Below are 56,865 nucleotides of genomic sequence, written 5' to 3'. Positions count from 1 at the left end.
AGACGGTGCCCGTCATCAGCGAAGGCGCGAACGCGGACAGGACGAGAAAGAGGCTGAAGTACCCGAGCGCCGTGCACGTTGCAACGCGCCGCAGGGAACGGTAGGCACTGCGCAGGAAGCGCAGGTCGCTGTGGTGGCCGAGTGCCGGATGTCGCGGCGTCGTCCCCCTGTCGGACTCCGGTTGCGGCTGCCAGGGGTAAGTGACATACGAGGGGGACAAGTAGGGCGCGGGGCCGTGCGGTGCTGCCCGGCGGTGCGGCGGGTACTCGGGGGACCCGAAGTCGTCTTGCATCCCGTTTCTCCTTGCGTGGCTCAGGGCTCGTTTGGGACCGAAGGGAAGCGGGGGGTGAGCGCACGCTACCCGTGCGCATCAGTCTTGGCGAGAGTTAGTACAGACCAATTGACCATGGGGTGCCCGTGGGTTCGGTCGGCTTCCGGGCCGCGGTCCGGAAGCCTCCGGCGCGGGCTGCCGCCGAACGCGGGAGGCTGAGTTCCGGAACCCGGTGCAGCGGCCGGGAGCTCTGGATGACGCCGGCAGCGACGCCCCGCTCGTACTCAATGATGAACGGCGAGCCGTCAGGCGCCCGCCGACGACTGTGTCTCGGCCACCGCACGGTACAGCCGGCGCAGCCGCACCACGCCCAGGTCGTGCTGGTACAGGTTCTCCCGCTGGTCGGCGTCCGCCGGCATGGCCTCCAGCATGACGCGGTCCTGCTCCAGCACGTCCCAGTGGCGCTCCTCGATCAGCGTCCGGTAGAGGAAGCGCCAGGAAGCACGCTGCCAGTCCTCGACCCGGCGGTAGCGCCAGAAGAAGACGCCACTGCGCTGCTCGTCCACCGGGCAGACCATGCCCACGATCCCGAACGGTCCGCCGGGGCCGGCCGACGGCGGGTACGGGATGGACAGGTCGACCCAGTCCACGCCGGTGCGGCACAGCTCCACCCAGTCGAAGTTGACGCCGCGCTGGTCGGTCTTCTCGAAGAAGTAGCCGCGGTCGGTCTCCCGGATACGGAACTTGGCCGTGGTGTCACCATCGAACATGGTGTGCGAATCGTGGTGGAGGAAGGCGCCGTGCATCGGATCGAGCAGGTTCTCCACGGCGTAGCGCCACGGTGAGTTCCACTCGGCGTAGCACAGGAACACGTCCACCTCGGGGTCTGTCAGAGGCTCCGGGAGCGTCAGTTCGACAGGCTCCGGGTGCTCCTCGTCGCCGAAGTAGGCGAGGATCACGCCCGCGACCTCGCGAACCGGCAGTGAGGTGACCAGCTTCTTGCCCTCCAGACTGCAGCCGGGCAGCCCGGGGACGGAGGAGACCGTCCCGTCGGACTCGACCTCGACGCCGTGGTACCAGCAGGCGACCCGGTCACCGAGGTGCTTGCCGAGCGAGAGCGGTGCACCGCGGTGCGGGCAGCGGTCGGCGAGCATGGACAGGGCGCCGTCGGAACGGCGGAACAGCAGCCACTGCTCGCCGAGCGCGGTCACCTTGCGCATCGCGCCGGAGGCGACGAAGTGCGAGGGGACGACGGGGTGCCACTGGTTGCGCAGGCCGGTGGCGTAGATGTGGTCCGCCGTGGCGGAGGACGACAGCGTCATGGTCAGGCTCCCAGTCGGTTCATCTCGGCGCGGAAGGATTCCTCGGTCCACGGTGTGCCGTCGCCGGCGTGGACCTGGCGGGCGTTGAGTCCGCGCACCACGTCGGCCAGCTCATGGCCCTCCTTGGTGAAGACCTCCTCGAGGGTCGCGGCGAGCTTGTACTCGTACGGGGTCGGCTCGTGGCTACGGGACTGGTGGCCGTCCAGGTATGGCCAGGTGTCGGTCACGGTGTCTCCTTGAAGTGCGGGGGAAAGGTGTTAGAGGTCGAGGACGAGCCGGCTCCGTGACGCGCACCGCGAGACGCAGATCATCATCGTGGCGCAGGTGGCACGTTCGGCCTCGCTGAGCAGGAAGTCCCGGTGGTCGGGGGTGCCCTCGATCACCCGGGTCTCGCAGGATCCGCAGATCCCGTCACGGCAGGAGCTCGGTGCGTCGATGCCGGCGCCCTCGACGGCGTCGAGGATGGAGGTGCCTGCGCCGACGGTGAGGGTCACCCCGGAGGTGCGGCACTCGACCTCGAACTCCTCGTCGTCACCGGTGCGTTCCACGGACGGTGCGGCGAACCGTTCCAGGCGCAACCGGTCCTCGGGGCAGCGCGCCTCGACGGCCGCGAGCAGGGGCTCGGGACCGCAGGAGTACACCAGCGTGCCGTCGGGCAGCTCCGCGAGCGCGGCATCCAGGTCGATGTGGCCCAGTTCGTCCTGCGGGACGAGGGTGACATCGCCGCCGAGCGCGGCGAGTTCGGAGGTGAACGCCATCGACGCCCGCCCTCTGCCTCCGTAGACCATCCGCCAGGCGGCACCCCGGCGGGCCGCCTCCCCGGCCATCGCCAGCAGCGGGGTGATCCCGATGCCTCCGGCGACGAACAGGTAGGCGTCGGCGTCCTCCAGCGCGAAGTGGTTGCGCGGTTCGGAGACCGTGACCGGCTGCCCGGGGCGCAGCTGTGTGTGCACGAACCGCGAACCGCCTCGCGAGGCGGGTTCGTTGAGCACACCGATGCGGTAGACGTCCGGCACGTTCGGGTCGCCGCACAGACTGTACTGGCGTACCTGGCCCCCGACATGGACGTCGAGGTGTGCGCCGGGCGTCCACGCCGGCAGGGGTTTGCCGTCGGGGTGCGTCAGTTCGACGGAGAGTACGCCCTGTGCCTCCCAGGTCATTCGATGGACGACCAGCTGCAGCGAGTGCTCGCTCATGGCCTGTTGCCTCCTTACCGGCGGTGACGTGACCGGGCTACTGGCCCGGGATCCTCACGGGTGGGGTGAACGGGACCTTCATCGGTCCGAGTGCCGTCAGATCGACCTCGACGAGCGTTGGACCGTTGGAGTCGACGGCCTCGGCGAGCACCGGGCCGGCGTGCTCCTCGGCAGCGATCCGCAGGTACGGCAACCCGCAGGCCCGGGCCAGCAGTTCGAAGTCGGGGGTGGCCAGGTCGACCCCTGAGCGGCGCTCGCTGTAGCGGTCCTGCATATTGCGCAGGACTCCGTAGCCGCCGTCGTTGAAGACGATCAGGGTCAGCCGGGGCCGTTCCTGGGCAAGGGTGAGGAGCTCGCCGAGGTGGACGGCGAGTCCGCCGTCGCCGGCGATGACGACCGTGGGCGCGTCGGGCCGCGCGAGCGCCGCACCGATGCCCATGCCGAGCCCCTGTCCGATGCCGCCGCCGCGCGGGAAGACGTTGTCCCGCGGGTCGTACATCTCCAGCAGCCGGTTGCCCCAGCTGCTGGAGGGGATCGTGACGTCGCGCGCCACGACCGCCTCGCGGGGCAGCGCCGCGCGGATCGCGTCGCAGATCGCGGCCTGCGGTCCGATGTTGCCGTGCAGGAGTGCCCGCACCTCGGTGCGTACGGCGCCCACGCGATCCGTCCAGCCACTCTCGGAGGGCCGGGCGTGCGGCAGCAGAGCGGCCAGAGTGGCGGCGGCGTCTCCGTGCAGGGCGTGGGCGACGGGGTACACCCGGCCCAGCGCGTCCTTGTCGATGTCGATCTGGATGTGCGCCCCGGGGAGTTCCAGGGTGTAGTCGGCGGTCTCGTTGGAGCGGAAGTGCGTGCCGATGGTGAGCAGCACGTCCGCGTCGGCGAGCAGGGCGCGCACCGCGGGGGTGGTGGCGAAGTTGCCGATGACCTGCTCGTGGTCCTCGGGGACCGCGCCGCGCCCGGAGTTCGAGGTCAGCAGTCCCGCTCCGGCAGCCTCCAGCAGCCCGGCCAGCTCGCCCCCGGCGGTGACCACGCCGCCACCTGCCCAGATCAGCGGGCGGCGGGCGGAGGCCAGAAGGGCGCCGGCTGCGGCGAGTTCACTCCCCGTGGGAGCCGGGACGGCGGCTGCGGGGAGCTCGGCCGGCTCGTCGGTCTGGGCCGCGAACTGGAGGTCGATCGGCCACTCCACGCTCGCCGGGCCGCCCGGTGCGGTGAGCGCGGCGCGTGCCGCCTCGCGCAGGATCCGGCCCGCCTGCTCGGCGTCCGGCACACTCGCGGCGTGGGCGGAGACCGCGCTCAGCATGCCGAGCTGGTCCTTCGTCTCGTGGATGAAGCCCCGGCCGCTGCCGAGGAATTCGCTCTCCACCTGGCCGGTGACGTGCAGTACGGAGCTGCCCGCGCTGAGCGCTTCGATCAGCGATCCGGCCGCGTTGCCGGCTCCCGTACCGGTGGAGGTCAGTGCGCAGCCGAGCGAGCCCCGGGCACGTCCGTAGGCGTCCGCGGCGTTCACGGCGGATGCCTCGTGCCGCACGGGCACGAAACGCAGTTCGCGGTCGACGGCCTCGACGAGCGGCAGGTTGTGCACGCTGACGATGCCGAAGACGGTGTCGATGCCGAGTTCCCGCAGGACGGCGACGAGGAGATCGCCTCCGTTGTCGTAATGCATGGTGTCTCCTCAGAGGATGGAGCGGCCGACGCCGCCGCAGACGTCGATGCTGGTGCCGGTGATGTACGAGGCGAGGGGCGAGAGCAGGGCGAGGACCGCGAACGCGACCTCTTCGGCCCGGCCGAGGCGGCCGAGGGCTATGCCCCGGTCGGCGGCCAGTTCCGCCTGCCAGTCCTCGTAGGTCCGGCCGGACTCCGCGGCTGCGTAGCGCCTCGTCCACTGGCCGGTGTCGATGAGGCCGAGGCAGACGGAGTTGACCCGGATGCCGTCGCCGGCGAGTTCGGCCGACAGGGACTTGGAGAGGTTGAGGATGCCCGCCCGGGCGGCGCTCGTCGTGATCAGCCGGGGCTCGGGCTGCTTGGCGAGCACCGCGTTGATGTTGACGACGCTCGCCGCGCCGGAGGCGGCGAGATGCGGGCGCGCGGCCTGCAGGGGGTTGAGCACTCCGGCGAACTTCAGCTCCAGCTCGTCGCGCCAGTCCTCGGCGGTGGAGTCGTCGAGACCCTTCATCCGGGACTGTCCGGCGTTGTTGACGAGTCCGTCGATGCCGCGGAACTCCTCGGCGGTCCGGCGGACGAAGTCGTCCACGGCGCCCGCGTCCCGGACGTCGCACACTGCGGTCAGCAGGCGGTCGTGTCCGGCGCCGAGGTCGGCTGTCACCTTGGCGAGCCGGTCGGCGTCACGGCCACAGGCGGCGACGCGGGCCCCCTCGTCGAGCAGGGCGCGGACCGTGGCCAGGCCGACGCCCGAGCTGCCGCCGGTGACCACGATGGTGCGGTCGGCGAGTCCCAGATCCATAACTCGTGTCCCTTGCAGTTCAGTTCATGGTGAAGCCGCCGTTGACGGCGATCACCTGTCCGGTCAGGTAGCGGGATTCCTCGCCGAGCAGGAAGGAGACGATCCCGGTGAGGTCGTCCGGCTGCTGCGGCCGGGAGATGGCCCGGTTCATTCGGTAGAGGTCGTGCCGTTCGGCGGGCACGGTCTCGGTCGCCTCGCACTCGGTGAGTCCGGGGGCGACCGCGTTCACGGTGATCCCCTTGTCGCCGAGTTCGCGTGCCATGGCACGGGTGAGTGCGATGACCGCGCCCTTGGAGGCGATGTAGTGGGCGAGGCGGGGGGATCCGTAGAGCGCGGCGTCCGAGGCGATGTTGACGATCCGCGCCGGCGTCGCGAAGAGCGGGTACAGCGCCTTCGACACCAGCCAGGGGCTGCGGGCGTTGACCGCCATCAGCCGGTCCCACACCTCGATGTCGATGTCCTGGAACTCCTTGCCGCCCACACCGTTGGCGAGGGCCGCGTTGTTGACCAGGCCGTACACGGGGCCGAACTCGCGTACGGCGGCGGCCAGCGCGGCCACCGAGTCGGGGTCGGCGACATCGCAGCGTACGAAGTGGGCGTCGATGCCCTCCGCGCACAGTTCCGCGACGGCGTGCTCGCCCCGTTCCTGTTCCAGTTCGGCGACGACGACCCGGAAGCCGTCGGCACCTGCCCGGCGGGCCATGGCCAGTCCCAGGCCACGGCCCGCACCGGTGACGACGACAGTGCGTGCGTCGGCCGGGGGCTGGTCAGCCACGGGTGACGCCGTGCATCGGCGAGTACTCGGGGTAGGTCGGCACCTGCGGCTTCCTGGTGCCGATGACGACGCAGAACAGGGCGTCGGTGTCGCCCTCGTTCTTGAGCGAACGGGTCACTCCGGCCGGGACCACGATCATGTCGCGGTAGCCGAGAGTGCGGTACTCGGCCTCGTCCGGGCCGCGGTGGATGCCGACCTTGACCTCGCCCTCCAGGACGAAGAAGGCTTCCTCGACGTCGTGGTGGGTGTGGGCCGGGCCTTCGGCGCCGGGCGGCAGCAGCATGTTGGAGAAGGTGAACCCGCCGGAGGGGAGGATCCGGCTGTCGTTCTCGTGGTTGCCGGTGGCACCCGAGCCGACGTACCGGATCTGGCCGCGGCGGAACTGTGCGCCGGCCTTCTCCTGGAAGGAGAGGGTGTCGAAGTCCGCCACGCGGGAGGCCTTCGTGGCGATGAGGGAGTCGGTGTACGCGGTGAGGTCGCCGCCGTTGTCGTACTCGGTGGTCGTCAGAGGCATGGGGGTAGCTCCTACTCGGGGATGGATGCGGTGATGCGGAGGTGGGAGAGCACCCAGGCGTTGAAGTGCCCGGGCTGCTCCTGGTTGGCCAGGTGACCGGCGTCCTTGACGATCACGTAGGCGGTCTTGTGGATGGCTCCGGCGATGGCCTGGCTCGCCTCGATGCCGGTGACCCGGTCCTGCTCGCCGCACAGCACGAGGGTGGGCGCGGCGATCGAGGGGAGTTCGGCGCGCAGATCGGCGGCGGCCATGGACTCGGCGGCGTACGCGTAGCCGGGCAGCCGTACCGAGGCGGCCATAGTGTCCACGACCCGGCGGACCAGCTCGTCGGGGGCGCCGGGCGACACCAGCCGCGGTCCGCGTCCCTCGGCGAAGGCGCGTGGGCCGAGCTCGGCAAGCTCGGTGGCCCGGGCCCGCATGCCCTTCGCCTTCGCCTCGTCGGTGCCGGAGCCCGGGCTGGAGTCGGCGACGATGAGCGAGGCGACGAGCTCCGGGTGGCGGGCGGCGAGCCGCAGGGCGATCACGCCGCCCCAGGACACTCCGAGGACATGCGCGGTCGAGGCGCGTTCACGGATGAGAGCGGCTGCCGCGTCCGCGTAGTCGTCCAGGCCGAGCGGTTCCTCGGGGTCGGGCGACTTGGCGTAACCGGGGGCGTCCCAGGCCACGACCCGCACGTACGAGGAGAGTTCGGCGAGCTGCGGGGCGAACGCTGCCGACGACGAGCCGATCCCGTGCAGGCACAGCAGCAGGGGGCCCCGGTCACCGGCCTCTTCGACGTGGACGTCGGCGCGGGCGCTCACAGGATCTGGCCCGTCCGCCCGGCGAGCGCGGCGAGGCTGCGCAGGACCGCGTACGGAACCACCTGGCTGGTGGCCGGATTGCCGGGGTCGGGCAGGTGGGCGACCTCGAAGCGGTACGCACCGTGTGCGCCCGACGCCTCGATCACATGGCGTGTGCGGTGCGCCGCCGGGTCGGCGACGACCTGGACCCGCACAGCGTCCAGGTCGCCGACGGCCAGCGCGACGGACGCAGCCACATTCGTCGATTTGGGGAACTTGACCGGGACCTCGCGGGCGGTGCCGGACATGACCACGACCGGGCCGGTCGCCGACCGCATCCGGGCCAGCAACTCCTCGTCCATCCAGGGCTGTTCGAGGGTCGCGGGCAGCTTCGTGGTGGTGAGGCGCACCTCGTCGAGCGGGCCCAGGGAGCGTGCCGCCTGGAGCAGGTCGAGGCCGCCCACGGCACCACCGGTGAAGTACACCCGGCCGGGTCCCGCCGCGAGCAGCCGCTTCGCGAGCTCCTCGTCGGTCAGCGCTCCGGTGGAGGCGATCAGCAGATCGGTGCCGGATTCCAGCACCCGCTCGCCCCATTCCCGTACGACACCCTGGCCCGCGGCCTCGACGATCAGGTCACAGACCTCCAGGGCCTCCTCGAAGGTGGCCTGCCGCGCCGGTGCGGCTTCGCCGAGCGGACGGTTGTCGACGACGCACACCAGCTCTGCGCCACCCACCCGGCCGTCGGCGAGGGCGGTGCCGACGACCCGGCCGATCGCGCCCCAGCCGACGATGCCGACCTTGCGTACGGTGCTCATGCGGTGGCCTCCTGGGCGTCGAGGGGAGCGAGCGGGCCGGGGTCCGGCGCGCCCGCCATGTGGCAGCGGATCTCCTTGGACGGCGGTCCCGCCGTCCCCCACAGGTCGGACAGGTCCGGCACCCGCCGCCACACCCGGGCGATCCAGGCGTCCTCGACGATCTGGGCGACCTCGGAGGTGTACTCGCAGACCAGTCCGGACGGGTCGGTGAAGTAGGAGAAGGTGTTGTTCCCGGGGCCGTGCCGTCCGGGGCCCCACTGGGGGGTGATGCCGTGGTGACGGAGCCGGCCGAGGCCCCGCATGAAGTGGTCGACCGAGGTCATCTCGTACGCCACGTGGTTGAGCGAGGTCCACTCGGCCTGGTTGAACGCGATGCAGTGGTGGTCCGCGTTGCAGCGCAGGAACGCCATCTGGTGCTCGGACCAGTCGGAGACGCGCAGCCCCAGTACCTCGCAGTAGAAGGTGACTGCGGCGTCGATGTCGGTGGTGTTGAGCACGGCGTGCGTCACCCCGACGGGCACGGCGCCGTCCCGGCCGCGCGGGACGACCGCCTCGACCTGGGCGCTGATCTCGATGAGGCGCCCTTCGGGATCGGTGAACCGCAGCCCGTAGCCGCCGCCCGCCTGGTCCAGCGGGCCGGGCCCGAGGACGGGGACGATGCCGCGTGCCTCGAGGCGCCGCGCGGCCTCGTCGACCTCGGCGGGGGTCGCGACGGCGAACGAGAGGCGGCCGAGTCCGACCCGCTCCCGCTCGGACAGATGGAGAACGTGGTGCTCGTCGCCCGTGCCGCGCAGCCAGCGGGCACCGGTGTCCGACTCGACGGTCTCCAGACCCCAGACCTCTTCGTAGAAGTCGGCGGTCTCTGTGAAGGCCGGGGTGTGCAGCTCGACGTAGCGCAGTGAGCGGAGCCGGGCGATCGGACCGGGGGGTGGTTGGTGCATCGGTCTCTCCAGACGGGCGGGCGGACGTGCGTGCGGCCGGGTCAGTTGGCCCAGGGAAGCGGGTGGCCTGAGGTGCCCCAGTACAGGGACTTCTGGCGCTGGTAGGCGCGGATCGCGTCGCGGCCCTTCTCGGTGCCGAGGCCGCTGTCCTTCCATCCGCTGAACGGGGTGGAGGCGCTGAACTGCTTGTACGTGTTGATCCAGACCGTGCCGGCCTCGATCCGGCGGGCGAGCTGCCAGGCGGCCCGCAGGTCACGGGTCCAGATGCCGCAGGCCAGCCCGTAGACGGAGTCGTTGGCCTGGCGGACCAGGTCGTCCTCGTCGTCGTAGGGCAGGGCGACCAGGACGGGGCCGAAGATCTCCTCCTGGCAGGTGCGCGAGGTGTTGGGCAGTCCTTCCAGGACCGTCGGCAGGTAGTACGCGCCGTCCTCGTACCGCTGCCCCTCGGGCGCCGAGCCGCCGCACAGGACCCGTGCGCCCTCGGAGCGGGCGAGGTCCACGTAGGCCGCGACGGAGTCGCGGTGGCTGTGGTGCACCAGGGGGCCGACCTGGGTGCTCGGTTCGGTGCCGGGTCCGACGCGCAGCTTGCGGACGCGCTCGACGAGTTCACCGACGAAGGTGTCGTAGATCTCGCGGGCCACGAAGAGCCGTGAGCCGGCGATGCAGGACTGTCCGCTGGAGGAGAAGATCCCGAACATCACGCCGGCCAGGGCCTGCTCGATGTCGGCGTCGGCGCGCACGATCGTAGGCGACTTGCCGCCGAGCTCCAGCGAGGCGGGGATGAGCTTCTGGGCGGCGATCGTGGCGATGGACCTGCCGGTTCCGGTACCGCCGGTGAATCCGATGCGGGCGACGAGGGGGTGGCGTACGACTGCGTCACCGACCACCCGGCCGCTGCCCGGGAGTACCGAGAGCAGGGCGGTGGGCAGGCGGAACTCGTCGAGGGCCTGGGTGATCAGCCGGCCGAGGGCGAGGGAGACCAGAGGGGTCCAGGCCGCCGGCTTGAGCAGGACCGCGTTCCCGGCGGCGAGCGCGGGTGCGATCTTCTGCGCGTCGCTGGCAACAGGAGAGTTCCAGGGGTTGATCGCCCCGACGACACCGAGCGGCTCGTACACGCTCATGGTGACGTACGGGCCGCGGGACGGCGTGACCGAGTCCTCGGCGCACTCCAGGGCCGCCGCCATGTAGCGGAAGGTGCCTGCGGCACTGAGCGCGAGGGCGCGGGTCTCGGTGAGGGTCTTGCCGGTGTCGGCCGTCTGCACCGCGGCGAGCTCGTCGGCCGACTGCTCGGTCAGCTCGGCGATGCGGTGCAGCAGCCGGGCGCGCTCATGGGCGGGCAGGTCCCGCCAGGCCGGGTCCGCCGCCGCCTTCGCCGCTGCCTCGGCCGCTTCGTCGACCTCGTCGGCTGTGGCGGTGTGGACGGTGGCGAGGACGCGGCCGTTCGCCGGGTCGATGGTGTCGAGGGGTTCGCCCGCACCCTGTCGCCACTGGCCCGCGATGAGGATGTCGGTGGGGAAGTGCGGCACGGGTGTACCTCCGGGCGGGGTGGGGGGCAGGTGGGCTGCGGGTACGGACGCAGGGGGCGCGTGCCGTCACCCGGAACCTTCGAAGTGCTAGAAATCTAAGCGCTTAACTATTCTTGCGCAAGAACCCAGGGCGAAATCGTTGCCTTCCATGCCTTGAGCACGCACTCCGCGACCCCGATGATGGACACCGAGTCGCCGGAGACTAGATCCCTAAGTCCTTGACCATTGACCGCTTAGTCATTGGAACCTACTGTCTCCGCAACTGCTCAGCCCGCGGAAGGAACCCCTCCATGACGACTGTGGCCGGCAAGCCAGCAATCGGCTCCATAGCCGCGAGACTTGAACGACTGCCGCAATCACGCTGGCACGTCAAAGTCCGGTTTCTGATCGGCGCCGTCACCTTCTTCGAGGCGTTCGACCAGCTGCTGGCCGCCTCCGCACTCCCCGTCCTGATGAAGGAATGGCACCTGACCACCGGCCAGGCCACCTTCGCCGTGACCTCCGCCTCCATCGGCATGCTGCTCGGCGCCGTGGCGGCGGGCTGGATGGGCGACCGGATCGGCCGTGTACGCACCGTCGCACTGGGCGTCGCCGTCACTGCCCTGGCCAGCCTCGCCGTCGCCCTCTCGGGCAGCATCGAGACCTTCGCGCTCTTCCGGTTCGTCCAGGGCCTCGGCATCGGCGGAGTCGTGCCCGTCGCGGCCACGTACATCAACGAGATCGCCCGCTCCGACAAGCGGGGCCGTTTCGTCCTGCTGTACGAGATGATCTTCCCGGCGGGACTGGCGGCCGCCACCCTGGTCGCCGTGTGGGTGGTCCCCCACTTCGGCTGGCGCGCCATGTTCGTCCTCGGCGCTCTCCCGGTACTGCTCGCCGCCGTTCTCCCGCGCCACGTAGCGGAGTCCCCGCGCTGGCTGCTGGCCCGCGGACGAACCCAGGAGGCGGAGGAGGCCATCGCCCGCATCGAGGCCGAGGTCGTCCGCGCCACAGCCGAGCCACTGCCCGCCCCTGCCGCCGGTGCGCCCGACGAGGTGTCCCAGGGCCGCCTGCGCGACCTGTTCCAGGGCCGCTACCTACGGCGTACAGCGGTCCTGTCGGGGCTGTGGTTCGTCGCCTATTACGTGAACCACGGCATCTCCGTCTGGCTGCCGTCGCTCTACACGAAGCAGTTCGACCTGGATCTGACCACCGCGCTCGTCTTCACCCTGGTCAGCAACATCACCGGTCTGCTCGGCACCCTCGTCATGGCCCTCCTGGTCGACCGTATCGGCCGGAGGCCCGCCCTGATCGGCGCGCTAGTCGGCACCGTGCTCTCGCTGGGCGTGCTCGCCCTGCTCGGTGCGACCTCGGGCGGTCAGGTCGCCGTCTTCGCCTCGTGCACGACGTTCTTCCTGTTCGCGATCAACGCGGGGCTCTACCTGTACTCACCCGAGATGTACCCGACGGCCAACCGGGCCAAGGGGGCAGCGTTCGGCGGCCTGTGGAACCGGCTCGGCGTCATTCTCGGTCCGATAACCGTAGGCGCGATCATCGGAGCGGGCGGCAGCCTGGGGCTCGTCTTCGCGCAGCTCGCCGTGGTGGCCGCGGTGGGCGCCGCGATCGCCTGGTTCGCGATCGAGACCAAGGGCAAAACCCTGGAGGAGCTCAACTCCTGACGCACCCGGCAGGCCGGGAGAGGGGCCGGTGTCCCGGAGCAGCGATCACTGCTCCGGGACACCGGCCCCGAGCGTTTGCCCCAGAGCGCCGAGGAGCCCCGACAGCCGGCGCCGGTCCGCGGGCCCGAGCCCGGCAAGCAGCTCACGCTCCTGGGCGGACCGAGCGGCGAAGACCCGGTCGGACAGCGCGATGCCCTCCGGGGTGAGGCACAGCCGGACGATCCGGCGGTCTTTCGCGTCGCGCTCCCGCCGGATCAGGCCCACCGCCTCCAGACGGTCCGCGTGCTGGGTGAGGCCGCCCGCGCGGACCGTGCCGGCGGCCGCCACCTCGCCCATCGTCCGGCGGTAGGGCTCTCCTGCGTCGCGCAGGGTGGCGAGCACCTCGTAGGCGGGCAGGCTGATGCCGTACGCGCGGACAGTCCTGCCGACGAGCGCCTGATGCCGCTGGGCGCACTCGCCAAGCCTGTCGAACAGGGATGTGGCGGATTCGTCGGTGGCGGGGGGCGCCGGCACGGACCACCGGGTGCCTTGGCGCTCGGCTTCCGGGCGCTCGGCCTGCGGGCGCTCCGCCTCCGGACTCCCGGCGCGTACGGACACCGCCTCGCCCGTGACCTCGGTGCCGCGCACCTGCTCGCGGGCGGGACGGAGCGCGTCGCCGAAGGCGGTGGTGAGCACGTCCGTCAGCGCGGGAGCCAGCTCCCCGGTCGGGACGGAGACCGCCGGTTCGTGCGCGAAGACATAGCGTTCCATGATCACGCCGAAGAGGACGCTGCGGACCATGGCGACGCGCACGTCCGACTCGGCCGAGTCGCCGAGCAGCCTCGCGAGGGGGGCGCCGACCTGCTTCTCCAGGATCGTGCGCAGCAGTTCGGCGCTCGGCGGGTGGCTGGCCGCCGAGCGGATCAGCGCGGGCCAGGGATCATCGGCCGGCAGCCGGTCCCAGCGGTCCAGGTAGGCGTGGGCAAGGGCTGCCGGTACATCGCCATCTCCGTCTGCGCCGAGCACGTCACCCGTGACGCCCGCTTCGCCTCCGACCGCCTCGCGGAACAGACCGTCCTTGGTCCCGAAGTACGCCATCACCAGACCCGGCGTCACCCCGGCCTCGGCCGCGATGGCGCGGACCCCGACGCCCTTGTAGCCGTGCGCCCCGAACAGCCGGCGGGCGGCATCGAGAACCGCACGGCGATTGCCTTCCGGGTCGTGCGAGCCGGGACGGCGCGGCGCGGCCGGGGGCTGCCCGGCCTCGGGTACGGGGCTTGTGGCCGTCTCTCGACGGCCCTTGCTCTTTGGATCCACAGCCCTCACATTAAACGAGCGTTCATAAAAACAGACGTTCAAAAACGGTCACACTCTATGTACGGGACCGAGCCGGTCGGTGAGCGGCAGCCCGCTGCCGCCGCGCCGCACCGCGATGATCTCGGCCATGATCGACACGGCCGTCTCCTCGGGTCCCCGACCGCCGAGATCCAGGCCGACCGGCGAACGCAGTCGTGCGATTTCCGCCTCGGTGGTGCCTGCCGCACGCAGTCGTGCGAGCCGGTCCTCATGCGTGCGGCGGCTGCCCATGGCTCCCACGTATCCGGCCCTGCTGCGCAGCGCGAGCGCGAGGACCGGCACGTCGAAGCGATGGTCATGGGTCAGCACGCACACCGTGGTCGTGGCGTCGAACCGATCCTCCCGGGCGCGGAACCACCGGTCGGGCCGGTCGGTGACGACCTCGTCGGCGCCCGGGAAGCGCTCGGGCGCCGCGAAGGCGGGCCTGGCGTCACAGACCGTCACGTGGTGCCCGAGCGCGGCACCGATGCCTGCCAGGGGGCGGGCGAACTCGGCCGCACCGAAGATCAGCAGCTGCGGCCGGGAGGCGAAGGACTGCACCAGCAGCTCCCGCTCCGGTGCGCAGGCGATGCCGCCGCCCGCTGCGTTTCCGCTGGTCACAAGGCCGCTCGCGGCCCGTCCCAGCATGCCGTCGGCGGCCAGGGCAGCCGCCCGGTCCGCCTGCGGATCACCCAGCGAGCCGGTCACCGTCCCACCGCCGACGGCCAGTCCCCCGCCGCCACCGACGGGAGTGACCAGGGCCACCGGCACGCCGGCCGCGAGATCGGCGGCGATCCGGCCGAGCGGCACCTCGGGGCCCGCCTCACGGATCAGCACCTCGATCGTGCCCCCGCAGGTCAGGCCGACCTCGAAGGCGTCGTCGTCGCCGACCCCCCAGCGCTCGACCGTCGGGGCGGCGCCCGCGAGCACCTCCTCGGCGATCGCGCAGACTGCGGACTCGACACAGCCGCCGGAGACGCTGCCGACGACACGGCCCTCCTCCGACACCAGCATCGACGCGCCCGGCGCGTGCGGAGCCGAGCCCCACGTCCGCAGGACGGTCGCCATGGCGAAGCGGGTTCCGGAGCGCTGCCAGGCGACTGCCTGGTCGATGACGTGTCGCATATCGCTCACCTCGGACTGGGAAATTTCGGACAGCCTCTTGCCAGGAAGAAACTTTAGTGTAAATCATTTCAGGTACTAGATAGATCTGTACGTGTCGAATGCAACGGCGCGACGACGACCAGAGAGGACCGGTGGAGCAGGTTGAAACCCTCACCCTTCGACTACACCGCCCCCAGCACCGTCGGCGAGGCGGTCGCCCTCCTCGCCGACGAGGAACGGGAGGCAAAGGTCGTAGCGGGCGGCCAGTCACTGATCCCCATGCTGAACATGCGCCTGGCCAGGCCCGAGCTGCTCGTCGACATCACCCGGATCCCCGAGCTCGGCCGTCTTCACGTGGACGCGGCGGGCAACCTCCGCATCGGCGCCGCCGTGCGGCAGGGCCGGGCCGCGGCCGACAGCGCCGTACGGGAAGGGTGGCCGCTGCTGGCCGCCGCGATCGAGCACATCGGTCACCCGCAGATCCGCAACCGCGGCACCGTCTGCGGCAGCCTCGCCCACCATGACCCGGCCGCCGAGCTGCCCACCGCGGCCCTCGCCCTGGACGCCCGGTTCGTGATCACCGGGCCGCGCGGCACCCGCACCGTCACCGCCGAGGACTTCTTCGTCGCGACCTTCTCCACCGCCGTCGAGGCGGACGAGCTGCTCACCGAGGTCGTGTTCCCCCCGCTCCCGGCGCATCACGGCTGGGCCTTCGAGGAACTGACCCGCAGACATGGCGACTTCGCCACCGTGGGCGTGGCGGTCGTGCTGGAGCGGAGCTCCGCCGAGGGCACCGTCCGGGCGGCCCGCGTGGTCTTCAGCGGCACAGCCCCCGCACCCGTACGTCTGGCCGCCGCCGAGGACGCACTCGTGGGCAGCGAAGCCGACGAGCGGGCCCTCGCCGCCGCGGCCGGCGCCGCGCTGTCCCGTCTCACGCCCTCCGACGACGTCCACGCCGCCGCCGAGTACCGGCGCGAAGGCGCCGCCCATCTCCTCGTCCGCGCCTGCACCACCGCCTGGGAGCGCTGCTGATGACCCCGTCCGTCCCCGCCCCGCTCGCAGCGCGCAAGCCGCCGCTCGCCGAGCCCTCCGCCTGGCACGAGATCACGCTCACCGTCAACGGCCGGCCGGTCACCGCCTCGGTCGAGTCCCGGCTGCTCCTCAGCGACTTCCTCCGCGACCGGCTCGGTCTCACGGGCACGCATGTCGGCTGCGAGCACGGAGTCTGCGGGGCCTGCACCGTCCTTGTCGACGACGAGCCGGTGCGTACCTGTCTGACCCTGGCCGTGCAGTGCCAGGACGCCGAGATCCGCACGGTCGAGGGCCTCGCACCCGGCGACGCCCCCCTCACCTCCGTACAGCGGGCCTTCCACGAGTGCCACGGCATGCAGTGCGGCTTCTGCACGCCCGGGTTCGTGATGACGGCGACCGCGCTCACCGAGCGGTCCCACCGCCCGGACGAGGAACAGGTCGCCGACGCCCTCAGCGGGCATCTGTGCCGGTGCACCGGCTACCGCAACATCCGCCGTGCCGTGTGCCAGGCACTCGACGAGCGCTTCGGGGAGTGACCCGCATGTCCCACGACTCCGACCTGCACCGGCACGGCGACGGCGGGTGGATCGGCCGATCCGTCCCGCGCGTCGAGGACGACCGGCTGCTGCGCGGCAACGGCCGATACGTCGACGACATCGCCCTGCCCGGAGCCCTCGACGCCGCGTTTGTGCGCAGCCCGCACGCCCACGCCCGCATCGACTCCGTCGACGTGAGCGCGGCCCTGGCCGCGCCCGGCGTCGTCGCGGTGTGGACCGGCGACGACGTGGCGGACCTTCCGGCGATGCTGAACAAGGAGGAACTGCGCACCCCGCCGGGGCTCGCCGAGCTCCTGGACCCGGTGGTCCGCATGACTCCCATGCCCCTCCTCGCCCGCGACAAGGTCCTCTACGTCGGCCAGCCCGTCGCCGTCGTCTTCGCCGAGAACCGCTACCTCGCCGAGGACGCCCTGGAACTCGTCGACGTGCGCTACTCCCCGCTGGCCGTGCTCGTCGACCCCGGGCTCTCCCTGAGCCCGGACGCACCTGTGCTGCACGAGGAGCTTCCCGACAACACCGCGGTCGCGGTCGCCGCCCGGGTCGGCGACCCGGACGCGGCGTTCTCCCGCGCTCACGCCGTGGTGAGCGAGCGGTTCGAGGCCCACCGGTACGTCGCCTCTCCGATCGAGACCCGCGCGATCTCCGCCCAGGTGGATCCGTACAGCGGCAGGCTGACCGTCTGGTCGGGCACCCAGACCCCGCACCGGCTCCGGGACGCCATCGCGCACACCCTCGGTCTGGAGTCCGCCGCGGTCCATGTCGTCGCGGCCGATGTCGGCGGCGGTTTCGGCCAGAAGGGCATCCTCTACGTCGAGGAGCTCCTCGTCCCCCATGCCGCCCGCCGCATCGGCCGCCCCGTGCTGTGGCGCGAGGACCGCAACGAGAACCTCACCGCCGCCTCCCACGCCCGTGAGCAGATCCACCGCATCGAACTCGCCGCGGACGCCGAGGGCCGGCTCCTCGCCGTACGCGACCGGATCACCGTCAACTTCGGCGCCTACAACATGACCGGCCTTGTGGTGCCGTACAACTCCCTCTGTCATCTGCTCGGCCCCTACCGGATCCCCAACGTGGACATCGACGTCGTCGGTGTGCTCACCAACACCACCTTCGCCACGCCCTACCGGGGAGCCGGACGCCCGGAGACGGTGTTCGCCATGGAACGCGCAATGGACCGGTTGGCAGCGGAGCTGGGCATCGAGCCCGAGGAGCTGAGGGCGCGCAATCTTGTCGGACCCGACGCGATGCCGTACGCGACCGGGCTCGTGGACCGTTCGGGCAGACCGCAGATCTACGACTCCGGGGACTATCCCGAGCTCCTGCGCCGCGCCGTGGCCAAGGCGGATGTCGAGCGGGTACGCGCACGGCAGCGCGAAGGCGCCCGGGACGGCAAGTACATCGGCATCGGATTCGCCATGTACATCGAGGCGACCGGACTCGGACCGTTCGAAACCGCCCGGATCGACATCGCCCCCAGCGGCAGGGTGCGCCTCGCCATCGGCGCCCCCTCCCAGGGGCAGGGGCACCGCACCTCCATGGCGCAGATCGCCGCGGACGCCATCGGGGTGCCGTTCGATGTCATCGATGTGGTCGGCGGAGACACGGAGGCCACCCCGTTCGGTGTGGGCACCATCGCCAGCCGTGCCCTGGTCACCGCGGGAAACGCCACCCACCGGGCCGGCCGGCTGATCCGCGAGAAGATCGTCGAAGCGGCGGCGCGCCGGCTCGGCGTCGACGCGGACGGCCTCCACCTGAACGACGGCGTCGTGGCGTCCAAGGATCCGGGCGGCCCGTCCATGGGGCTGGCGGAGCTGGCCGGACGGGCCCCGCTGCCCGGCACCCCCGAACCCGCCGACGGGCGATACGGCACCGAGATCAGTGAGACCGTGCATTTCCGCCCACCGGGTTTCGCGGTCTCGGGCGGAGCGCATGCGGCGGTCGTCGAGGTCGACGAACACACCGGCGGCATCGAGATCCTGCACTATGTCGTCGTCCACGACGCCGGCAACATCGTCAACCCGATGATCGCGGAGGGACAGGTCACCGGTGGCATCGCGCAGGGAATCGGCGGTGCGCTCTACGAGGAGATGGTCTACGGCCCCGACGGCCAGCCCCGCACCGGCACATACATGGACTACCTGGTGCCCACGTCCTCGGAGATACCCGACCTCGACATGGACGAGATCTTCACGCCCAGTCCCATGAACGACCTCGGCGTCAAGGGACTCGGCGAAGGCGGCGCGATCGCACCACAGGCAGTGCTGGCCGGTGCCGTCGAAGACGCACTGCGCCCCTTCGGTGTGGTCGTGCGCCGAGGACCGCTCTCACCCAGCCGGGTCCGCGAATTGATCCGGACGGCCGACCGAACCTGAATCCGGCCCATGCATGAATCCGCAGACCCCCGCGGCCTGCCCTCCCTCGTTCCGGCCACGGCCGGCCCATCTCTGATTGGACACCCATGCAGCTCGACCACTCCTTCACCGTCCCGGCGGATCCGGACGACGCCTGGAAACTGTTCCTCGACCTCGGCCGGGTCGCACCCTGTATGCCCGGCGCCGTACTGGACACCCTCGACGGTGACTCGTTCACCGGACGAGTCAAGGTCAAGGTCGGTGCGGTGCAGATGAGTTACCGCGGCGAGGGCACCGTCAGCCGCGACGGGTCCGCCCGCTCGATGCACCTCGACGTCAGCGGGAGCGAGACCCGAGGCGCGGGTACGGCCTCGGCCACGGTCACCGCGACGCTGACCGCCGACCCGGTTGGCACCCGGGTGCGCGTACGCACGGACCTCGACATCACCGGCCGTCCCGCGCAGTTCGGCCGGGGCATCATGACCGAAGTCGGTGACCGCATCGTTCAGCAGTTCGCCACCCGCCTCGAAGAGTTGCTGCGGGACTCCGGGGGCTCCGCGTCCGTCGCGGCCACAACGGGCGTGGTGGGGTCGTCCGGCCGGCTCTCGCCCGAGCCGGAGGCGGTGGACCTCGGAGCGGCCGCGCTGCCCGTGCTGCTCAGGAAGGCTGCCGTGCCGACGGCAGCAGTGCTGGTCGCCGTCGTGGTGATTCAGCGCCTGAGGCGACGTTCCAGCAGGTGATTCGGGCTGCGCAGCCCGTCCCCCGGTCCGGCCTATCACCTCAGCGGTAAGATTCTCAGTGCCATGAGAAGGTGGCGGGCGCTGTACGAGGGGATGGGCATGGCTGCATCGAGGCCGGCGGACCGGGACGCCGTCGCGAACGTGATCGAGGACTGGGCGCGCGAACGCCCCGAGCTGGACACCAGCCCCCTCGAGGTCCTCGCGCGCCTCCACCGCTCCTTCCTGCGCTACAGCACGAGGCTGACCACATCGATCGAGCGTCATGGGCTCTCCGTGGCCGGCTTCGACGTGCTGACCGCCTTGCGGCGGTCCGGCGATCCCTACCGGCTGACGGCCGGACAGCTCGCGGACACCGGACTGGTCTCATCGGCAGGAGTGACGTTGCGGATCGACCGTTTGGAGAACGACGGTCTCATCGTCCGCGAACGGGACGCCGGTGACCGCAGAGTCGTTTACTCACGTCTCACCGACAAGGGCCTGGCGACGGTGGACACCGTCTTCTCGGAGCACCTCGACAACGAACGCCGGATGCTCAGCGGACTCTCGCCCTCCGAACGCCGCCAACTGGCGCGACTGCTGCGCAAGCTGGAGGTCTCGATCCTCCATTCCGACGAGGAACCGAGCGACGCCACGACGTAATCAGCGGTGAGCCGCCTGTCATCCGCTGAATGCCGCAGTGGCCGCCGCGAACGCGTCGGCATCGTCCAGCCTCGGGAAGTGCCGCGCCCCGGACTGAACGACCACCTCGGCGTGCGGAACTTTCACCGCCACCGGGCTGAACCTGGCCTACGACGGCGGCACGCCGACCTTCGACCTGGCCGTCGATGCCGGAAGCGCGGTGGGCAACGCCCCCGCAGGTCCAGCTGTCCTACGACATGGCCATCCTCGCCCTGCGCACCAGAAACTGCAGCGGATCGTGCGACGGGGTAGCACCAGCACGGTGCGGTTCCGCAGGGCGATGATGCTGCTGGCTTCAGCGAGCGGGAACACCGTGCCGGTGATCGCGCGGCTCGTGCAGGCGGACGAGGACACCGTCCGGGACGTGATCCACAAGTTCAACGAGATCGGGCTGGCCTGTCTGGCCCCTCGGTGGGCGGGAGGCCGTCCCCGCCTGCTCAGCGAAGACGACGAGGACTTCGTCATCCAGACGGCCACCACCCGCCCGGCCAAGCTCGGCAAGCCCTTCACCCGCTGGTCGATCCGGAAACTCGCCGATCACCTGCGCCGCGACCTCGCCCGCCCGATACGGATCGGCCGCGAGGCCCTGCGCTGCCTACTCGCCCGCCGCGGGATCACCTTCCAGCGCACCAAGACCTGGAAGGAGTCCACTGACCCGGACTTCGACGCCAAGCTGGACCGCATCGAGTACGTGCTCCACGAGCGCCCGGACCGGACCTTCGCCTTCGACGAGTTCGGGCCGCTGGGCATCCGCCCGACCGCCGGGGCCTGCTGGGCCGAGCAGGGCAGGCCGGACCGGTTGCCGGCGACCTATCACCGCACTCACGGCACCCGCTATTTCCATGGCTGCTACTCGGTCGGCGACGACACCCTGTGGGGCGTCAACAGACGCCGCAAGGGCATCGGCCCGACCTGGGCCGCGCTCAAGAGCATCCGTGCAGCCCGCCCGGACGGCGCCCCGGTCTCTGTGATCCTGGACAATCTCTCCGCCCACAAGAACGGGCGTATGCGCCGCTGGGCGACGAGGAACAAGGTCGAGCTGTGCTTCACCCCGACGAACGCGTCCTGGGCCAACCCCATCGAGGCACACTTCGGGCCGCTGCGGCAGTTCACCCTCGCCAACTCCCACCACCCCAACCACACCGTCCAGACCCGCCAGTTGCACCGCTATCTGCGCTGGCGCAACCAGAACCCCCGCCACCCCGACGTCCTGGCCGCACAGCGCTGCGAACGCGCCCGCATCCGCAGTGAGAAGGGCATTCGCTGGGGCGGACGCCCCCTCGCCGCCGCAGCCTGGCCAAGTGAGGGATCCCGCCGTGCCCGGGATGTGGAGATCAGACAGCGGCCAGGCTCCTCGCCATGACCCGCTCCCTGCCAACGCCATCGGGCAGAAGATCGCCGGACTCACCCGTGTCCGCGAAACCGTGCCGCTCATAGAGCGCGGTTGCCTTGCGGTTGTCCGGCATGACGGACAACCGCAGCGTCGTGGCACCGCGCTCCGCCGCCCACCGCTCGATCGCCTGGATCAGGCAGTCACCCACGCCCTTGCCCCGAGCCGTGGGGTTGACCCACATCGAGATCAACTCCACGTTCTCTGCTCCCTCGCCCGGCACTCCGCTGGCTATGCCCACCGGAAGGCCGTCGAGGAGCGCGACGAGATCGTGCGCGCCAGGAATCGACAGACGGGCACGCCAGCGTTCCTCTCGGTCGCCGGAGCCCTGCCACTGGGCCAGTGTCGATCCGAACGCGTAGGGCGCCTCAGCAAGCGCGGCCAGTCGCAACTCCCGCCAAAAGGGCCAGTCGTCTGATTCCAAAGTGCGTAGTTCAAGCATGATCCAGACCCTGCCCGCCCGCCGGGGCGGGCAGCAAGTTGATTACCACCATGCAAACAAACTCGTTCAGCCCTGCGACCAACCGAAACCGGGGAGCAACGGTGACTCGCGCACCCGCAGACCACGAGACCTCGGTGAACCTATCCGGACACGGCGCTAGGGACTGAATAGGCCGAGGCGCACTGCGACCGCCCCAACGGCTCGCAGAAGAACACCATGCAGGCGATCAGGACGCTGACCTGCGGAGCCAAGTCCTAACGCGCCCGCAGGATCCGGAGACCAGTCGCCCAGTACAGCCTGGTGCCGGCACCTGCTGGCTCTACCCAACCGGCTCCGTCTGCTTGGCTGTCCAGGGCGTCGCGGACAGCGGGCCGACGGCCAGCCGATGATCGTGAACAGGTCCACAGCCAGATCTTCCACCGACCGCGGCGCCCCCGAGCAGGTCCCGCCAGGGCGAGTTGGTGCGGTGCTTCCCCGTGATGGCTTCGAGCGTTCGACGGTGCTCGGCCTGCTGCCGTCCGCGGACCGGATCGACCGGCATCAACCGACGAGGAACTGCTGACCATCCTACCGTTTGTCCACTGCCGCCTCGGTCCGGCCAGGACAAACTCCGCGATCAGCACTGCGAACAAAGGGCGTCTCAATGAGAGTGCAGGATCGTCTCAATCTCTGCAGCTTTGCAGGCCACAATCATGTCAAGCCGCAATACTCGTCTTGACGCTGATCTGCCCGTTGCCGACGTCGGTGACCAGGACCGCCATGTGCGTACAGTCCTCGTTGCGCTGCCACGGGGGGATCTTCCAGGTAAAGGCAATGGGCGCATCCTGCCCATGCAGCGAACCCGTTGATGCGGGGACCGGGACAACGGGCCGAAACCGGACCCAGGGCGCCCGTACGATGATCGCCGTGACCACCCGCCGCATGCTGGGCGCCGGCCCCGAGGCTCCTGCCCAGGGTATCCGCGCCACCCAGGCTGATCTCCTCGCCGCCCTGCCCGGCATCCGCCTCTCCGATCTCAGCGAACTGCGGGCCCGCGGAGTGGTCGGAAGCCACCTCCCTGCCCAGCCGAAAACCCGGCGCAGCCTCGGGGCCGGTCGCTCGGAGACCTCGCCCGGCTCCCCCGACTGAGCCCTATCAGCGCCCCCTCTAAGCTTCGCTTTTATCCCTGTGAGTGTGGGATCGCAGGTCTTGCGGCTGTTTTGACTGCGGGGTGGCGGGTGGCTGGGCCTCGTCGGGTGCCTTGTGGACGGCCTGGCAGGGTTGTGGCGGCTTGGCCGGTGTTCCCATTGCTGCCTGGACGTGACGAAATCGTCGGCGGACGCGGCCGGGTGTGAGATGGGTCTGCGGCAAAGGCTGTTCCCAGGGCAGCCGATGGTCGGCCACCAGGGAGCGGGCAAGGCGGAGTTGGGTGTAGGCGGCGATGACCAGCCAGGTCCATCGGTCGGCCTGCTCCGGAGTGCGGGGCCGGGGCAGAGTCCAGTTCAGGGTCTGGCGGGCGAACCGGAAGGTGTGCTCGATGTCGAACCGGCGGGTGTAGGCCCGCCAGAGCAGGTCCGGATCGGGGGTCTGGCCAAAGGGGCCTGTCCACCACAGCCACAGAGTCTTCGGGGCCCGGCTCCGGCCGGGCAGCCGGTCGACGGTGAGCCGGACCAGGGTGCCGGGGACGATGGGGCGAGGGCCTCGGCTGCCGTGTCCGTCGTGCTGCTGGGTCTTGGCGTGCAGGCGGTGCCACATCTGCACGCTCACCGCGCCGTATTGCTCGTCCGCGCAGGTGTGGACGGCGTCCGGGACCGGCCAGGTGGTGGGGTCGGGACAAGTGAACTTCGCGCCGTGGCGGCGCGGCCGCCCCGAGCCTGTCGCCCTGATGGGTGGCGGGTCGGCGTAGAACGACCGGTCGGAGCGGACCCGGACCAGGATCTGGGCCGGAGTTCTGGCGAGTTCGAGAGCCAGGCGGACGGAATCGTAGCCGCCGTCGAATACGAACAGCGGGGTCTTGAGGCCAAGTTCGGGACTCCGTCGCAGCAGGCCGTGGATCTGGAGGGCGGCGGCCGTGCTGGGATTCTGCCCCGGCAGCAGCCGCTGGGCATCTACTGGCGCGGTCCACGAGTTCGTCGTCAGCTCCAGGCCGGCGAGCCAGGAGTAGGCCCAGCCGGCAACGATTGGCTGTCCCGCCGAGTGCTTGGAGGGGTGGTAGTAGTAGCCGCGGTCAGGTGAGCACTCGGCATCGCCGCGGACCCACACGCTCACGTCCACCGCGAACACAGGGCACGAAGCACCGGGCAGCGAGGCGGCGAGCAGCTCACGCACCTTTTCGGCATCCACGTAGCCTTCAGCCAGGGCCGCATAGGTACTCCCGTGGCCGCGGCGGTGCAGTCCATCGAGTGACAGGTAGGGCAGTGAGATGACCGGGCCGGCTGCCAGCAGGGCATCCGTCAGGTCGAACAACGCGTCACCCCGCCGGGCCAGGCAGTCGTACCAACCCCTACGGAACCGCGCTAAGTTGGTCCCGCTCTGGCGGCCCACCCCCGCCCCGAGCACACTGACAGCGACGGCCATCGCACCCTCCCCTGGTCTTCACCTACCTGGAGAGTCCCGCGATGGCCGTTCCATGTCCCGGCTACCGAGCAACCAACCGTGCACGACCAGAGCACACGGATAAAAGCGAAGCTAAGAACCCCTAACGGAATGCTCTAGGCGGACTTGAGGGCGTGCCCGGGTCGTGAACGAACGTGGTTGCTACTGTCCGGACGTGACCCTGACTGACCTCAACAACGGCTTTCGTGATGACGAGCAGCGGCGGCGCGTCCAGAGGGTCATTCATGATCGCCTCGCAGACGACCGTGACCCGCAGGAATGCCGCTTCCTCATGCGGTTCTGGTGGCAGCTGGTCATGTCGTACCGAGAGGTATCGATGGACGAGCTCAGCCTGAACGTCGGCAAGCCGAAGCTGGACGTGATCGAGGCGCTGATCAGCGCCATCAGGTCGTCTCATGCCGACATCGACGACTGGATCACCACCACGCAGCAGGTCTTCCCGGTGATCCAAGATCGCGGCTTCAGGGCCGCCCAGGACGCCGACGGTTAACGCGGCCGGAGCTTTTTCAGCCGTCGCCAGCAGATGATGCTGCAAGCGAGGCTGAGGAAGGCTTCGTGGATGTCATCGCGTATCTCCCAACGGATGCGCAAGCGACGGAACCAGTGCAGGTGGGCGAAAGCTCGCTCGACGACCCAGCGTTGGGTGCCAAGACCGGAGCCGTGCTCGGTACCGCGGCGGGCGATCTGCGGCTTCACGCCAAGGTTCCAGACCAGGCGGCGGTACTTGTCGTGGTCGTAGCCGCGGTCGCCCAGCACCACATCCGGGCGGCGCCGGGGCCGGCCGCGTTTGCCCCGCACCGGCGGCACGGCCTGCAGGAGCGGGATCAGCTGAGTGACGTCGTTGCGGTTGCCGCCAGTCAGGGTCGCGGCGAGCGGAATACCCGTGGCGTCGGTGATCAGGTGATGCTTGCTGCCCGTCCCGCCCCGGTCTACAGGGCTTCGTCCGGTCTTGGGGCCCCCTTAACGCCCGGATGTGAGAGCCGTCGACCGCCGCCTGGGAGAAGTCCAGGGCGTTCGCACCGCGGAGCTCGGCGAGAAGGACCTCGTGCAATCGGGGCCACACGCCGGCCTCGGTCCACTCGGCCAAGCGGCGCCAGCAGGTCATGCCCGAGCCGAAGCCGAGTTCCTGCGGCAGGTGTTCCCAGGCGATCCCGGTGTGCAGGACGAACAGGATGCCCTGAAACACCAGCCGGTCCGGATGCCGCTTGCGCCCCGGATACCGGATCCGACGCTCAACCTTCGGCAGCAGCGGCTCGATCACCGCCCACAGCTCGTCGTCGACTTCCCACGGCTTCGGCCGAGCCACCGCACCCCCAGATCACCAGTCCCGGAGTGATCCAACCACCCCGAAGATCATTTCGTTAGGAGTTCTAAGTAGCTCGCCCCGGTGGGGCCGTGTGGCTACGGCTATCGGCCCCGCCGCGGGTCGTGTACCGGCGCACTGTGGCCGTAACTGGTGCCCGGCGCGGGTCCGGCGCCGGGGCTGCTCTGCATCGCCTCACGTACATGCTGCAAACGAGCCAGATCAGCGCGCGCCAGTCTCTCGACCCCGCGTGCCTGGTCACGTTCTTCACGCGCACGGTGCATCGAGAAAATGCCGCGCATGGTGTTGCGCAGGGCCTGCAACAGCAGTGCCTCGCGGTACACCCTTCCTCCGCCGCGGCGGACGTTCCTAGCGGCCATGGCGGCCCCTCTCATCTGGCCGGGGTTGTCGACACCTTCCCGGCGCTGCTGGCTGGTGCGCTGTGCTGACCGTGCCAGTACATCGACCGCCCTCGCCAGAGGGCCGTGCGTGATGAGACCGAACTCGTTGGCGTCCTCGCCAACCCGGCGGGCGGTCACGTAGACGAGGGTGCCGCCGTCGTACAGGCCCACCCCGGCCCAGCGGAGGGCGATGTCGGCCAGGCCGAGGGTGCGGGCGGAGGCGATGGACAGCCGATCTCAGCTGTCGGTGTCGAGGTGGGCTCGCACGGCGTCGACGAACTCGTCGCCATATTGGAAGACCCCGCCGTGCCCGGCCCCTGGGTAGATGATCAGCGTGCTGCCGGGGATGCGGGCGTGCATGTCGTGGGACAGCTCGGTGGGGACCATGCGGTCGTGGTCGCCGTTGGCGATGAGCGTCGGGGCGCCGATGCGGGAGAGGTCCTGCGGCTCAGCCCGGCCCCAGCCCCGGATGGTGGTGATCTGGCGGTGAAAGGACGACGGTGTGATGGGGTCGTCACGGTCCATAACGCGCTCGCGCAAGCGCGCGAGGTAAGCCTTGGCTGCCGCCTTGCCCGCTGGGGTGCGGGGAAAGAACAGGAACTCCTTGGCATCGGTACGGGCCATCGCGGCACGAACCATGTCCCAGTAGACGTAGGCTCCTCCGGTCGGACGGTCGATTCCGGCTCCCCCGGCGGGGCCGGTGCCGGCCAGGACGAGGCGGCGCACGAGCCCCGGCGCATCGAGGGCCACCTGCTGGGCGACGAAGCCGCCGAGCGAGAATCCGAGCAGGTCCATCTGAGTCAGGCCGAGGGCGGCCACGAACCCCTCCGCCGCACGCGCCATCGCGGCGACGGTGCCTGGGTCACGGCCGGTGGATCCGCCGACCCCGGGGAGGTCGAGCGCGACGACACGGCGGTCGCGGGCGAGCGCGTCGACAAATCGGGGATCCCACTCGTCGAGCGTGGCGCCCAGGTGAGTGAGCAGGACCAGCGGGACGCCGATCTCGGGGCCGAGGTCGCGGTAGACGAGCGTGTTCGAACCTACGACGATGCGGCGGTTGGGCGCCGTGGCCCACGTGGTCGGGCGGGGGCGGACGTTGGACTCAGCCACGGTTGGTCACCGCCTTCGGGTCGGTGGTGACCAGGACCTTGCCGCGTGTGCCGCCGGCGAGCGCCTCGTCGAGAGCCCGCGGGGTCTGGTCGAATGGGAGCACCCGGTCGATGACCGGGCGCAGCACCCCGTCGTCGACCAGCCCGGCGACCCGGCGCAGCGCGGCGCTATCGGGTGTGATGAACAGGAAGCGGTAGGTGACCCCGAGCGCGCGTGCCCGGCGGCGGGTACGGGCACTCAGGGCCCGGATGGCGAGCCGGACGACGGGGTTGACACCGACGCGCCGCGCGAAGACTGGGTCGGGCGGGCCTGTGATGCCGATGGCGGTGCCGCCGGGGCGCAACACACCGAGGGAAGCCTGCAGCGTGGCTCCGCCCTGGGTGTCGAGGACGAGGTCGACGGGCGTGCTGGCGAGGCTCTGCGCAAGGTCGTCGCGGCGGTAGTCGATGACAATGTCGGCACCAAGCTCTCGGGCGGCTGCGATGTTCGCCGTCGAGACGGTGGTGGCGACGGTGCAGCCCAGGTGCCTGGCGAGCTGGATCGCGACCGATCCCACGCCACCGGTCCCGCCATGGATGAGGACGGTCTGGCCCTTCTTCACCTTGCCCATCTCGACGAGGGCCTGCCAGGCCGTGAGCGCGACGACTGGAAGCCCCGCGGCCTCGACCAGGCTCACCGACCGGGGCACGGGTGCCATCGTGGCGGCGTCGACCGCGACGAACTCGGAGAAGGTGCCCGTGGCCGCCAAGTCGACATAGCCGTACACGTGGTCACCCACGGCGACGTCGCGTACCGCGGAGCCGGCCTCGACGACCTCGCCGGAGAGCTCACCGCCCATGACTTTGGGTAGCCGGAACGGGAAGATTGCTTTGAACTCGCCGGAGCGGACCCGCTCGTCGGCATGGTTGACGCCCGACGCGACCATGCGCACGAGCACCTCATGGGGGGCGGGGACCGGTACGGGCATCTCGACCTCCCGCAAGGGGGAGCCGTACTTCTCGAGGACGAAGGCCTTCACGGAGCACTCCTGGCAAAGCGTTTCTGGGGGTCGGGTATCTCGGCGGCGCGCATCCCGGCTTGGCCGCCGTACTTCTCGACTATGAAAGCCCTCATCGTCGTCTCCGTTCCGTTTGCCGTCCGTGAGAGGGCGGGGTCTTCGCTCGCCCAGGATTTCTCCCAGTACGGGACATTTTGTGTCGTTTTCCTGGCTGCGGCGCGGGCGCACTGCGTCCTCAGCCGCGTTCACCCATCAGGCCACCGGCACGACCGGGGCGATGACGCGGTCGGCGGCGCCTCCCTGGAGGCGGTCCAGGGAGACGGCGATCCCCTCGTGGGGCGCGCCGAGCGGCACCGTGCTGACCTCGGTCAGGCGGGTGTACTGCTCGTCGGTCAGCTGGACGTCGAGGGCGCCGAGGTAGCTGTCGAGCTGGGAGAGGTTGCGTGGGCCGATGATCGGGACGAGTGTGGCCACGGAGCGAGCGGCGCGCTCGCGCACCCAGGCCACCGCCACCTGGGCGGGCGTCACGCCGGTCTCCTCGGCGACGGCCAGGACGGTGTCGACGACGGCGGTCTTCTGGTCGGTGCTCTCGGTGTGGATGACCATGCCCAGGTCGCTCAGGCGCCCCTCGGCGGAGCTGCGGTATTTGCCGGTGAGCAGTCCGCCGCCGAGCGGGGACCACAGGGCGGCGCCGAGTCCGAGGCTCTCGGCCATGGGCAGGAGTTCGCGGTCGGCGGTGCGCTCGACGAGGCTGTACTCGTGCTGGATGCCCACGATCGGGGCCCAGTCCTTCAGGTCCGCGAGGGTTACCGCGCGCGAGACACGCCAGGCGGGGAAGTTGGACAGCGCGGCATGGTGGATCTTGCCGGCGCTCACCAGGTCGTCGAGTCCGCGCAGGAGCTCCTCCATCGGGGTGAGCTCGTCGGGGAAGTGCACCCACAGCAGGTCGATGTAGTCGGTGCCCAGGCGCTTCAGGCTTGCCTCCACCGAGGCGACCATGTTCTTGCGGCTGTTGCCCGTCCTGGAGATGTCCGGCTGCGGGGCGGCGCCGAGGGCGAACTTCGTGGCCAGGACGAAGTGGTCGCGGTCGGCGGAGATCAGCTTTCCGGTCAGCTCTTCCGACTCGCCGAACTGGTAGCCGTCCGCGCTGTCGAGGAAGGTACCGCCGGCTTCGGCGAACCGGTCAAAGATCCGGCGTGCCTCGTCCGGCTCAGCGCCGGCGCCCCAGCCGGTGCCGAAGTTCGCCGTGCCGAGCGCGTACTCGGACACGCGCAGTCCGGTCCGGTGCCCGAAGGTCGTGTAACGCATGAGACGTCCTTGCATGAGGGGTGGGAAGGCGGTCGCGCCGGGGTGGAGGGGTGAGCGTCAGCCCGCGTTCGGCTGGGGTGCCGCGGACAGGCTCTGCTTGACGTACCGGCTGGTCTCGTCGGCGAGGATCTCGGGCAGGCCGGTCTCGATGCCGTACAGGGCCTGGGCTGCGACGTCGGCGGCGGCGACCTTCTGATCGGCAGGCACGCCGGCGGCCATGTCGGTGTCCATGTAGCCGACGTGCAGCGCCGAGACGGTGATCCCGCGCGGTGCCAGCTCCTCACGGGTCGCGTCGCTCAGCGCCCAAGCGGCGGCCTTGGAGGCCGCGTAGGAGCCGAGGCCAGCCGGGTGGAACCAGGACAGGGCGGACAGGACGTTGAGTACGGCGCCGCCGCCGTTGCCCTCGATGACCGGGGCGAAGGCCCGGGTCGCGGCGAGCGGACCGAAGAAGTTGGTCTCCATCTCCCGGCGCACCTCAGCCACGTCGCCTCCGATCAGCGTCGCGCCGGTGGATATCCCCGCGTTGTTGATCAACAGCGTCGCGTCGGACGCCACGCGGGCGGCCTCCCGTATCGACGCCTCGTCCGTGACGTCCAACCGCAGCGGGATGACACCCGGCACATCGACCGTCTCGGGGCGCCGGGCCGCGCCGTACACCTTCGCCCCGCGCTCCACGAGCTGAGCGGACAAGTGCCGCCCGAGCCCCCGGTTTGCGCCGGTGACGACCGCGACCGCGTTCTTCAGTTCCATGCCTGCTCCTGGTCCTGGCGGGTGCCGTCGGCCGCCCGCGACAAATTAGATTACACATCCAATCTAAACATGGGTCTACGATAGATGCCAGTCGACATCCAAATGGGAGGTGGTCATGGGCCGCGTATCGCAGGCACAGGCGGAGGAAAATCGCAGGCGGGTGGTGGACACCGCATCCCGGCTGTTCCGGGAGCAGGGCATGCAGGTCAGCGTCGCCGACCTGATGAAGGCGGCCGGTCTGACCCACGGCGCCTTCTACAAGCAGTTCGCCTCCAAGGAGGCGCTCGTCGACGAGGCCACCGCCCACGCCTTCGCCGAGCTCGCCCGACGCCACAGCACCGGGCTCGAGCGGCACGACGGGCAGCGCGAAGCCGCCCAGCAGGCGCTGATCGACACCTACCTCTCCGCCGAGCACCGCGACGACCCGGCGGACGGCTGCCCGGTCGCCGCGCTCGCCACCGACATCGCGCGCGAGGGCGGGGGGCGCGAGGCCCGTCGCCTCTACGCCGAGGGGGTGGCCGACTTCGCCGATTTCCTCGCCACCGACGACCAGGACGGCATCGCCCGCCTCTGCACCCTGTTCGGTGCGCTGGTCCTGTCCCGGGCCACCAAGGGCTCCCCGCTCTCCGAGGAGATCCTCGCCGTCGCGCACACAGCCTTGACGGAAGCCGGCTGATAAAGGGCGCGGTGCGGGCGCACGTCGACCGCACTCGTGGGCGACAAGGCGTCCGCGGCCAGGCGGAGGCGGTGAGAGAAGGCCGCCGGCGCCTGGCGCATCGGCTTCACCGTGCGCCAGTCATCGATCAGTTCCCGGGCCGCATGCCCGTAAAGTACGCAGAAGTGCCGCAGGGGGTGCGGGGTGAGGGTCCCTTCCAGGCGGGCAGCCGGTGGGCGACGGCTTGTGCCAGGCCGTGGCGCAGTGTCTCGGCGCATGCCGGGCGCCGGCTGCCGTCGCCTTGGTGGCAGCGGCTGGTCGTCGCCGAACTGGCCGCGCACCTGGGACATCCACCACGCCAGCAGCCGGTCCACTCCGTTGACGGCCGGCACCAGTCGTCGCTTCCCTTGGCGCCTTTGCCCCACCGGATGTGCAGGACGCCGAAGGCTCCGACCTGGGGATACCAGTCCCCCGCCTGCAGGCGGACGGTTTCGTTGCGCAGGCCCACCCGCCGCCACAACGACGCGGCCACGTAGTCCCGCGCGCCCGTCAGGAACCTGGACCCCCGCTCGCCCGGCAGGCCGGAGCGCCAGGCGGCGAACAGGGCCTCGACCTCTTCGGCCGACGGCGGGATGCGCACATGCGCCCGGGCCAGCAGGTGGGGCTGGTTGAACTCGTCGACCGGCTGCACCAGCGGCCGGCCGGCGGCTTCCTCGGCGTCTCGTGCGTGGCGGGTCTGCAGGAAGCTGTAGAAGCGGTGGATGGTGTGGGCCATCTGGGCCCGGGTATGTGTTCCGGCGCCGCGGGCCCGGGCGGCGGCGGGCCAGCCGTCCACGTCCTCAGGCGTCACCTCCCACACCGGTCCCTGTGCGAACGTGAGCAGTTCGTGCACCCAGGCGCGTTGCTGGCCCACCCACTTGTCCGTGGTGCTGCGGGCCGCCAGGGCCAGGACGAACTCATCGCCCCACTGTGCTCAGTGGATCTCCAGCAAAACTTCGCGGTCCAACACCACTACGTGACAGCCGTAGTCGGTAGGCAGATCCTTCCGTACCGACTCGACTCCACGCAGGGAGTCCGCCATTACGGGCAAACAGCATCCGCCCGTCGCGGACAATGGGGCGGCGCCGCAGAGCGGGGCGTGTCCAGCGGCTACGGCGTTCGTTGACACAGGTATCGCGCAAACGGGGTAGGTGAGTTGCGTGAGGGCCCGAAGCTGCCCGGGTTTGGCCCGCACCCCCAAGGCTTCAGGGGCGATGTGATCCGCAAACGGGCCCCGCCTCCACTGGTCGCAGGTGACGAAGCTGCCGGAACGCTCTTGCGTCCCGGCAGCCTGCGCGGTCACCCCGCGCGGTCAGTAGACGGGCCAGGGAGATGGCGATGTAGTGCGCGGTGAAGGCCGCCACGGTCAGGGTGTGGAACACCTCGTGGAAGCCGAACCACCGCGGTGAGGGGTCGGGGCGCTTGAGGGCGTAGACGACCGCGCCCGCACTGTAGAGAAGACCGCCGGCCACTACCAGCGTGAGTACGGCCACTCCGCCGTTGTGCAGGAAGTCGGGCAGGTAGCGCACCGGTGCCCAACCCAGGGCCAGGTAGCACGGGGTGTAGAGCCAGCGTGGGGCTCCCACCCACAAGACCCGGAAGGCAATGCCGGCCAGTGCGCCCGTCCACACGATCCACAGCAGCAGGGACCGCTGGTCCGGCGGGAGGAGGAGCACGGCCAGGGGGGTGCAGGTGCCGGCGATGATGAGGAAGATGTTGGCGTGGTCGAGACGTCGCAGAATCGCCTCCCCACGCGGCCCCCAGGTGCCGCGGTGGTAGACGGCGCTCGTTGCGAACAGCAGCCAGGCGGTGACCGAGTACACGGCGCAGGCCACGGCTGCCTGTGGGGTGGCGGCCAGGCAGATGAGCACGATGCCTGCGGTCAGCGAGGAGGGGACCATGCCCGCATGGAGCCAGCCACGCAGCCTCGGCTTGATCGGTTCGACCAGGTCGGCCGCACGCTCCACCAGAGCCGCAACCGGGCTTCCTTCCTCTTCTTTTTCGTCGGCTTGCGATCCGACGAACTGCCCGTCTCTACGGCCCTCTCCACGCTCTGAGGAATCGTGGATGTATTCGGTTTCAGCAGCGTCGCGGGACACGGCTTCACGTCCTCCTTCGGACTCCTGGGCATCACGGGTGATCATGGAGCGATGCTAGAGGGCGGCACTCGGACGGCAATTCGGGAGGTCAGTCGCGAACGTACTGCACCCGCTCTGCCGAGAGCGGTTCGCAACCGTTGCAGCTCCGCTCTCGTTGATCGGACGGCAAATAGGGTCTCCCGAGGCCGAGTAGCCCGGCCCCTCGTGGGAACGATCAGGTCTTCCGAACGGGCATCGGGCCCGCCTACGCGTAAGGATCGTCGATGCTTCCTGAGGTCCGTCCCCACGTATCCGCCCCCCTCACGAACCAGTTGGAACACCAGCTGGGCCTGGCACCGCACCTTGAGGCGGGCCGTCTCGACGTGGAGGGCGTCGCCGGCATCGCAGTCGTTGCTGCAGCCCATTCCGACGGCTATGCGGCCACCGGTCATCTCCTCGGGCTGCTGGCCGCACTGCCTGCCCCCACCAAGGCGGGAGAGCGCTTCTGGTCGGAGCTGTGGAGGTCATCGGGGACCGCGTATCTGCTGCCCGCCAACATCAAGGCTCTCGTGCTGCGTTCGCTGACCGGAGAAGGAACTGCCCTGGCCCGGCAGATCCTCTCGGCCGTCGACCAGATGACCCCGCCCCAGCGCCTCGCAGCCAACGAGGTGATCGGTCAGGCCCTCGTGGAGTCCGACGATTTCCCCGACCTCAAGACCGAGGTCATCGGAGAGCTCTGGCTCCGTGATCTTGAGCTCACCGCCTGGCGCGTCCTGCACGCGGACCGCAGGTCCGACGATGCCGACGGGCGCAAGGCCTTCCTCGACGCCTGGACGAGCGTCTGAGGTTGTCTGTGATGCGTTCACGACATGACGAAGACGCTCCGTAGCCGTGCTGACAGCTCTGTGATGCGGCAACCGGCGGATGAAGGCTTCAGAGCTGCCTGCGGTGAGGGGGCCAGACGGCCAGTCAATATAATCTGCCCCATGTCCAAGCCTGACGAGCTGCTCGTTTCCGTCGCCGCCCTGGTGGAGTCCGGGCAGAGCAACCAGATGTCCCTGACCGTGGTTACCGGTGGTGCAGTCATCACCGGCCGGCTGGCTCCCGAAGCAGTGTGGAGGCAGAGGGTGTCGGACGTACTGACAGACTCTGCCCGCCTGGGCGAGTTCTCCGCCATCTTCGCCGCCCCTGCGAAGAACGATGAACCGCCCACCCACCTGCACTTCCACGTCGCCCGGATCCTGCAGGGCACCGTCGGGATCCCCGAGACGGGCGGCATGTACCGCGTGGCGATCGCCGACGTCAGCGCCTGGACCATGGGCGACTTCAGCTATTCCGACCACTGAGCATCCACCACGGCAAAGACCATCTAGGTAGCAGTGTTGACCGACCCGCGCGCGGGTCGGTCAACACTGCTACCTGTTTTTCCCCCGGTCAGACGGTCACGGGGTGCCAAGCATCGCGGACGCATGCCGGAACGAGCTGAGGATGCCTACGGACGCGGCCTTGGGGAGGGTGCGGCAGGTGAAGCCGAGCTGCGCCATCGCGCGGAGGACTTCGGCGGCGCTGAAGTCACGGCGGTCCTGGCGGGTGATGACCTGGCCGACTTGCTTCACGGGGTAATGACGACGGCCGATGATCACGGATTCGCCGGTGCTCGGCTCGGGCTTGATGCCCTTCATCGACTCCAGCACGCCGGCCTTGGTGAGTTCGAAGGGGAAGCGGGCGATGACGCAGCGCATGTGAACCTCGCAGAGAGTAAGCGGGGGACGGTCCGGCCAGCCGGGAGGAGCCGGTTCAGCAGGAGAGGGCGAGGACGCCCAGAGCACTGTCGCGTTCGTCGACCACCGGCAGGGCAGCAAGCCGGCGGGTACGCATCGCGTGCTCGGCTTCGGCCATCGTGGTCATAGGTGTGGTGAATGACCCGGGTTCGCCGAGGAGGTCGCGCAGGCGGACGCGGTCCGTGTAGGCGGTGCTGTCGCGGACGGCGGTGAGTTCGGCGTGGGTGACCAGGCCGGTGCACTGGCCGTCCTGGTCGCAGACGACGAGGCGGCCCGTGCGGGCGGCGGCCATGACCGACAGTGCCACCTCGACGCTCATGTCGTCACAGACCTGGGGTCCGGCCGCGTCCATGACCTCGGCGACCGTCGTGTGCACGGGGCCGGCGTTCGCCGGGCGGGGCTGCGTCTGAACCAGCGTCACAAGGTGCCTCCTGCAGAGATGGGTCAGCTTCCTGATCACGAAGATTCAGGCCGCCGCATCGAAGACGGTCTGGCGTGCAGGCGCGCGCCGGGTCGTCGAAGAGGGGCGGCGCCGGCCTCGGGAGGTGGCACCGCGCTTGGGGCGTTCGGTCACCGGTGCGGTGATGACGACCGGGATGCCGGACGGGGCCTGGGCGCCGGTGATTCGGTGCAGGGCCTCGTCGCCCGAGCGGATCTGGGTGGTCTGCGGCCGGATCCCGGCGTCCACCATGAGGCGGACCATGCCGCGGCGCTGGCTCGGTGTGACCAGGGTGACGACGCTGCCGGACTCGCCGGCTCGGGCCGTGCGTCCGCCGCGGTGGAGGTAGTCCTTGTGATCGGTCGGCGGGTCGACGTTCACGACCAGGTCGAGGTTGTCGACGTGGATGCCGCGCGCCGCGACGTTGGTCGCCACCAGCACACTGACGTGCCCCGTCTTGAACTGCGCCAGCGTGCGAGTGCGCTGCGGCTGCGACTTGCCGCCATGCAGCGCAGCGGCCCGAACCCCGCTGTTGAGAAGGTCCTGGGTCAGCCGGTCAACGGCATGCTTGGTGTCCAGGAACATGATGACCCGGCCCTCGCGGGCGGCGATCTCTGTCGTGGCGGCGTGCTTGTCGGCGCCGTGGACGTGCAGGACGTGGTGTTCCATCGTCGTGACCGCACCGGCCGAGGGGTCGACCGAATGCACAACGGGGTCGGTCAGATAGCGGCGCACCAGCAGGTCGACATTGCGGTCCAAGGTGGCGGAGAACAGCATCCGCTGCCCCTCCGGACGCACCTGGTCGAGGAGCGCGGTGACCTGCGGCATGAACCCCATGTCGGCCATCTGGTCGGCCTCGTCCAGCACCGTGATCCCCACCAGGTTCAGCCGGCAGTCGCCACGGTCGATGAGGTCCTTGAGCCGGCCCGGAGTCGCGACCACGACCTCGGCACCGCCTCTTAGCGCGCTGGCCTGCCTGCCGATCGACATCCCGCCCACCACCGTGGCCAGCCGGAGCCTGACGGATCGGGCGTAGGGAGTGAGTGCGTCGGTCACCTGCTGCGCCAGCTCACGCGTGGGCACGAGGATCAGTGCCAGTGGCTGGCGGGGCTCGGCACGCTGACCGGCGGTGCGGGCGAGCAGAGCAAGGCCAAAAGCCAGCGTCTTGCCGGAACCGGTGCGCCCACGCCCCAGGACGTCACGGCCCGCCAGAGTGTTCGGCAGTGTCGCGCCCTGGATCGGGAACGGCACGGTCACTCCCTGCCTGCCGAGTTCGGCCAGCAGCTGCTCAGGCATACCGAGATCGGCGAAGCGCTCAACCGCAGGAAGCGCGGGGGTGATCGTCTTGGGGAGCGCGAACTCGCCCTGCACGGCAGCGGGCCGGCGGCCGTAGCCGCCGGAACGGACAGGCCCGCTGGACCGGCGCGGTGCCGGCGAGCCGAAGCGGCTGGCGCCCCTTCCTGCGTCGGCACTGCCATTCCGGGTGCGAGGCGAGCGGTCGTTCGTACGTGTGCGGTTCATGCGGAACCTTCCTTGATGCGGCACATATCAAGAAATTCCCGCAAGCAGTACGCAGCACGGAATTAAAAGTATGGACCGATGCCAAGCAAATCCGGCCGCCGGAAAATCACGCGGGCGCAGATGCTGAAATAGGTGACGCTGCCGGGGTATCAAACCTGGGCGCCATAGTGCGGTCTAGCTCCGGATGCGCCTACATCCGGATGGAAGAGCAGCGGGGGCTGCGAATTCCTCCGAGCCCCCTCGCAGGCGAAACCATTGCGCGAAAATGCGTGCAGCTGGGGCCCGCACCCCGAGGGATGCGGGCCCCAGCTGCACGTCTACGTCAGGCCGGAACGATGTTCTCGGCCGTCGGGCCCTTCTGACCCTGCGCGATGTCGAAGGTCACCTTCTGGCCCTCGAGCAGCTCACGGAAGCCCTGGGCGGCGATGTTCGAGAAGTGGGCGAACACGTCAGCGCCGCCACCATCCTGCTCGATGAAGCCGAAACCCTTGTCCGCGTTGAACCACTTCACGGTGCCAGCAGCCATGTCATATCTCCTTTGGGGCAGTACAACAGTGTCCGCACTGTGCGGACACCGTGTCGCCGCGATGATTGCCCCGACCGGAAATGACCGGAAATACAAAAGCACTCTCCCCGGCAGAGCCGGGAGGGAGCACTTGAAGATTTGGGAACCACAACTGCAACTGAGATGGACAGTAGCACGTCACAACGGCTTTTTCAGTTGAATAATTTCATCCTGTTCATTGCGGTAAAAAGCCTCACCACACGGTCAGGCAAACTCTCTGCTGGCGGGCACAGATATTGACTCGCTCGCAGTGCAACGATCTAAAAAAACGGAGCGGGTCGGATTCCCGTGGACAGCGGCTGGCTGACGGCCGAGCCCGTTCCGGGGTGACGCTCACTGGCTACGGTTCGTGGGCACCGACCGCGGGTGGGTCCGTACGGCAGTCGATCGCCTCGCACGCACCTCAATCCCCCAGGTCTTCCCTGCCCCGTTCGTGCACTTCGTCTGTGCCCGCTGTCGCCACCGATCAAGAGCCATGAGGTCGGACCAGCGCGTGCTGCAGTGCGGCAAGACTTCCGGCCAATGCGGCGCGCTGCTGGCGAGGCAGGTTACCGAGCGCCTGGAGGAGAAGTTGGTCGCGCCGTTCACGGACCCGGGTCAGGTGTGTACGGCCGGCGGGCGTCATACCGAGCATGACTTCGCGGCGGCTGTCGGGGCATGGCCGGCGTTCCACGAAGCCGAGAGCCTGGAGGCGGTCGACCAGACGGGAGGCCGAGGGCGGCGATGCGCCCAGTAGCCGGGTGAGCCCCCGCATGCGGATCCCGTTCTCACGGTCGACCAGGTACATCACGCGCAGCTGGGAGACAGACACGTAAGGGGGCGGCCCCTCGTTGCGGTCCCGTTCCCACATAACGTCGAGGAGTTCGGCGATGCTGCCGGCCTGGCGGGCCAAGTCGCGGACAGGATCGAAGCCGGGCCCTATCGACTCGGTCATGCCTTTCCCGTCCGCGGGATCTGGTTCCTGATCCGGGTCGTGCACGCGTGGTGGAGCCAGGCTGCGGTCGATGCGACCGGCGAGGGTGTTGGGCGCGTGGTCAAACAGGAACCCCGTCTTCTGTCGTGTGTCGGTATGACAGCCCTTCAGGCTCGGCCACCCCCGGCCTGTCCGCCAAGCTCGAGCTGAGACCGGCCTCGGGCCCGAGGCTGGTGCATGTCGTCTCAGACAGCAGCTGTCGGGTCCGCCGATCCAGCCTCGCGCCGGTAGGCGGAGTTCAGCTGCTGAGCTTCTTCGAGCTGGTCCTCGAGGATGACGATGCGGCACGCGGCTTCGATGGGCGTGCCGCGGTCGACGAGTTCGCGGGCGCGGGCGGCGATGCGCAGCTGGTAGCGGGAGTAGCGGCGGTGGCCGCCCGGTGAGCGCAGGGGGTGATCAGGCGTGCTTCGCCGATCGCGCGCAGGAAGCCCTGGGTGGTGCCGAGGAGTTCGGCGGCCCGGCCCATCGTGTAGGCGGGGTAGTCGTCGTCTTCCAGGCGGCTGAACGAGTCGTCTGCTGTCATTGCACCTCTCTCATGGAACGCGTGGAGGGGCCCTGGCACCATGTGTGCCAGGGCCCCGAAGGAACTGCTACACCATCTGCCGGCCCTGATACTGCGCCGGCCTACTGTTTCCGCGAACCCGACCAGATTGACTCAGGGTTCGCAGGGATCGCGGTTGCTCGACCGGAGACCACCTCACTATCGATGTCCTGCGGTACCCGGGCTCAGCCAATCCGCCCGGGCGATCCTGATGGCGCCTCGCTCCTCCGTTCATTCCCTCTGGGATCAATCAACTTCAACTGCTGGTACTGCTCTACTGGTGATGCGAACCACTTAGTGGCCTGTTTCAGCGCCACTCTTCGGCAGCCAGCCCCGTCGCCCGTCCTGCAACTACCGCTCTGGCTTAGAACCCCACTGCCGAACCTCCCGGTGCGCGCGCCCGCAGCCGACGCCTTCACCGAGGTACCACCCACACACCTGCACTGCGGGATACCGCGAACTGCATCTACAGGTACTGCAACTCACCTTCGATCCTGCTCACGGCGGCCCCTGATCACTGCGGGCCACCCGGTCCGGTCGTCAGCCCCGTCGCCGACCTGCGACAACCCTGGCTTCGGAACTCCACCACCGCACCGTCCTGCCAACTGCAACTGCGTCCTACCGCCCGGCAGTTCGTGTCTGCCGGGCCTGCTGTCTTCCTGGCTACGAGAGAAATCGTAGCCAGACGATCAGCCAATGTCTACTCCAGCCAACATAGATTTACGCGCGGCTGGCGAAGAGGTATCCGGGGTCGAACAGCGCAGCCGTCCTCCCTGCGCCGCCACGCGCGTGCTGCGGCGGGCGTTATCCGGCCCCGGCGGGATGCCGCGGCGACGTCACCGTCCGACACCGAAGGTGGAGAGAGAGTTCCGTGGCCAGCGAAACCAGCCCCCAGATGTCAGCTGAGCTCTCCGAGGCGAGCAGGTCACTATGCCGCTGCTGTCGCCGAGTGCCTCCTGGAGGCGAGTCTGTCGGTGACCGGTATCCAGAGTTGCGGTCCCTGGCACGACGCGGACGGCGAGTACCTCGATGTCGAGGCCGGCATCTCGTTCACGCAGTCGTTCCAGGACCGGCACGGCGGGGGCGACTGCGGGCTTCACTGGGCGGGCACGTCCGGCTGGTGTCTCTACACCGCTGATGGACAGGACCGGTACCTGTCCGGCGGCCCGGGGCCGGTCTGCTTCCCAAGCCCCGAGTTCGTTGCGGGCTTCGTCGATGCTTTCCGTCTCGACCCGGCCGGATCCGGCAGCGGTGCACAGCCGTCCTACCGTCGGGAGGGCCAGGACTTCGCCCTGGCTTCCTACCTGCCTGCCCAGCCCTGCCTGTTCGAGGATCCCCAGACCCGTTTCGCCGACGTGCACAGACGTGCTTACGACGGCCGCGTGCAGCAGGCACTGATTTCCTGCGACTCCGCTCCCCTGACCCACCTCTTCCTCCGCCAGGGCTAGCTCGCAGCCCTTCTGCACCTGCTCGAATACGCCGAAAGCAGCCACCCCAGCACCCTCAACAGGCTGCTGGCCGCCAACCTCGGCGCCCGCGCAGGCCGACCGCCCGAAGCCGAAGAAACCCACAAGCGTGCACTCCAGGAAGCCAGGAACCGACGACCCGCTCTTTTGACAGAAACGGAGCGCGACGGCACACCAGAGACGGTGTCCCCGTGGGCGGGCGAATCGTTTTGACGAACGTGACGGATGATCATTGGATGACCTCCAGCCGGGGCACACAGGCAGGCAGCGGCAAACGCAGAGCCGACGCCCGCGTTCCGGAACAAACGCGCCGAGGGCCGTCCCACCCCGCGCACGCCCGTGGCCAGACCCCGGCACAAGGCCCGGACCAGAACACACCTGTATACAGCCAGCTCGCCAGAGAATGGGCCGCCCGCGGAGCCACCATCCCCTGCCACCCCGACCCGCAATGGCAGCGCCTGGCCTCCCCCGAACACCTCCGGTACGACACGGACAGCACCCTGCGCCAGCTCCACCTGGAACAGGACACCCAACCCGACGACCGCGCAGCCCAGCCAGCGCTGGGGGAGAAGCCTCGCCACGCAGGTCAATGAAGGCCTGCCGGAACATCACACGCAGAACCCGGCACGCTGCCCCGCGCCAGCCTCAGCCCCATCGCGGCGAAACGCCGGTCTCACATAGGGATCGGGGCCGCGCAGCTGCTGCGCGGCCCCGATCCGTGCCCCTCAACATCCCGCCCATGCGCCGGACAAGCCCAGGCATCCTTTTGAGGGGCGGGCGGTACTGCTGTACGAGACAGTCGAGCGCGGTGCCCTCAGGCGCAGGTTGAAGGGTCAGGCCGGGTTGATGTTCTCGGCCTGCGGGCCCTTCTGGCCCTGGGTGACATCGAACGTCACGATCTGGCCCTCCTGAAGCTCACGAAAGCCCGAGGAGTTGATCGCGGAGTAGTGCGCGAAGACATCCGGGCCGCCCCGTCCTGGGCAATGAACCCGAAGCCCTTCTCCGCGTTGAACCACTTCGCAGTTCCCGTAGCCATGTCTCATGCCTTCCGGTCGTTCTCCGCCCGGGTGGGGCACCGACAAGATGCTGGGTGTCGTACGCATTCCGCGTGCAGCTGCGCACTGCCTAGTCCCGGGTGCCTCGCCAGTCCAGGCAGACCACGGTGGCGTCGTCGTGCAGGACGCCTTGCTGGGCACGCAGGACGGCCTGCGTAAGCACATGAACAGTGTCGCGAGGGTGCAGGTCACGGGTGCCTTCAATCAGGGCGGGAAGATCCTCGGCGACAGCGTTGCGCTCAAGCATGCCATCGGTGACCAGAATGAGACGGTCACCCCGTTGCAGTTGGCGAGTCTGAACGCGGTGTGGGTGCGGCAGAGGGGCGCCAAAGGGCGGATCGACCTCGGGAGTGAGGCGATTAAGACGTCCCCCACGCAGAAGCCAGGGCCATGGGTGGCCGGCATTGACGAAACCGACCCTTCCCGTCCGCAGATCGATCCGCAAGAGCTGACCGGTGACCAAAGAGCCGACAGCGCCGTGGTCGAGCAGCGTCTGATGGGCCTGTCGGGCCTGTTCGGCCAGGTCAGCACCAGTGCGGCGGGCCATGCGCAGAGCGCCGACAAGCAGAGTGGCCAACAGGGCGGCCCGGACGTCGTGGCCCATGGCATCGGTGATGGACACATGCAACGTGTGGCGGTCCAGGGAGTGATCGAAAGTATCGCCGGCGACCGTTTCGGCGGGGATCAGCTCGCCGGAGACCGTGAACTGCGGCGCCTCACAGGTAAGGCAGTCGGGAAGGAGAGTGTTCTGGATCTCAGCGGCCAGGACCACAGGGAGGGTGCGCCGACCCCACTGGTAGAGGTCGGTGAAGCGGCGGTTGGCGATGAGGATGTACGCCAGAGCGTGGGCTGCTTCCACGATGGTCTGCACAGCTGCTGGTTCGGGGGCTCGGGGGAGGAAGGCTTCGAGAAGCCCGATGGCATCCCCCCGGTTGGTCACCGGAGCCACGATCTGGACCTGCCCGTCTCGCCCCTCCCGCACGGACACCCGCTGGTCACGCAGTACCTGCTCGTAGACGGTACCGGGCAACCCGATGTGCTCCCGCTCCTCTCCGGCGTCGGCGTTGCTCAAGCGCACAACGGCGTTGCCGGTGAAGTCACTGATCAAGAAGGACACGGACCGGGCGCCCAGAGTCCTCGCCAGCTCGAAGGCGACCACCTCAGCCGACTCGACAGGCATCCCGGCCTCCGCCGCGGCAAGCAGTCCCGCCAGGCCCACAGACCCTTCAACCATCCCCGGCTCCTCTCGGCCGGATCCACTCAAAGATCCACTCACGTGACGGGTGCGCCCACGGGCTGGGACCCCTCCTCCGGCGCAACACAGAGTCACCCTGCCAGCCAAGGTGGCACCCTCATTACGCCACCAGCGGCATGTCACACCCGTCCCGAACACCCACCAGCCCCCGGAGAACCGGACCTGACGCTGCAGGGTGAGTGTTGCACTACCTCACGCCGAACTGCGCGGTCAGGGCAGAGTGCTTCGTGCCGAGCTCATCGGGCCGTGCCACCAGCTCGTCATAGGCCTTTGCAGCTGGTCGCGCTGAGCACGGTGATCAGCGTGGTTCCGGCGGCTTCGAGGGCCGGCGGGCCTTCATAACCCCTGTCCGTGTGCTGGTGCTGGTCGTATCCGGTCGTTCCCCCCTGGGCCGACGTGGTGATCTAGGACTCTCAACGCTCCTGTGTGGGGGTCGTTCCGGCACAGACGGGGCAGAGAATTACGGAACCGGTGACCAGTCAGGGAGCGACTGAAGGCGCGGTGGTGGTCAATGCCGCCGCCGAATCGGATCCCGCTGCACGGGACTCGTTGGAGGAACACGTGGAGCGGCACATGGAGGAACGCGCAGCAGGGCTCGTGGAGGAGCTACAGGGTGAGAATGCCCAGCTTCACGAAGCGATGCGCTCGCACGCCGTGCTCGACCAGGCCATCGGAGTCGTCCTCGCCGTAAGCCAGCTGACGCCAGAGCAGGGATGGGGCGTGCTCCGCGAGGTCTCCCAGCGGACGAACATCAAGCTCCGTCACGTGTCAGAACTGGTCATCGACTGGGCCCGCACCGGCCAACTGTGCACCGACGTCCGCACTGAGCTGGAGCGGCAGCTGGCGCAGTACGCACAGTCCCCGCACAGCAAGGCATGAACTCTGCCCGCGGCCTGGAGGCGCCGGAAGAGACCGTTCGCGGACTGGTCACAGGGAGCGTTCATCGAACGCATCGCGATCCCGACTCCGAGCAATTGCTGGGCAATTGCGGTCGTTCGTTGCAATCCAAGGGTTGCTGGTGTGAGTCTCGGTGATGGATGCAAAGTCTGCTCCATTCACGGCCGAAGTGCCTTGTCCCAGACCGCGCTTGGGTGACCATGTCCGAGGAGTTCGAGAACGTCGGCGCCGTCAGCCAGCTCCGCTACGAGCAGATCATTGCCGAGTTGCGCAGTACGGCCGGTCGACTGACGCAGGCGCAGTTCACGATCGGGGACCGGGCCCTGGAGATCGAGCCGATGGGTCCCGGCAGCGGGCCGGTCGCGTCCACCGCGTGGTCGGTGGAGCAGTCCCTGACCCGGCTGGCCAAGGACATCGGCCTGCCGGTGACAACGGTTGAACAGGCCCGATGGACGGCATCGCGTTGGCCGGCCGACCGGCGCCGGAAGACGGAGTCGTTCACGGTCCACCAGGTGCTGGCCCGCATCGACGACGACGCGGAACGGTTCGCCGCGATCGACGATCTCCCCAGCGGCAACACCCACTGGACCCTGGACGACGCCAGGCGCCGGGTCGGATCCCAGACGAAAATGCCCATCCCCCACCGCGCCCCACCCGCCAGCCCAGATCCGGTGCTCACCGAGCCGATGACCACATCCGCAGGGCACCGCCGCTCTGAAGAAGAATCGGCTGGCCCGCACCGCAACGCTGTACGCCGACATCCGCAGGGAACCGGTCCAGCACCTCGCCCAGAAGGACCAGCCCAATTGGTGCATGACCCTGGCCCTTGAGCGCGTCCTCACCGGTCCTTGGCCCTGCGGCAACGGATGGCCCGGGGCGGAGATCAGCCAGGTGTGGACCACGCTTCAGGACCGCCGCCATGCCACTCGATCGCCGACAAGTCGGGGACGTCGACCTCAGCGCGCCGCAGCACCTCAGTGAGATCACGCAGACCACACGCTCTGCCTACCAGCACCCCGTCCACTTCCACCTTCCGCCCTTCATGCTTCACGGCCGGGTACACGACCACGGAACGCTCTCTCATCCACAAAGCCTGACCCGCCGCCCTACACCACGCACCACGGGCGGCAGCCCTGAAGCACCCACGCCGGCGCAAGGCGTCGTGTCCGTCCACGACGAAGATCGTTACAAGAGACATCGCGCGCAGGCATTCCGGCTTCATCCCTCGGATGCGCGTGAGCTGACCGCTGCGTCCGTCATGGCAGCTGTGGCAGGCGTTTGCGGTTGACGTGATGTCCCGGGCGGTCGTCTCGGTAAAGGGATGACCGCCCGGACCTGCCGACGCTGACCACAGCGGCAGAGTCACCCTCGCCAGGTCTGGGGGCGAGGAGCGACGTGACGCCTGATCGTCTCGTAGCCCTCTGCCGTCGAGGCGACGACTCGCCCGTCAGCAACCGCCCTCGACAAAGCTCACTCGTACGCCCGCTGAAAGGGACAGATGGCCGTGTCGCTCCCAACAGGATGACGTTGAGCCGGTCGGCGCGCGGGATATCAACGCTCTTGAGACTGCGCACCGACCGAGGGCCCGAAGCCCAAGAGATCCGCTTCGGGCCCTCACCCCTGTGCCGTGCCCGCGTGGCGCTGGTTCTCGTGCTGTTGCAGGGTGAGGTTGCGGCGGCCCAGTGCCGACTCACCCCTCGCGGCCGGGCCGCCCCACGATCTTCCCGAACCGCAGCCGTACCCACGATGCACCGCATCATGTCCAGGACCGGGGGGATCTCGGGTACTCGCCCAGGCTCGTGAGCGGGCGCAGGAGCGGCAAGCCGGCGAGGGCGTCGTCCAGCAGGCCTCGCAACGCAAGCCGGGCTGAAGGTTGTTGTACGTCGACGGGGAGACCGTGGGTGGGGTGTGCGGTCCGCTGCCGTCACGACTGCCGATACGTCCTGCATCGTCATGTCGTGATCAACGAGATCCGCCTGGAAGTCCGCGTGAGCCGAACGGGTACCGCGGGTACGGCACACCAGCAGCCCCGCCACGGACCGCGCCTGCCGCTCCAACCCCGCCCTCCCGCTGCCCCACGCCCGGCCCTGCCGCGCTCGCGCCGGGCTTTTGTCCGGCGCGAGCGCGGAAGGCCGCCGCCCGGCCCTGCCGTGGATGGCCGGGCCTGCAGATTGCCGAGCACTACCGGCGCATCCAGAACGCCCATCCGGGGCGGCAGCTCAGTGCATTCGCGTGAGGCCGACTGCCGGCTGATCGTTCGGACCACAGGCGACCAGCGGACAGTCCGCGATCGGGACGGGCAGAACCGCTTGGGATCATGGAGCGGTGAACACCCCGAATTATCCCGATGACCCGATCCAGCAGCTGGTGGGCCTGGACGTCAGGTCCGTGTGTTTCGTAGCCGACTACGTCGAACTGCACTTCGACCCCAACGGAGAGGTCCTGCGCGCCATTAGCGACCCCTTCGGCGTGCTGGGCGGCAGCGAATGGTGCTTTCCCCAGCCCGGATCAATGGACCTGCTGCACCGCTACATAGGCAAGACCGTCGACGGCTACGAACTCGACCCCGCCCGGCTCCTCGCCCTCCATTTCGGCGAGGATCGATTCGTCATCCCTCTCGACAACGACACGCGCGTTGGCCCCGAAGCAGCCCACTGCCTCGGCCCCGACGGCGTCCCAGGAGGAATATGGATCTGGTGACCGCAGAAGAACGCACCGATCCAGCCAGCCCCCAGCGAGCCCCTGGCCTCCAGAACCACACCCCGCATCACATCGTCGGCCGCTAAGATCTTTCCAGGCCCGCCTCAAGCTTAGTCACGGCAACTGCTGTGACGTCAAAAGCCTGAGGGAGAACGAAATTGAACGCTCACAAGGGTCTTGGCGAGCAGCTCGTATGGCTCGCCGCCAGCACTGTCACAGGGGTGGTCGGGTCCGTGCTCGCCTCGTACATCGTGTTCCTGTGCGGCTGGTCGTAACACTGAGGCTGGGCTCAGTGCCCCCGGGTACGACACGGCGACTACGGGGGCACGCCTCCACCGGCATCAGAACCTACTCCCTTGAGCACGGAAGCCCCGAACGCAGCCGGGGATCCACCGCATCAGACCTCGCTGTAGCTCCCCGCCGGCAGCGTCAAGCGCGTCGCCGCCCCTACCGGGTCAAGAATCCACGCTGTAGGCCTTTTCGCCCACCATGAGTGGAGCGTCCGTTGGCCCCTTGATGTAGGGGCCGCGCCAGATCACTCGGTGTTCTTGGTGACTGGGGTACCACTGCCTGACCTTGTGCATGCGTACCGGCCATCGGTGGCGGTAGAGGCGCTTCGTGTCTCCCGCCGGATCCGACGATCGGGGCGAGGGCGCGGCGAGGCGGATCACCCGTACCTGGGGATCCTGCGGGAGCGAGGTGTCACCGCCGTCCGAGACCCTGCGCACTGCTGGGGCCTGAGGTGAATCGAGGGCCGTGACGCCCTGGCTGAGGAGCCGCCAGAAAGCGAACATGTAGCGGGCCCCAAAGTCGTCGTACCGGTCATCCACCCGGCCTCCCGCCCACTCGCCGATCTCGAGGACCGGCTCGGCGCGCCACTGGGAGGCTTGGTTGAGGACGTCCTGCATCTGTCGGTAGTCCTCAGAGAGACGCGCGAGCGTCTCGGTGCTCTCGAGCGCCAGGCAGGCGTCGCCCCGCATCCCGTACATTCCGTCCGGCATGAGCGGGGGCAGCGGGCTGCCGGCCGCCCGGGCCTGGGAGACCGCTTGTCTCCATCCGGCGGGCTGTACGGGCCCGTCACGGTCCATGAACGTCGACACTCGCACACCGGGGTATTGCGCGGTGGGCAGGATCTGATGCTGGGTGATGAACTGCCAGCCGAACGCTCGCGTGTCCGAAAGGGAACCGGTTCGATTGACGACAACGACCGGCTCAGGCAGCACGAGCAGACCGGTGCGCATGGGAATGTCCCGGTCCCGGTCCAGTGTGCTGACGTCAGCCGGCTCAAGGGTGGCGGCCGCCGCCATCACTGCGGCGTGCGCAGCCGGGGAGATGACGAGGACCTCGGCCTGCCGCAGCAGTTTCCCGATCTGGCGTGTCTGCCAGGAAGCGGCCTCTCCGGCCGCCCGAGGCCATGGCGGCGGGTGTCCCTGCTTGCCCAGCGTCATGGACAGTGCCGCATCCCGCTCGATGCCCTCGGGCTTGTCCGCGAACTCGGAGACATTGCTGTTCAGCAACACGGCGTGCAGCTCACTGACGACGTTGCTGATGGTCTCGGCGAGGGTCATCTGCACCCACGGATTACCTATCAGGCATTTCTGGGTCTGCTCGCGCAGCCGATGGGCCGCCTTGCTGCGCCGACAGGGGTCCACTGCCCAGTCTTGTCTCTGCTGCGCTCCTTCTTGCCTCGGCTCGCCCTGCCCACGCGAAAGCCTCCCCACCCCGACGGGCCTATTGCCGAAGCCGTACCCCACCTCACTGCGCACGACACGGCCCGTTCCGTCGATGGCTTCGAAGCCAGTGGGCTCGATGTCAGCCTGCGGGGCCGCCGAAGAAGCCGTCGCCTCCCCCGCCAGTGGAACCGTTCGCGCCCGTCCCGCCGTTGACGCTGGCGGGCTCGCGCGATCTCCTGGCCCGCTCGAGCGCTGTGGCGCCGTCGGAGACGACTTCCTGGACCAGGCCGATGCGGTGCGCCTCGGCAGCGTCGAACTCATCGCAGGTGAGGATCCAGCGCTTGGCGTTGCCCCATCCGCTTCGCGGGGGAAGCGGAAGGTGGCCCCGCCGAAGGGGTAGATGCCGCTGCGGATGCCGGCGGCGAGCAGCAGCTCGATGCCGAGGGTCATCACCCAGTCACGCACCACACCATGTGCGACCACGACATGCACGCCACGGTCGTCTGCTCCTGGTGCGGCGAAGCGCTGCACAACCAGGACGTGGCCGTACGGACAGGACCGGCCACCCGGAGCGGCTGCTCGGGCATCCCGACATCAGCAGGCGGGTCTCGCCTGACCGTGACAGCAAGCGCGACAACGGCACCCGACCGAGGTGACCTGAACTCCAGGTCCCGGTAACGGTGAACGTGGCGAGAATTGACCGCGACCGGCGGGGCGGCGTAGCAACTCCCGCCATTCTCTGAGGTGATCACCTCACGCCCCGCCCCGGCCCGGCGAAGCCGTCGAGCATCCGCGCCAGGCAGGCGACCCCGGCCGCCGACGGTGAGATCACTTGGCCGCGCGTGCCGGGCCCGCTCAGCGACCCGACCCGGCACGGCCCGGCGTCCTGGGCTCGAGCTGTGCGCTGTCCATGAACCTTTCGGCCGGTGCACTGAGTCCGAGCGGCTTCCTGTGCGTACTGCTCTTCGGCCGCCCCGACCAGGCGACGGCAGATCGGCGCCAAGCCGACGGGCAGGAGGAACAGTGCAGCGTTCGGGCAATGTGATCGGAACACTCTTTGTGGGCGGTGCTCTAACGCTGACCCTCGCGGCTCTCGCCTACCCGGCGATGCTCGGTATCAGCACGGTGTCGACCTCGCCCGACCGGATCATCGCCAACACGCAGTGGGGACCGCTGACAGAAGGCGAACGGGACTTCGTGGTCAAGGTGCGCGCGGCCGGCCTGTGGGAGCACCCGCTCGGCCTGATCGGCCTGCAGAAGGGACAGAGCCAGGCCGTCAAGACCGCGAGCCAGCACCTCGTCGACGGGCACGCCGCCCTGGACACCAGCTGCCGCAAGATCGCACCGATGCTGAACATCACGCTGCCCAACGTGGCGAGCCCCCAGCAGGAAGGTTTCGTCACTCAGCTGAAGACAGAGTCGGGGCGGCAGTTCGACACCGACTTCGCCAACATCCTGCGGATGACCCACGGTTCGATCTTCAACGCGATCGCCAAGGTCCGCTCGACCACCAAGAACACGCTGATCCGCGCGCTTGCCGATCAGGCGAACAACACGGTGCTCGACCACATCACCGTGATGGAGAAGACCGGCCTCGTCGACTTCGACACCACGGTCTTCAACCAGACCACCCCGCCCAAGCTCCCCAAGTCCGACATGACTCCACCGAACCCGGTACCCGGCCAGCCCCAGGTCGTCCTCAACCCGCCGCCCAGCCCGACCTCCACACCACTGGACCTCGACGCCGCCCTGAACGGCTCGATCAAATAGAGGGAAGCCCGCTGGGCCAGGCCCAGCGCCTTCGCGTACCGGATGCACCCCTGCACCGTCCGCACATCGCACCTCGCTTGCTGCTGTCAGCGGTCGGGCGGTGCGGCGCTGCCCGGGATGGTGCCGGGTCGGCGGGTGTGCAGGCCGGGGTGTTCGAGGGTGGTGGTGTAGCGCTGTGCGGCACGGGTGGTGAGGCCGAAGGGCTCCGTGAGGTGCTTGGTGTCTCCGCAGGACGTGGGCTTTGTTCAGGAGACGGTCGTCGCGCAGTGTGCCGGGGGTGAGGCCGGGTTCGAAGCGCTGGTTGACCCAGCGGTTGCCGACGTGCGCGGTGATACGAGCTTTGCGGAAGTGGAGGAACAGGTAAGGGTTTTGGGTGGCCGGCCAGTGGCGGTGACGGTGCTCGAGGTGGCAAGCGCAGAAGTGCCGGAGGGGGTACGGGGTGAGACGTCCCCTCCAGGCGGGCAGCCGGTAGGCAACGGCTTATGTCAGGCCGTGGCGCTGTGTCACGCGTATGCCGGGCGCAGCCTGCAGTCGCTCAACAGGCTTCTAGAGTCAGGGCCTGCCTGGAGGAGGTACTTCCTCGTCGGTGCGCACCGGCTCCGGAGGGGTTCCGTCGCCGAACGGATGACCGCCCAGTTCCTGTCTGTGATGCGGCATGAGCCATCCCGACAGATCAGGGCCCAGGGGCACGATGCCAATCGGGTTGATGCCTGATTGGACTTGGTAGTAGTGGCGCTTGATGTGGTCAAAATCGACGGTATCGCCGAAGCCGGGTGTCTGGAATAGGTCTCGGGTGTAAGCCCACAGCGTCGGCATCTCTGACAGTTTCCGTAGATTGCACTTGAAGTGGCCGTGATAGACGGTGTCGAAGCGCACGAGTGTGGTGAAGAGTCGGATATCCGCTTCCGTGATGGTGTCCCCGACCAGATACCGTTGGCGTTCCAGTCGGGGCGTCAGTTGGTCCAGGCGGCGGAACAGCCCTGTGCAGGCGGCCTGATACTCCTCTTGGTTGGTGGCAAAGCCTGCGCGGTAGACGCCGTTGTTGACGTCCTCGTAAACGCCGGCCATGACCTCATCGATCTCATCGCGGTGGGCGTGCGGATACAGATCAGGGGCGCCCGGCCGGTACAGGGCTGTCCACTCGGTCGCGAGATCGAGCGTGATCTGCTGGTAGTCATTGGTCACAAGCTTCCCGCTCGGCACCTCCACGACCGCCGGCACGCTCACCCCGCCCGAGTAGCCGGGCTCACGCTTTTCGTACGCTTCGCCCAGCAAATGGATCTTGAGGACAGGGTCAAGCCCATCCGCGTCCAGGGTGAACCGCCAGCTCCGGTCGTCCTGGATCGGGTCGGCGATCGCCAGGGAGAGAGCGTCCTCCAAACCGAGCAGACGTCTGGAGATCACCGCCCGGCTTGCCCATGGACAGGCACGGCTGGCAACCAGCCGGTAGCGGTTCGCCTCAACGGGCCAGCCGTCCCGACCGTCCGCCGTGATCCGGTCCGTGAAGTGGCTTTTCGACCTTTTGAAGGGTTTCGTACCGTACTCGCTGTTGCCAGGCATCCCGCCGTTGCTGCCACTCATGGGGCGCACCTTTCCGTCTTGCAACTCCATGGTGCATGCGTCCCCAGTCTTCTACCGGGAACAGCGATGAGCCACTCCACGCCCACAGAGGGCAGCTGCCTGCGTGAACGAAACCGAGAGCAGGTGACAGGCCCAGCGCGAGCAGTGCGACGTGGAAATGCCGTACGGCATTCATTCGCGGCGGACAAGGCGAGGTTGACGGAGTCCTGGGCTCGCCACCGGTCGGGGGTGGTAGTTGCGGCGGAAGCGGCCGATCTCGTGCTGCTGCGCCAGAATTTCGTACAGGGCTCTCATGCGCTGGCCTTCCCTGCAGCGCAGCTGGTCGAGGGTGACGGTCTCAGGCAGTTCGGCGTCTTGGAAGCACATCCCGTACATGCGACATCAAGGCAGCGGGTGGGGTCGCTCCAGGCGGCGACTTGCTGCTCGAGCCGGTGGGTGGTGAGGGAGTCGGGCAGGATCCCGGCGTAGGCCCGCACGCCCCCCTGCTCCCACGCACACCACGCTGGTGCCGTGGCCGGCGAGGGCCATCGCACCAGTCGACGGCAGCAGCCGGAGCGCTCTCGGAGCCAACTTACAAAGCGGGTGTCGTGCCTACCTTCGACGCCTGATATACCAACTCGCCACCAGCACTATGAGGACGGCGACTACGAAGGCCCACAACGTGGTTGGGCCGTGGTAGGAGCGGTAGGCCACTAGAGCATGCATGCTCAGGCGGGTACCCGGAGCGGGTGACCATAGCCGCCTCAGCGTCTTCTCAGCCCGCGGCCGCCGGTTCTGATGGCGCTCCTCGGTTTCCCCACCCCGTGTTCAGGGGCGGAACAGGTCCGCACGCTGCCCCCCACCCGCTGCGTGCCAGCGCCCAGTAAGCGCCTCTCGGGAGGGGCGCTTGACACGATCGCAGTGGGGACGCAGGCCTCTGCTCCGAAGCCGGGCCGGAAATGCGTATTGCCTGGGCGGATCAGCACCCGGGTCGGGCTCGTGGCCGCCATGGGGAAGATTCGGGCGGCAATGGCCAGCAATCCGAGCCTGCGCGCGCTGGCCGACGCGCCCCAGACCGAGGGCAGGTTCTCGCGCAGCGCCCGGCACCTGCGGCCAGCGGCGTCTGCGCCCAGGGCAGTCGCTGGCCGACTTCGCCGCCACCTGCCCGTCTGCTGCTCCACGGAGCGGTCTCGCATGGTGGTGAACTACTCGTTGTTCTCGCCGGGGCCGCCCCTCGTGGCCCAGACGCAGAGGATGCCCGCAACTGGAGCCAGCGCGAAGGACATCGCTTGCTCCCAGCGCGCAGGCCGCGTGCAGCCGCGGTACTGGGAGAGTAGCTGCAGACCGTGCCCTGGAGGGCGTAGCAGCAGGTGGTGTCGTTCTCCTCGACGGCGGCCAGAGTGTGCCGCCGGCGACGACGTTCTGGTGCTGACTGGACGCGCCGCCTGCAGCAAGGGCCTCCCTACCGCTGCTCGTCGGGAACCACATACAAGCGCAGCAGCGCCTGCCCTGGGGCGCGACTGTTCGTGCCGGCACGCCCCTGCTCAGGGCGCGTCATCGCAGCATTGTCTTCGGAACTATCGGAGCGGGCGGACTCGGTGTCCGGATTGTTTTGGCGGCTGCGAGCAAGGCCCGAAGCGGTGCTCTTGTCGCGGGGGAACGAAGCCTCTTCGATGGCATCGGTGACGGGCGAGTCAGTGGGGTCCCGTCCGCCCTGGTCCGGCCGGTTGACGACCTGCTGCCAGCCCCGGCCATCGTCCCACGCGATGTCGTAATACTCGTAGAGGTGATGTTCCTCGTCCACCGTGAGGAACCCCCCGGCGTCGACGTCGACGTGAGGGGCGTCTTTGACGGTGGCCTTGGCGTAAGGAACTTCAAGATGGTCCTCCACCATGGCCGCCTCGCGCGTGGGCACGAAGGACTCACTGGTGCCGAAGAGCCCGGTTTTGACGGTGACCCACTCGGGCTCGCCGGTCGCTTCGTCGAGGAAGACATGCTTGGTGTCGCCGATCTTGTTTCCGTCGACGTCGTACACCGAGTGGTCCAGCACGGTGGCAATCTGCCCGTGGGTGATCATCCTGGCCTCCTGCCTCCCTTTGGTCATCTTCCGCGTAACCCGCCGAAAAGCATGAAAACGCACTTACAGGAATAACCTGACTGGTGCCCTTGCTCTGGCTCAGCAGTCGGTTGCCCCGTTACGCGGGCGGACCCGAGAGGCAGGGGCCTCGAGGACGGGCGCGAGACCGTCCTCCTCCCAGTGCCCTCCGACCAGAAAGGCCGGTCGTCGGGGCCGCTCGTCGCCCTCAGGTTGCGACCGCGCGAGTTCGGCGGCAGCTCTGCGCAGCGGCCCGATTGCGCGGATCGGGCGGGCCCCAGGCGCCGGCGGAATAGCCGATCTCGACCCTGCCCGCTTCGTCGGGAGGTCCGTGGAATCCGGCGTGTCCGACGACGAGACCCTCATCGCCGACGACCGCTTGCCGCATCATCCGCCGCGCCCGGCCAAGATCGGCGGCCGTCGGGCCGAGACGGAACCGCCACAGCCATCGAGCTCTGTCGGTCACGAAGTACCCAGCGCAACCCCGGCCGTGCTGCCGGCTACGGACAGGTCTCCGCCGGACAGCTCGACGAAACAGCACGGCGCTGGGGTGTCCAGACAGCTGAGCCCCGTCCGTACCGCTACCGCTGATCGTGAGCGGCACCCCGCACGCGGAGTCGGGCCTACCGGCTGCACGGCACGGCGTGGATGCTGCGCCATCAGCGGTGGGGATGCCCTTGTTCAGGGTCGTCGTCGGGTGTACTCCATCCGTCGCCGCGGTGTGCGGGATCCGTCAGGTCACGGCGTGCTTGTGCGGCCTGCGGCGCAGTCGTTGTCACACGGCGCCGGGCAGAGTGTCGGGTACCGATGAAGAATGCGACGACCAGGATGACGACGACAGCGACGCCCGCCGCCATCAGCCACAGGGCGCCACCATACGAAGCGGCCAGCACGGTGAGCGTTTCGGCGTTCATGGGCGCCGTGTACCCCACACGAGAGCAATATCCCTCGCGCCCGCGAGGTGAGCCGTGTGGAGGCTGACCGGGCAAGCTGCCTCGTCAGCCAGGGCCCCCGGCACCCTGGAGGGTCTTGTCACTCACTCGGTGACGCTGCGCTGGTAGCAACGGGGCCAGCCTGGTTCCGGCGCCCGTGGTGTGGGTGTGGGCTCACGTGGGCGGTGGAACGGTGCGCAGCAGAAGGACGGCGATGTCGTCGGTGTAGTGGGCGGTGGGCCGGGCGTGGTGGAGGAGGACATCGATGAGGCGGTCGAGACTGTCCCCGTCGTGCTGGGCAAGGCAGCGGGCAAGGCTGTTGGCCCTCTGGTCGACATCGGTGCCGGGAACTTCGATGAGCCCGTCGGTGTAGAGGGCGAGGGTGGTTCCCGGAGGGAGGGGTTGGACGGTGAGGGGGTAGGAGAGGTTTGGGTCGATGCCGAGCAGGGGTCCGGGGTCGAGTTCCATGACGCCGGGCGGCATGGCGGGATGGTGCAGGAGCGGTGGCGGGTGGCCTGCGCTGGCCAGGACGGCTTCCTGGCGGGCGAGGTCGATGTGCACGTACAGGCAGGAGACGAGCAGGTCGGTTTCCAGGTCGGCAAGGACCCGGTTGATCCGGGCCAGGACCTGGTCGGGCGGAGCGCCGGCAGCGGCGTGGATCGCGGTGCGGACCTGCCCCATGAGGGCGGCGGCCGACACATTGTGGCCCTGGACGTCGCCGATGACGGCTGCGGCGGTTGTGGCGTCGATGCGGATGACGTCGTAGAAGTCACCTCCGATGTCCATGCCGCGGCTGGCGGGCAGGTAGCGCGCGGCGCTCTCCAGGCCCGGCAGGGAGGGCAGGCTACGGGGCAGGAGAGCTTGTTGAAGACTGCGGGCGAGGTCGCGGGTGGCGTCGTAGAGCCTGGCGCGGTCCAGGGACTGGGCGATCAGCCCGGCCAGCGAGGTCAGCACGGCGCGCTCGTCCGCGCCGAAGTCGTGAGGCTGGTCGTAGGAGAGGATGCAGCAGCCCACGGGCCGGCCGGAGACGACCAGCGGCAGGAAGGCCCATGCCTGCTTGCCGCTGATCTGCGGCGCTCTGGGGTAGCGGCGGGCCATCTCACGGGGGCTGGCGAAGAAGGAGGGGATGCCGTCGGCGAGTACCTGTCCCGCGGGGGTGAGGTCGGTGTCCAACGGCAGGCCGTCGAGTCCGTCGATCGTCTGCTGGTCGTAGCCGTGGTGCCCGGTGATCTTCAGGCGGCCGGCGTCGTTCGCGGATACCACCAGGCTGTCCGCGCCGAAGGCGGGCAGCACCTGGTCGGCAATGAGCTCGACGACGTCGCGAACGGCGACCGTCTCGGTGAACGCGGCTGCCAGGTGCACCAGCTGATACAGGCGCCCGACCTGCGGGGGCGTGGATGCGGCACCGGTGGACCGCGATGCTCGGGCGGGCGCGGGCGGGCCGTGCTCGGGTGCCGTGGCGGCGGTGATGCGGACGCTGATGCCGCTGGCGTCCGGGTAGAGCTGGAATTCCAGCCAGGTGTCGGGAGGCCGCAGAGCCGTGAAGGTGACCGGGTCACGGCTGATGACGGCGGTGCGGTAGTGGTCCTCGATATGAGTGTCGTCCAGCCAGGGCAGGGACTGCCAGGGGCGGGTGCCCAGCAGTCGTCCGGCATCGACGCCGAGCAGCAATTCCGTCGAGGCGGTCAGGAAGGTGATCCGGCCCTGGAGGTCCAGGCCCAGTGCTTCTTCGGGCAGACGCTCGATGTAGTCCACGGCGGCCTGCGGCAGCTGGCCGCCGTGCGGGCGGGCGGCCCCGCCGGCCGGAATGAGCCGGGGATGCTCCGGCACGGCAGGAGGTACAGCGGCCTCGTCCAGGAGGCGGGCGATGCGCCGGGCCGCGGAGCCGATGTGGCCCCGTTCGCGCGCGGTGGCACCGGCAGGATGGCTGGCGGGCCACAACAGCATCAGTGCGCCCCAGCACCGTCCCCTGCCCTGCAGCGGGGTCGCGGCCAGCGCGAACCGGTAGGGCAGGCTCGCGGCGGCGCGGGGATAGGCACGGGCCATGTCGCCCTGGGACCCCACCCAGACCAGCCGGTCCTCGCGGACCGCATCTCCCACCGGAACGGGCGCGCCCAGCGGCACTCGCCGCCACGGCCACGCCACCTCTACCGGTACGCCGCATATCACCACAAGAGCCAGCATCTGCGCGGTCTCGTCGAGCAGGTAGATCCCGCCAGCGGAAGCGCCGGTGCGGCGCACCGTGTCCGCCAGGGCGTCATCCAGCATCCCGACGCCGGGCTTCTCGCTGCGGCTGGACACCACACATCCCCATCCCCACGGGCGGGCATCGCGGGAGGGGATCGCCCGCCGTGCATGACGACGTCCCCCATCATTGCGACAATACGCCCGCATATTGCGCGACCAGGGCGATGCGAGGCATACGGACGTCGGCAACCCGCCACCCCGACCCGCTCCTGCTGCGCAGCCCCATCTCATCGCCAGGGCTCCGGTGGAGGGCCCGTCCTCTCGAAGGCGGGCCCCTCCAACCGGTTCGCGCTTCA

The 56,865-nt window shown here is 69.2% G+C and carries 53 protein-coding genes and 3 pseudogenes (2 of these 56 running past the window's edge); 18 read left to right on the top strand and 38 right to left on the bottom strand.

Annotated features, from left to right (window positions below; genetic code table 11):
* The 12 genes from OG788_RS39515 to OG788_RS39460 all read right to left on the bottom strand — a co-directional run.
* Window positions 1-292: the 5' portion of a DUF485 domain-containing protein gene (locus OG788_RS39515; RefSeq protein ID WP_406375760.1), read on the bottom strand. Its footprint begins 164 nt before the window's first position; 292 of the gene's 456 nt are visible here — the first part of the coding sequence; its start codon is at window positions 290-292; the stop codon falls past the left edge of the window.
* Window positions 293-576: 284 nt separating this feature from the next.
* A complete protein-coding gene (locus OG788_RS39510; RefSeq protein WP_406375759.1) occupies window positions 577-1,593 on the bottom strand; it encodes a Rieske 2Fe-2S domain-containing protein in 1,017 nt (338 codons plus the stop codon).
* A gap of 2 nt (window positions 1,594-1,595) precedes the next feature.
* Window positions 1,596-1,820: a recombinase-like helix-turn-helix domain-containing protein gene (locus OG788_RS39505; RefSeq protein WP_406375758.1), complete on the bottom strand. Its 225-nt coding sequence runs from the start codon at window positions 1,818-1,820 to the stop codon at window positions 1,596-1,598.
* Between the two features lie 30 nt (window positions 1,821-1,850).
* Entirely contained in the window at window positions 1,851-2,789 is a 939-nt protein-coding gene (locus OG788_RS39500) for a PDR/VanB family oxidoreductase (RefSeq protein ID WP_406375757.1), read from the bottom strand.
* A gap of 37 nt (window positions 2,790-2,826) precedes the next feature.
* Window positions 2,827-4,452: a thiamine pyrophosphate-binding protein gene (locus OG788_RS39495; protein ID WP_406375756.1), complete on the bottom strand. Its 1,626-nt coding sequence runs from the start codon at window positions 4,450-4,452 to the stop codon at window positions 2,827-2,829.
* A gap of 9 nt (window positions 4,453-4,461) precedes the next feature.
* Window positions 4,462-5,250 carry an SDR family oxidoreductase gene (locus OG788_RS39490; protein ID WP_406375755.1) on the bottom strand — a complete coding sequence of 263 codons (789 nt, stop codon included), beginning with the start codon at window positions 5,248-5,250 and terminating at the stop codon, window positions 4,462-4,464.
* 19 nt (window positions 5,251-5,269) lie between these two features.
* The gene (locus tag OG788_RS39485; RefSeq protein WP_406375754.1) at window positions 5,270-6,025 is read right to left on the bottom strand and encodes an SDR family oxidoreductase; all 756 of its coding nucleotides are present in this window, start codon (window positions 6,023-6,025) and stop codon (window positions 5,270-5,272) included.
* Window positions 6,018-6,539, bottom strand: a complete 522-nt coding sequence (locus OG788_RS39480) for a cupin domain-containing protein (RefSeq protein ID WP_266764918.1) — start codon at window positions 6,537-6,539, stop codon at window positions 6,018-6,020. The genes OG788_RS39485 and OG788_RS39480 overlap by 8 nt, the downstream gene beginning before the upstream one ends.
* An 11-nt stretch (window positions 6,540-6,550) precedes the next feature.
* On the bottom strand, window positions 6,551-7,339 hold the full coding sequence (locus OG788_RS39475) for an alpha/beta fold hydrolase (protein ID WP_351542730.1): 789 nt from the start codon (window positions 7,337-7,339) through the stop codon (window positions 6,551-6,553).
* Window positions 7,336-8,133: an aspartate dehydrogenase domain-containing protein gene (locus OG788_RS39470; protein ID WP_266764916.1), complete on the bottom strand. Its 798-nt coding sequence runs from the start codon at window positions 8,131-8,133 to the stop codon at window positions 7,336-7,338. Before OG788_RS39470 ends, OG788_RS39475 begins: the two co-directional genes overlap by 4 nt.
* On the bottom strand, window positions 8,130-9,074 hold the full coding sequence (locus tag OG788_RS39465) for a VOC family protein (protein ID WP_351542734.1): 945 nt from the start codon (window positions 9,072-9,074) through the stop codon (window positions 8,130-8,132). The genes OG788_RS39470 and OG788_RS39465 overlap by 4 nt, the downstream gene beginning before the upstream one ends.
* 41 nt (window positions 9,075-9,115) lie before the next feature.
* Entirely contained in the window at window positions 9,116-10,630 is a 1,515-nt protein-coding gene (locus OG788_RS39460; RefSeq protein WP_406376971.1) for an aldehyde dehydrogenase family protein, read from the bottom strand.
* A 260-nt stretch (window positions 10,631-10,890) separates the two neighbouring features.
* Between OG788_RS39460 and OG788_RS39455 the strand changes: the two genes are divergently transcribed.
* A complete protein-coding gene (locus tag OG788_RS39455) occupies window positions 10,891-12,255 on the top strand; it encodes an MFS transporter (RefSeq protein WP_406375753.1) in 1,365 nt (454 codons plus the stop codon).
* Window positions 12,256-12,300: 45 nt separating this feature from the next.
* Here the strand turns inward: OG788_RS39455 and OG788_RS39450 are convergent, their stop codons facing one another.
* Together OG788_RS39450 and OG788_RS39445 are read right to left on the bottom strand one after the other, a co-directional pair.
* Entirely contained in the window at window positions 12,301-13,551 is a 1,251-nt protein-coding gene (locus tag OG788_RS39450; protein ID WP_406375752.1) for a TetR family transcriptional regulator, read from the bottom strand.
* Between the two features lie 48 nt (window positions 13,552-13,599).
* Window positions 13,600-14,694, bottom strand: a complete 1,095-nt coding sequence (locus tag OG788_RS39445; RefSeq protein WP_406375751.1) for an XdhC family protein — start codon at window positions 14,692-14,694, stop codon at window positions 13,600-13,602.
* A 141-nt stretch (window positions 14,695-14,835) separates the two neighbouring features.
* Here OG788_RS39445 and OG788_RS39440 point away from each other — a divergent pair, with 141 nt between their 5' ends.
* The 6 genes and pseudogenes from OG788_RS39440 to OG788_RS39415 form a co-directional block, all read left to right on the top strand.
* Complete coding sequence (locus OG788_RS39440) at window positions 14,836-15,705, top strand: FAD binding domain-containing protein (protein WP_406375750.1); 870 nt, start codon at window positions 14,836-14,838, stop codon at window positions 15,703-15,705.
* A complete protein-coding gene (locus OG788_RS39435; RefSeq protein WP_406375749.1) occupies window positions 15,705-16,241 on the top strand; it encodes a (2Fe-2S)-binding protein in 537 nt (178 codons plus the stop codon). The genes OG788_RS39440 and OG788_RS39435 overlap by 1 nt, the downstream gene beginning before the upstream one ends.
* 5 nt (window positions 16,242-16,246) lie before the next feature.
* The gene (locus tag OG788_RS39430; protein WP_406375748.1) at window positions 16,247-18,634 is read left to right on the top strand and encodes a xanthine dehydrogenase family protein molybdopterin-binding subunit; all 2,388 of its coding nucleotides are present in this window, start codon (window positions 16,247-16,249) and stop codon (window positions 18,632-18,634) included.
* Between the two features lie 86 nt (window positions 18,635-18,720).
* Window positions 18,721-19,353: an SRPBCC family protein gene (locus OG788_RS39425; RefSeq protein WP_406375747.1), complete on the top strand. Its 633-nt coding sequence runs from the start codon at window positions 18,721-18,723 to the stop codon at window positions 19,351-19,353.
* Between the two features lie 99 nt (window positions 19,354-19,452).
* Window positions 19,453-19,992, top strand: a complete 540-nt coding sequence (locus OG788_RS39420) for a MarR family transcriptional regulator (protein WP_351542755.1) — start codon at window positions 19,453-19,455, stop codon at window positions 19,990-19,992.
* Between the two features lie 319 nt (window positions 19,993-20,311).
* Window positions 20,312-21,322: pseudogene (locus OG788_RS39415) on the top strand (IS630 family transposase); the annotation flags it as partial.
* 43 nt (window positions 21,323-21,365) lie between these two features.
* On the opposite strand, the gene OG788_RS39410 reads toward OG788_RS39415, so the two are convergent.
* Window positions 21,366-21,863, bottom strand: a complete 498-nt coding sequence (locus OG788_RS39410) for a GNAT family N-acetyltransferase (RefSeq protein WP_406375746.1) — start codon at window positions 21,861-21,863, stop codon at window positions 21,366-21,368.
* A 906-nt stretch (window positions 21,864-22,769) separates the two neighbouring features.
* Here OG788_RS39410 and OG788_RS39405 point away from each other — a divergent pair.
* Complete coding sequence (locus tag OG788_RS39405; protein WP_406375745.1) at window positions 22,770-22,991, top strand: hypothetical protein; 222 nt, start codon at window positions 22,770-22,772, stop codon at window positions 22,989-22,991.
* Window positions 22,992-23,009: 18 nt separating this feature from the next.
* Here the strand turns inward: OG788_RS39405 and OG788_RS39400 are convergent, their stop codons facing one another.
* Entirely contained in the window at window positions 23,010-24,419 is a 1,410-nt protein-coding gene (locus OG788_RS39400; RefSeq protein WP_406375744.1) for an NF041680 family putative transposase, read from the bottom strand.
* A gap of 193 nt (window positions 24,420-24,612) precedes the next feature.
* Between OG788_RS39400 and OG788_RS39395 the strand changes: the two genes are divergently transcribed.
* Entirely contained in the window at window positions 24,613-24,948 is a 336-nt protein-coding gene (locus tag OG788_RS39395; RefSeq protein WP_406375743.1) for a hypothetical protein, read from the top strand.
* Here OG788_RS39395 and OG788_RS39390 read toward each other — a convergent pair.
* A protein-coding gene (locus OG788_RS39390) for an IS5 family transposase (RefSeq protein WP_406375742.1) occupies window positions 24,945-25,764 on the bottom strand; the annotation gives its coding sequence in 2 pieces (ribosomal slippage) (window positions 24,945-25,418 and window positions 25,420-25,764; 819 coding nt in all). The two genes, OG788_RS39395 and OG788_RS39390, sit on opposite strands and share 4 nt — an antisense overlap.
* Window positions 25,765-25,964: 200 nt before the next feature.
* Here OG788_RS39390 and OG788_RS39385 point away from each other — a divergent pair.
* Window positions 25,965-26,210 carry a hypothetical protein gene (locus OG788_RS39385; RefSeq protein ID WP_406375741.1) on the top strand — a complete coding sequence of 82 codons (246 nt, stop codon included), beginning with the start codon at window positions 25,965-25,967 and terminating at the stop codon, window positions 26,208-26,210.
* Between the two features lie 189 nt (window positions 26,211-26,399).
* On the opposite strand, the gene OG788_RS39380 is transcribed toward OG788_RS39385, so the two are convergent.
* From OG788_RS39380 to OG788_RS39365, 4 genes are all read right to left on the bottom strand, one after another.
* The gene (locus OG788_RS39380) at window positions 26,400-27,272 is read right to left on the bottom strand and encodes an alpha/beta fold hydrolase (protein ID WP_406375740.1); all 873 of its coding nucleotides are present in this window, start codon (window positions 27,270-27,272) and stop codon (window positions 26,400-26,402) included.
* Window positions 27,265-28,290, bottom strand: a complete 1,026-nt coding sequence (locus OG788_RS39375) for an NADP-dependent oxidoreductase (protein WP_406375739.1) — start codon at window positions 28,288-28,290, stop codon at window positions 27,265-27,267. The genes OG788_RS39380 and OG788_RS39375 overlap by 8 nt, the downstream gene beginning before the upstream one ends.
* Window positions 28,291-28,521: 231 nt before the next feature.
* On the bottom strand, window positions 28,522-29,577 hold the full coding sequence (locus OG788_RS39370) for an aldo/keto reductase (RefSeq protein ID WP_406375738.1): 1,056 nt from the start codon (window positions 29,575-29,577) through the stop codon (window positions 28,522-28,524).
* A 57-nt stretch (window positions 29,578-29,634) separates the two neighbouring features.
* Window positions 29,635-30,327 (bottom strand): SDR family oxidoreductase, encoded by a 693-nt coding sequence (locus OG788_RS39365; protein ID WP_392960518.1) that lies wholly within the window; start codon window positions 30,325-30,327, stop codon window positions 29,635-29,637.
* 115 nt (window positions 30,328-30,442) lie between these two features.
* On the opposite strand from OG788_RS39365, the gene OG788_RS39360 reads away from it, so the two are divergent.
* Window positions 30,443-31,003, top strand: a complete 561-nt coding sequence (locus OG788_RS39360) for a TetR/AcrR family transcriptional regulator (RefSeq protein ID WP_406375737.1) — start codon at window positions 30,443-30,445, stop codon at window positions 31,001-31,003.
* 127 nt (window positions 31,004-31,130) lie between these two features.
* Here OG788_RS39360 and OG788_RS39355 read toward each other — a convergent pair whose 3' ends face one another.
* Both OG788_RS39355 and OG788_RS39350 read right to left on the bottom strand, forming a co-directional pair.
* Complete coding sequence (locus OG788_RS39355; RefSeq protein ID WP_406375736.1) at window positions 31,131-31,895, bottom strand: hypothetical protein; 765 nt, start codon at window positions 31,893-31,895, stop codon at window positions 31,131-31,133.
* A 331-nt stretch (window positions 31,896-32,226) separates the two neighbouring features.
* The gene (locus OG788_RS39350; RefSeq protein ID WP_406375735.1) at window positions 32,227-33,165 is read right to left on the bottom strand and encodes a hemolysin III family protein; all 939 of its coding nucleotides are present in this window, start codon (window positions 33,163-33,165) and stop codon (window positions 32,227-32,229) included.
* Window positions 33,166-33,383: 218 nt separating this feature from the next.
* On the opposite strand from OG788_RS39350, the gene OG788_RS39345 reads away from it, so the two are divergent.
* Entirely contained in the window at window positions 33,384-33,944 is a 561-nt protein-coding gene (locus OG788_RS39345) for a hypothetical protein (RefSeq protein ID WP_406375734.1), read from the top strand.
* A 141-nt stretch (window positions 33,945-34,085) separates the two neighbouring features.
* Window positions 34,086-34,445: a hypothetical protein gene (locus tag OG788_RS39340; RefSeq protein WP_406375733.1), complete on the top strand. Its 360-nt coding sequence runs from the start codon at window positions 34,086-34,088 to the stop codon at window positions 34,443-34,445.
* Between the two features lie 96 nt (window positions 34,446-34,541).
* Here OG788_RS39340 and OG788_RS39335 read toward each other — a convergent pair whose 3' ends face one another.
* From OG788_RS39335 to OG788_RS39310, 6 genes and pseudogenes are all read right to left on the bottom strand, one after another.
* Window positions 34,542-34,841, bottom strand: a complete 300-nt coding sequence (locus OG788_RS39335) for an SCO5918 family protein (RefSeq protein ID WP_406375732.1) — start codon at window positions 34,839-34,841, stop codon at window positions 34,542-34,544.
* Window positions 34,842-34,896: 55 nt separating this feature from the next.
* Window positions 34,897-35,301 carry a CBS domain-containing protein gene (locus tag OG788_RS39330; RefSeq protein ID WP_406375731.1) on the bottom strand — a complete coding sequence of 135 codons (405 nt, stop codon included), beginning with the start codon at window positions 35,299-35,301 and terminating at the stop codon, window positions 34,897-34,899.
* A 45-nt stretch (window positions 35,302-35,346) separates the two neighbouring features.
* Window positions 35,347-36,840, bottom strand: coding sequence for a DEAD/DEAH box helicase (locus OG788_RS39325; protein ID WP_406375730.1), 1,494 nt, complete (start codon window positions 36,838-36,840; stop codon window positions 35,347-35,349).
* 322 nt (window positions 36,841-37,162) lie between these two features.
* Window positions 37,163-37,366 (bottom strand): cold-shock protein, encoded by a 204-nt coding sequence (locus tag OG788_RS39320; RefSeq protein ID WP_151471173.1) that lies wholly within the window; start codon window positions 37,364-37,366, stop codon window positions 37,163-37,165.
* A gap of 505 nt (window positions 37,367-37,871) precedes the next feature.
* Window positions 37,872-38,339 carry a MarR family winged helix-turn-helix transcriptional regulator gene (locus OG788_RS39315; protein WP_406375729.1) on the bottom strand — a complete coding sequence of 156 codons (468 nt, stop codon included), beginning with the start codon at window positions 38,337-38,339 and terminating at the stop codon, window positions 37,872-37,874.
* 224 nt (window positions 38,340-38,563) lie between these two features.
* Window positions 38,564-38,901, bottom strand: a pseudogene (locus tag OG788_RS39310) (MerR family transcriptional regulator).
* 992 nt (window positions 38,902-39,893) lie between these two features.
* On the opposite strand from OG788_RS39310, the gene OG788_RS39305 reads away from it, so the two are divergent.
* Window positions 39,894-40,367: a hypothetical protein gene (locus OG788_RS39305; protein ID WP_406375728.1), complete on the top strand. Its 474-nt coding sequence runs from the start codon at window positions 39,894-39,896 to the stop codon at window positions 40,365-40,367.
* Between the two features lie 851 nt (window positions 40,368-41,218).
* Here OG788_RS39305 and OG788_RS39300 read toward each other — a convergent pair.
* Together OG788_RS39300 and OG788_RS39295 are read right to left on the bottom strand one after the other, a co-directional pair.
* A pseudogene (locus OG788_RS39300) lies at window positions 41,219-41,421 on the bottom strand (cold-shock protein).
* 89 nt (window positions 41,422-41,510) lie between these two features.
* Complete coding sequence (locus OG788_RS39295; RefSeq protein WP_406376969.1) at window positions 41,511-42,674, bottom strand: PP2C family protein-serine/threonine phosphatase; 1,164 nt, start codon at window positions 42,672-42,674, stop codon at window positions 41,511-41,513.
* Between the two features lie 594 nt (window positions 42,675-43,268).
* On the opposite strand from OG788_RS39295, the gene OG788_RS39290 reads away from it, so the two are divergent.
* From OG788_RS39290 to OG788_RS39280, 3 genes are all read left to right on the top strand, one after another.
* Window positions 43,269-43,574, top strand: a complete 306-nt coding sequence (locus OG788_RS39290) for an ANTAR domain-containing protein (protein ID WP_406375727.1) — start codon at window positions 43,269-43,271, stop codon at window positions 43,572-43,574.
* A gap of 218 nt (window positions 43,575-43,792) precedes the next feature.
* The gene (locus tag OG788_RS39285) at window positions 43,793-44,422 is read left to right on the top strand and encodes a DUF6192 family protein (RefSeq protein WP_406376968.1); all 630 of its coding nucleotides are present in this window, start codon (window positions 43,793-43,795) and stop codon (window positions 44,420-44,422) included.
* A gap of 1,495 nt (window positions 44,423-45,917) precedes the next feature.
* Entirely contained in the window at window positions 45,918-46,292 is a 375-nt protein-coding gene (locus tag OG788_RS39280; RefSeq protein ID WP_406375726.1) for a hypothetical protein, read from the top strand.
* Between the two features lie 455 nt (window positions 46,293-46,747).
* On the opposite strand, the gene OG788_RS39275 is transcribed toward OG788_RS39280, so the two are convergent.
* Window positions 46,748-48,457, bottom strand: coding sequence for a hypothetical protein (locus tag OG788_RS39275; RefSeq protein ID WP_406375725.1), 1,710 nt, complete (start codon window positions 48,455-48,457; stop codon window positions 46,748-46,750).
* A gap of 567 nt (window positions 48,458-49,024) precedes the next feature.
* On the opposite strand from OG788_RS39275, the gene OG788_RS39270 reads away from it, so the two are divergent.
* Window positions 49,025-49,735 (top strand): DUF4142 domain-containing protein, encoded by a 711-nt coding sequence (locus OG788_RS39270; protein ID WP_406375724.1) that lies wholly within the window; start codon window positions 49,025-49,027, stop codon window positions 49,733-49,735.
* A 552-nt stretch (window positions 49,736-50,287) separates the two neighbouring features.
* Here OG788_RS39270 and OG788_RS39265 read toward each other — a convergent pair.
* From OG788_RS39265 to OG788_RS39240, 6 genes are all read right to left on the bottom strand, one after another.
* Window positions 50,288-51,316, bottom strand: a complete 1,029-nt coding sequence (locus OG788_RS39265) for a glutathione S-transferase family protein (RefSeq protein WP_406375723.1) — start codon at window positions 51,314-51,316, stop codon at window positions 50,288-50,290.
* Window positions 51,317-51,487: 171 nt separating this feature from the next.
* Window positions 51,488-51,682 carry a hypothetical protein gene (locus tag OG788_RS39260; RefSeq protein ID WP_406375722.1) on the bottom strand — a complete coding sequence of 65 codons (195 nt, stop codon included), beginning with the start codon at window positions 51,680-51,682 and terminating at the stop codon, window positions 51,488-51,490.
* 1,075 nt (window positions 51,683-52,757) lie between these two features.
* Complete coding sequence (locus OG788_RS39255; protein WP_406375721.1) at window positions 52,758-53,372, bottom strand: PRC-barrel domain-containing protein; 615 nt, start codon at window positions 53,370-53,372, stop codon at window positions 52,758-52,760.
* Window positions 53,373-54,049: 677 nt separating this feature from the next.
* Window positions 54,050-54,304, bottom strand: a complete 255-nt coding sequence (locus OG788_RS39250; protein WP_406375720.1) for a hypothetical protein — start codon at window positions 54,302-54,304, stop codon at window positions 54,050-54,052.
* 192 nt (window positions 54,305-54,496) lie between these two features.
* Complete coding sequence (locus OG788_RS39245; protein ID WP_406376967.1) at window positions 54,497-56,590, bottom strand: SpoIIE family protein phosphatase; 2,094 nt, start codon at window positions 56,588-56,590, stop codon at window positions 54,497-54,499.
* A gap of 272 nt (window positions 56,591-56,862) precedes the next feature.
* Window positions 56,863-56,865, bottom strand: partial view of a CsbD family protein gene (locus tag OG788_RS39240; protein ID WP_406375719.1) — the end only. The gene runs 174 nt beyond the window's last position; only the last 3 of its 177 coding nucleotides appear in the window; its start codon lies beyond the right edge, outside the window; the stop codon is at window positions 56,863-56,865.

This window comes from Streptomyces sp. NBC_00647 (assembly GCF_045207245.1).
Lineage (GTDB): Bacteria > Actinomycetota > Actinomycetes > Streptomycetales > Streptomycetaceae > Streptomyces.
The sequence above is the reverse complement of the archived record's forward strand: the minus strand, read 5'-3'. Positions and strand labels throughout refer to the sequence as shown.

Excerpts from the sequence above, each read along its gene's own strand:
- OG788_RS39290 (WP_406375727.1), top strand. The coding sequence starts at position 43,269 with ATGGAGGAACGCGCAGCAGGGCTCGTGGAGGAGCTACAGGGTGAGAAT.
- OG788_RS39350 (WP_406375735.1), bottom strand. The coding sequence starts at position 33,165 with ATGATCACCCGTGATGCCCAGGAGTCCGAAGGAGGACGTGAAGCCGTG.
- OG788_RS39320 (WP_151471173.1), bottom strand. The coding sequence starts at position 37,366 with ATGGCTGCTGGCACCGTGAAGTGGTTCAACGCGGACAAGGGTTTCGGC.
- OG788_RS39420 (WP_351542755.1), top strand. The coding sequence starts at position 19,453 with ATGGCTGCATCGAGGCCGGCGGACCGGGACGCCGTCGCGAACGTGATC.
- OG788_RS39345 (WP_406375734.1), top strand. The coding sequence starts at position 33,384 with ATGCTTCCTGAGGTCCGTCCCCACGTATCCGCCCCCCTCACGAACCAG.
- OG788_RS39340 (WP_406375733.1), top strand. The coding sequence starts at position 34,086 with ATGTCCAAGCCTGACGAGCTGCTCGTTTCCGTCGCCGCCCTGGTGGAG.
- OG788_RS39495 (WP_406375756.1), bottom strand. The coding sequence starts at position 4,452 with ATGCATTACGACAACGGAGGCGATCTCCTCGTCGCCGTCCTGCGGGAA.
- OG788_RS39500 (WP_406375757.1), bottom strand. The coding sequence starts at position 2,789 with ATGAGCGAGCACTCGCTGCAGCTGGTCGTCCATCGAATGACCTGGGAG.
- OG788_RS39370 (WP_406375738.1), bottom strand. The coding sequence starts at position 29,577 with ATGCGTTACACGACCTTCGGGCACCGGACCGGACTGCGCGTGTCCGAG.
- OG788_RS39250 (WP_406375720.1), bottom strand. The coding sequence starts at position 54,304 with ATGAACGCCGAAACGCTCACCGTGCTGGCCGCTTCGTATGGTGGCGCC.
- OG788_RS39480 (WP_266764918.1), bottom strand. The coding sequence starts at position 6,539 with ATGCCTCTGACGACCACCGAGTACGACAACGGCGGCGACCTCACCGCG.
- OG788_RS39365 (WP_392960518.1), bottom strand. The coding sequence starts at position 30,327 with ATGGAACTGAAGAACGCGGTCGCGGTCGTCACCGGCGCAAACCGGGGG.
- OG788_RS39315 (WP_406375729.1), bottom strand. The coding sequence starts at position 38,339 with ATGACCGAGTCGATAGGGCCCGGCTTCGATCCTGTCCGCGACTTGGCC.
- OG788_RS39430 (WP_406375748.1), top strand. The coding sequence starts at position 16,247 with ATGTCCCACGACTCCGACCTGCACCGGCACGGCGACGGCGGGTGGATC.
- OG788_RS39335 (WP_406375732.1), bottom strand. The coding sequence starts at position 34,841 with ATGCGCTGCGTCATCGCCCGCTTCCCCTTCGAACTCACCAAGGCCGGC.
- OG788_RS39435 (WP_406375749.1), top strand. The coding sequence starts at position 15,705 with ATGACCCCGTCCGTCCCCGCCCCGCTCGCAGCGCGCAAGCCGCCGCTC.
- OG788_RS39325 (WP_406375730.1), bottom strand. The coding sequence starts at position 36,840 with ATGAACCGCACACGTACGAACGACCGCTCGCCTCGCACCCGGAATGGC.
- OG788_RS39255 (WP_406375721.1), bottom strand. The coding sequence starts at position 53,372 with ATGATCACCCACGGGCAGATTGCCACCGTGCTGGACCACTCGGTGTAC.
- OG788_RS39510 (WP_406375759.1), bottom strand. The coding sequence starts at position 1,593 with ATGACGCTGTCGTCCTCCGCCACGGCGGACCACATCTACGCCACCGGC.
- OG788_RS39360 (WP_406375737.1), top strand. The coding sequence starts at position 30,443 with ATGGGCCGCGTATCGCAGGCACAGGCGGAGGAAAATCGCAGGCGGGTG.
- OG788_RS39245 (WP_406376967.1), bottom strand. The coding sequence starts at position 56,590 with ATGCTGGATGACGCCCTGGCGGACACGGTGCGCCGCACCGGCGCTTCC.
- OG788_RS39425 (WP_406375747.1), top strand. The coding sequence starts at position 18,721 with ATGCAGCTCGACCACTCCTTCACCGTCCCGGCGGATCCGGACGACGCC.
- OG788_RS39295 (WP_406376969.1), bottom strand. The coding sequence starts at position 42,674 with ATGGTTGAAGGGTCTGTGGGCCTGGCGGGACTGCTTGCCGCGGCGGAG.
- OG788_RS39465 (WP_351542734.1), bottom strand. The coding sequence starts at position 9,074 with ATGCACCAACCACCCCCCGGTCCGATCGCCCGGCTCCGCTCACTGCGC.
- OG788_RS39260 (WP_406375722.1), bottom strand. The coding sequence starts at position 51,682 with ATGTGCTTCCAAGACGCCGAACTGCCTGAGACCGTCACCCTCGACCAG.
- OG788_RS39265 (WP_406375723.1), bottom strand. The coding sequence starts at position 51,316 with ATGAGTGGCAGCAACGGCGGGATGCCTGGCAACAGCGAGTACGGTACG.
- OG788_RS39410 (WP_406375746.1), bottom strand. The coding sequence starts at position 21,863 with ATGCTTGAACTACGCACTTTGGAATCAGACGACTGGCCCTTTTGGCGG.
- OG788_RS39455 (WP_406375753.1), top strand. The coding sequence starts at position 10,891 with ATGACGACTGTGGCCGGCAAGCCAGCAATCGGCTCCATAGCCGCGAGA.
- OG788_RS39470 (WP_266764916.1), bottom strand. The coding sequence starts at position 8,133 with ATGAGCACCGTACGCAAGGTCGGCATCGTCGGCTGGGGCGCGATCGGC.
- OG788_RS39385 (WP_406375741.1), top strand. The coding sequence starts at position 25,965 with ATGCTGCAAACGAGCCAGATCAGCGCGCGCCAGTCTCTCGACCCCGCG.
- OG788_RS39490 (WP_406375755.1), bottom strand. The coding sequence starts at position 5,250 with ATGGATCTGGGACTCGCCGACCGCACCATCGTGGTCACCGGCGGCAGC.
- OG788_RS39445 (WP_406375751.1), bottom strand. The coding sequence starts at position 14,694 with ATGCGACACGTCATCGACCAGGCAGTCGCCTGGCAGCGCTCCGGAACC.
- OG788_RS39285 (WP_406376968.1), top strand. The coding sequence starts at position 43,793 with ATGTCCGAGGAGTTCGAGAACGTCGGCGCCGTCAGCCAGCTCCGCTAC.
- OG788_RS39400 (WP_406375744.1), bottom strand. The coding sequence starts at position 24,419 with ATGGCCGTCGCTGTCAGTGTGCTCGGGGCGGGGGTGGGCCGCCAGAGC.